Genomic DNA, 56,357 nt, shown 5'->3' with positions numbered 1-56,357 from the left:
GATCGGCGACCCCGACTCGTGGCCCGACGCCATCGCCGAATTCGTCGGTCTCTGTGAGAAGTACGGATGGCATCCGGCGGCGATCGGACCGAGCGCGCGCGGCGCCGAAGCCTATGACGCGGCCGGTTTCGTGACGCTGAACATCGGCGACGAGGCGATCATCCACACCCGCGAGTTCAGCCTCAGCGGATCGGCGATGAAAGCGGTCCGCCAGGCGGTGACCCGCACGCGGCGCGCCGGGGTCTCGGTCCGCATCCGCCGGCACAGCGACATCGACGACGCGGAGATGGCAAAGGTCATCGCCCGCGCCGACGCCTGGCGCGACACCGAGGAGGAACGCGGCTTCGCGATGGCGCTGTCGCGACTCGGCGACCGTGCCGACGACGACTGCCTGCTCGTCGAGGCGGTCATCGACGAGGGCAGCCCCGACGAGAAGGTCGTCGGCATGCTCTCGTTCGTGCCGTGGGGCAAGCGCGGCGCCTCGCTCGACCTGATGCGCCGCGACCGCAAGGGCCCCAACGGCGTGGTCGAGACGATGGTCGCCGAACTGTGCCGCAATTCCGAACAGTTCGGCATCACCGAGGTCTCGCTCAACTTCGCGGCGTTCCGCGCGTTCTTCGAGCAGGGACCGCAGATCGGCGCCGGGCCGGTCATGCGCCTCGGCTACTCGGCGCTGATGTTCGGCTCGAAGTTCTTCCAGATGGAGTCGCTGTACAAGTCCAACGCCAAGTACCTGCCCGACTGGCAGCCGCGCTACCTGTGCTTCGAGGACAGCCGGATCCTGCCGCGCGTGGGTCTCGCCGCGATCGTCACCGAGGGCTTCATCACGCTCCCGAAGTTCGGGCGCGACAAGCACTACGAGGCCGGCCGGCCGTCGATCCCGGCGGGCGTCGACGCCCCCGCGCTCATCGCCGAACTCGAGGCGGAGGCGAAGACCCCCGAGGTGGCCGTCGTCCACCGGCCCGAACAGGTGCGGGTGCGGCTGGAGAAGATGGACCGGCTCGTCGAGCGCGGCTTCGACCCGTACCCGCCGGCCGACGCGCCGACCCACACGATCGCGCAGGCGCGCGACGAACCCGCGGGCACCGTGGTCACCATCGCGGGTCGCGTCACGCGGCTGCGCGACTTCGGCAAGGTCGTCTTCGCCGACGTCCACGATTGGTCGGGCGAGGTGCAGGTCCTCGTCGAGGAGTCCCGCCTCATCCCGGGCACACCGGATTTCGGCACCGACGTCGACCTCGGCGACCTGGTCCAGGCCCGGGGCGTCGTCGGTGCCAGCCGGTCCGGCGAGCTGTCGATCCTGATCGACGCGTGGCGGTTCAACGGCAAATGCCTGCGCCCGCTGCCGGACAAGTGGGCGGGCCTGACCGACCCGGAGGCGCGGGTCCGCCAGCGCTACGTCGACCTCGCCATCAACGAGCGCAGCCGGCGGATGCTGGCCACGCGCAGCGTCGTGGTGAAGGCGTTGCGCGATTTCCTGTCCGCACGCGGCTTCCTCGAGGTCGAGACGCCGATCCTGCAGCAGATCCACGGCGGCGCCAACGCCACGCCGTTCCAGACGCACATCAACGCCTACAACCTCGACCTCTACCTGCGCATCGCGCCCGAGCTGTACCTCAAGCGACTGTGCGTCGGCGGCGTGGAGAAGGTGTTCGAAATCGGCCGCAACTTCCGCAACGAGGGCGTCGACTTCAGCCATAATCCGGAGTTCACGAGCCTGGAGGCCTATGAGGCGCACAGCGACTACCGGAAGATGCTGGACCTGACCCGCGAGATGATCCAGCACGCGGCGACGGCCGCCTACGGCGAACCGGTCATCGTGCGCACCGATGCCGACGGCAACGAGGAGCGCGTGGACATCTCCGGCGAGTGGCCGGTGAAGACCGTCCACGAGGTCGTCTCCGAAGGGGCGGGGGAGGAGATCACCCCGGAGACCTCCGTCGAGCAGCTGCGCGCGGTGTGCGACCGGCTCGAGATCAACCACCGCCCGGACTGGGATGCCGGCCAGATCGTGCTCGAGCTCTACGAGCACCTCGGCGAGGACCGCACCACGTTCCCGACCTTCTACATCGACTTCCCGACGTCGGTGTCCCCGCTGACCCGCGCGCATCGGTCCAAGCCCGGGGTCGCCGAGCGTTGGGATCTCGTGGCGTGGGGTGTGGAACTCGGCACCGCCTACACGGAGCTGACCGACCCGGTCGAGCAGCGCAAGCGCCTCACCGAGCAGTCGATCCTGGCTGCCGGCGGCGACCCGGAGGCGATGGAGCTCGACGAGGACTTCCTTCAGGCCCTCGAGTACGCGATGCCGCCCACGGGGGGTCTCGGGGTCGGCGTCGACCGTGTGGTCATGCTGATCACCGGCCAGTCGATCCGCGAGTCCCTGGCGTTCCCGCTGGCCAAGCCGCAGGACGCCTGAGCTCGGGCACACTGGTCGGGTGACCCCGATGACGCCGCCGGACGGAGCGCAACGGGACCCTGTCGCCGGTGACGGCGCCCCGGGCGTGTTCGTCACCGTCGGCGACCACCGGCTGCACGTGCTCGACGAGGGGTCGGGCCCGCCACTGCTGCTGATGGCGGCGCTGGGCAGCAACTGGTTCGACCTCGACCCGCTGGTGTCCCGGCTCGAGTCGTCGTGGCGGGTCATCCGCTACGACCGGCCCGGTTACGGACTGTCGAGTCCGGTTGGGCGGCAGCATCTTCCGACGCTGCTCGGCGAGGTGGAGCGCATGGTCGCGGTGCTCGACGCCCGAGGTGTGACGGAACCGGTCGTGGTCGTCGGCCATTCGTTGGCGTCGCTGTACGTCGAGGCCTTCGCGCGGACACATCCCGAGCGGACCGCCGGCATGGTGGTGCTCGACGGTTCCTATGTGCTGGTCCCGTGGCGGCTGGTGCCGTTGTCGTTCCGGATCGGCAACGCGCATCGGCTGGTCGGGACCGCGCGGGCGGTGACGAGTCGCGTCGGGATTCGCCGCTGGCCGAGCCTGAAGGTGTGGACGCGGGTGGTGCCCGCTCCGCCGGAGGGCCGCGGCGAAAGCCAGCGGCGTTGGGGCGCAAAGTTGTTCGGCCAGCCCGAGTTCCTGCTGGCGATGCTCGTGGAGAATGCGGCCTTCGGGGCGATGAACAAGACCCTGCGAGGCCTGCGGCGGACGAATCCGATGCCGCGTGTGCCGGTCACGGTGGTGGTCGCGTCGTCGACGCTGCCCGGCTGGCGGGTGTTCTGGGAATGGAAGCAGCGCCGCTATGCCGACCTGCTGGGCGCCGACCGGATCACGGTGCTGCCCAGGGCGAAACACTTCTTGGTCTCCGAGCGGCCCGACGAGGTCGCGGAGATCATCGGCCGCGCAAAGTGATCAGCGACGACAATTGTGATATCCGTCACATCGAACTGTGTCATGCTGTTGGGGCTGTGCAGCGCAACGAATATCCAAACGATCTGACGTGGAGGTCAGAGGGATGCAAAGTGCGCGAAGAGTGGCTGTTGCGTTGTCGGCCGGGGTGATGGCCGCCGGAGTCGTGAGTGCGACGCCTGCGGCTGCGGCACCGAACGTGGAACCAGTCCCGGTGACATCGCCGAACTGGCGTCCGCTGCCGCAGGTCTATGCCAATGTGCAGGACCCCGACAGTGGCCTCATCTTTCCGTATGGGTTCATGCTGAGTGCGAGTCAGACCCGGGAACTGGATCGATCCGGAGTGCTGCCGGCTGTCGAGGGCCTGAACATCGGTGCCGGCGGTGTCAGCAAGCTGGCCAAGAGCATGCGGATGACGATTCAGGGTGAGCGACTGACAGAGACGGGTGGATGCCTGCTGATCATGTACTCGCCGACCGCGTTGCGAAACCAGAAGACGGGAAAGATGACGCATTGGGTGGGGAGGTACTACGGCGGGCCGCCGGTCTGTGCTCCCTGAGTCGGGACGAGGGCCGGCACCTCGGTGCCGGCCCTCTCTCACTACCCGGCGGTAACCCGAAACTTGCGGTTACACCTAAACTGGTCGGCATGAGCGAGTTGACCTTCACCCCGACGGCCGATCTCGTCGACGAGATCGGCGCCGACGTCCGTAGTTGCGACACCCAGTTCACGCAGTACGGCGGCAACCGCGAGTTCGTCGGGCGCGTCACCACCGTCAAGTGCTTCCAGGACAACGCGCTGCTGAAGTCGGTCCTGGGCGAGCCCAACCCGGGCGGTGTGCTGGTCGTCGACGGCGACGCCTCGGTGCACACCGCGCTGGTCGGTGACGTCATCGCCGAGCTCGGCCGTTCCAACGGCTGGGTGGGGATCATCATCAACGGCGCCATCCGCGACGCCAAGGCCATCGGCGGGATGGCGATCGGCGTGAAGGCGCTCGGCACCAACCCGCGTAAGTCCACGAAGACCGGCGCCGGTGAGCGGGACGTGCCGCTGACCATCGGTGGCGAGACCTTCCATCCCGGCGACATCGTCTACTCCGACGACGACGGCATCGTCATCGTCGGCCCCGAGGGCTAGTCCTCCGGTCCAGACGTCCTGAAGCCACCCGCCCGACCCACGCCGTAGGAGCCCGCAAATGCCGAAGCCCACCGCCGAATACTTCGACCGTCTCGGTGCCCTCGTCGCGATCGACGACGCCGCCAACCGTCCCACCCGGCCGGTGCTGGAGGCCTTCAGCGGGACGGAGATGGCCACCATCCCGGTCGGCACCGCCGAAGACCTCGAGACCGCCGTCGCCCGCGCGCGTCAGGCGCAGCAGGGATGGGCGGCCAGGACCCCGGCCGAGCGGGCCGCGGTCCTCGACCGGTTCTCCGAACTCGTCCACCGCAATTCGGCGTCGCTGATGGACATCGCGCAGGCCGAGACCGGCAAGGCCCGAATCTACGCGCAGGAAGAGGTCATCGATGTCGCGCTCACCGCGCGGCACTACGCGACCACCGGCCCCAAGCTGCTCGCCGACCGCAAGGTCAAGGGCATGCTGCCGGGTGCGACCAGCGTCCGGGTGCGTCACCTGCCGAAGGGTGTCGTGGGCGTCATCAGCCCGTGGAACTACCCGCTGACCCTCGCGGTGTCGGATGCGGTGGCCGCGCTGATCGCGGGCAACGGCGTGGTCATCAAGCCGGACAGCCAGACCCCGTACTGCGCGCTTGCGGTCGCCGAGCTGCTGTACGAGGCGGGTCTGCCGCGGGAGCTGTTCGCCGTGGTGCCCGGTCCGGGCGGCGTCGTCGGCCAGGCGATCATGGCCAACACCGACTACGTCATGTTCACCGGTTCTTCGGCCACCGGCGCGTCGCTCGCCGAACAGGCCGGACGTCGCCTCATCGGCTTCTCCGCGGAGCTCGGCGGCAAGAACCCGATGGTCATCACCGCGAGCGCCGACATCGCCAACGCCGTGCAGGGCGCCGCGCGCGCCTGCTACTCCAACTCCGGCCAGCTCTGCATCTCGATCGAGCGCATCTACGTCGACAAGAAGATCGCCGACGAGTTCGCCGAGCGGTTCGCCGCGTACGTGTCGACGATGAAGCTCGCGCCGACCTACGACTTCACCGCCGACATGGGCTCGCTCGCCTCGGCCTCGCAGGTGGAGACCGTCGAGGCGCACGTGAACGACGCGGTTGCCAAGGGCGCCAAGGTGCTCGCCGGAGGCAAGCGCCGTCCCGATCTCGGCCCCTTCTTCTACGAGCCGACGGTCCTCACCGACGTCACCGACGAGATGACGTGCTGCCGCAACGAGACCTTCGGTCCGGTCGTCTCGATCTACCCGGTCGACTCCACCGACGAGGCCGTCAAGCTGGCCAACGACACCGAGTACGGCCTCAACGCCAGCGTCTTCGCGGGCAGCAGCGCCGAGGCGCAGGCCGTGGCCGAGCAGTTGCGCGCCGGCACGGTCAACATCAACGAGGGCTACGCAGCCGCCTGGGCATCGACCGCGGCCCCGATGGGCGGGATGGGCATCTCGGGCATGGGGCGCCGCCACGGCGAGGAGGGCCTGCTGAAGTACACCGAGGCCCAGACCATCGCCGAGCAGCGCTTCATCGGCATCGACCGTGCCCCGCTGATCCCGAAGAACCTCTACCGCGCGATCACCCCGGCCGCGGTGCGGGCGCTGAAGTACCTGCCCGGCCGCTGACGGCCGGGTCGAGCCGAGATCCGTGCCCGGGTCGGGTCGGCGATTGCGCTGACCCGACCTCATATCCGCGGTTACGGTTGCTCGTGTGATCCGGACACGTCGAGTACGCAGAAGAGTCACCGGAATGTTCATCCGTGGTGTCGCCGCGTTCGTCACGGCCGTGGCCGCGTTCGCGGGCAGCCTCGTCGCCGGCCCTGGCGCTCAGGCACAGGCGCCGCTGCAGGTGTCGACCATCGCCGACGGACTGACCATCCCGTGGGGTGTCGTCGTGGCACCCGACGGCACCGTGCTGACCGGCGAGCGCGCGGGTCGGTTCGTCGCCGTCCGACCCGGCGGGCAGAAGGTGGCCGTGCGGGCGGACCTGTCGAAGATCTTCGCGGTCAAGGAATCCGGCCTGATGGGCCTGGCCATCGACCCGCGGTTCGACGACACCCGCCGCGTTTACTCCTGCCAGGCCGAATACACCGTCCCCGGCGCGTTGACCGTGCCCGGCTCGGTCGCCGACGTCCCTCTGCCCGCGCCGCAGACCGGTCAGACCATCCGGATCGTGTCGTGGCGCGTCGGCGACGACTGGACCCGGATGGTCCGCGAGCGCACCGTCCTCAGCGGCATCCCGGTCACCTCGTCGGGTCGTCATGCCGGCTGCGGTCTCGCCGCCACGGCCGACAGCCTGTGGGTGGGGACCGGCGATACCGCCACCCCGTCGGTGCCCCAGGATCCGAAGTCGCTGGGCGGCAAGGTCCTTCATATCGGACTCGACGGCGCACCGGCACCGGGCAACCCCTATCCCGGCAGCCCCGTCTACAGCGTCGGCCACCGCAACATCCAGGGGATCGCGGTGCAGCCCGGCACCGGCCGTGTCTACGCCGCCGAGCAGGGCACCGACCGCGACGACGAACTCAACCTCATCGTCGCGGGCGGAAATTACGGCTACAAACCCGACCGGCTCCCGCTCATCTACGACGAGTCGGTGCCGATGACGGACACCGTCCGCGTCCCCGGTGCGCTCGGACCGGTATGGACCTCGGGGGATTCGACCATCGCCACGCCGGGGGTGGCATTCCTGCCCGACAGCGGGTGGGGACCCTACAGCGGCGGTCTCGTGCTCACCGCGCTCAAGGGCCGGCGCCTCGTCTTCCTGAAACTCTCCGACGACGGTCGCCGGGTGGTGTCGAAGACGGAGGCGCTGGAGAAGCGGCACGGCCGGCTCCGCAGCGCGACCGTGGCACCCGACGGGTCCCTCGTGCTGACCACCAGTGACGGCGACGGCGCCGACCGGATCCTACGCGTGCGGTGGGCGGACTGACATGTGCGACGACGCGATCGTGCGGCATGCACACGAGGAGGCCCGCCGGATGTCCCGGCGCAAGGCGATCGGGGTCGCAGCAGGTGTGGCCACGGGCATCTCGGCCGCGGTGGTCGCCGGGATGGGGGTTTCGGCCCAGGCCCATGCAGCGCCCGGGCCGGCCGTGAGCGCAGGAGGACACCGGCGGGTCGTCGACCTGACCCACACGCTGTCGCCGTCGTTCCCGGTGTGGCCCGGCGAGCCGCCGCTGGTCACCATCCCGACCTCGCGCGTGGGGCCGGGCAACTCGGGTTTCTCGACCAACTACGTGTCGTTCGCCGAACACTCCGGAACCCATGTCGACGCCCCGTCGCACAAGATCGGCGACGGCATCACCGTCGACCGGATCGATCCCGCCGACCTCGTCGCTCCGCTCGTGGTCATCAGCATCGCGTCCAAGGTGCGCGGCAATCCCCGGGCGACGCTGACCGAACGCGACATCGCCGAGTGGGAGAAGGCGCACGGGCAGATCCCGCGGGGCGCGCTCGTCGCCCTGCACACCGGGTGGCAGCCGAAGACCGGCGGTGCGCACGCGGCCGCGTATTCCGCGGACGCCGTCGGGACGCTCGTGACCGAGCGGCGGGTCGTCGCCATCGGCACCGACACCCTCAGCGTCGATCTGGTCGACGAAACCGGCGCGCACACGGCGATTCTCGGCTCCGGACGGTACGCGGTGGAGGCGATGGCCAACCTCGACTCGGTGCCGGCGGTCGGGGCGACGGTCATGGTCGGGGCACCGAGGTTCGCCGGCGGCACCGGTGGCCCGGCCCGCGTCCTGGCGTTGGTCTGAGGGCCCTCCGAGCGAGAGTGCTGCTGCGATGACCACCCGACTCACCGAGTTCCGGCGCGGGCCGTACACCTTCGATGTCATCGACGCCGGACCGCCCGACGGTGAACCCGTGGTACTGCTGCATGGGTTCCCGCAGCGGGCCACTGCGTGGAAGCTCGTGGCACCGCTGCTGCACGACAGCGGATTTCGCACGCTCGCACCCGACCAGCGGGGCTACTCGCCCGGCGCCCGGCCGGTACGTCGGCGCGACCACGTCCGGTCCGAACTCGTCGCCGACGTACTGGCCCTTCTCGACTCCGCGGGTCTCGACCGGGCACATCTCGTCGGCCACGACTGGGGCGCCATCGTCGCCTGGAGTCTCGCCGCCCATCACCCCGACCGCGTGACAACCCTGACCGCCCTGTCGGTTCCGCACACCGGGGCATTCCTGCAGGCGATGCCGCATGGGCAGTTCCTGCGGTCGTGGTACATGCTCGCGTTCCAGATACCGGTGCTGCCCGAGCGGTTCCTCATCCGGATGATCCGGACCCGGCCGGACTTCGGCCGCCGGATGGGCCTGCCCGAACCGTTCGCGTCGCGGCTCGTCGCGGACATCGTCGAGTACGGCGCGCTACCCGGCGCGCTGGCCTGGTACCGGGCGCTGTTCCTCCCTGACGCCGCGGCGGCGTCGGGGAAAGTCCGCGTGCCCACCACCTACGTCTGGGGCGCGCGCGATGTCGCCCTCGGCCGCGCCGGTGCCCGACTCTGCGCGGGCTGGGTCGACGCGCCCTACGAGTACATCGAATTGACCGACGCCGACCACTGGCTGCCGGAGTCCCGGCCGGAGGACGTCGCCGCCGCCGTCCTGGCGCGGATCGGATCAATCGCCGACCGATAGGTCGGCGATTGTCCGCATCGTCGTGAAGAACCGGGTTTGAACGGCGAGGTCGTTGGTAATCCGAGCGATGTGAACCGATCTGATCGACTGTGCCACCGCACCGCGTCCGACGCCGTATGGTCGGACGCGGACAGCTCGGACGGTGGCCATCAAGCAACGCGTGGGCACGACGAGGCGGCCGACAACCGGTTGCGAGGGCTCGTGACACGTATCGAAGTGCAGCGAAACGACGTGCGGCAGGGGCTGTTCCGTGGCTGAGCGGGGAGCGACACCCAAGGTCTCGCCGTTGCGGCGAGGGTTTCTCGGCGTCATCCGGCACCTGTTCAACCCGCTGCATCCCGACGACTACCTCGAGCTCGTCAACCCGCTGTGGACCACCCGCGAACTGCGCGGACGGGTCGTCGAGGTACAACCGGAGGGCTCCGACGCGGCGACCGTCTGGATCAAACCCGGCTACGAGTGGCCGGGCCACCAGCCGGGACAGTACGTCCGGCTCGGTGTGGTCATCGACGGCGTGTTCCATTGGCGCGCATACTCTCTCACCTCTGATCCGCATCCCCGGGACGGCCTCATCAGCGTCACGCCCAAACTCGTCGAGGAGGGCACCGTCTCGCCATACCTCGTGCGGGGGATCCGGCCCGGCGAGATAGTGCGGCTCGGCGAGATCGAGGGCGTGTTCACCCTGCCCGAACCGCTGCCGCGGAAGATGCTGTTCATCAGTGCCGGGAGCGGCGTGACCCCGATCATGAGCATGCTCCGCGACCTCGACCACCGCGATCGCATGGATGACGTGGTGGTCATCCACTCCGCGCACAGCGACGGCCAGGTCATGTTCCGCGCGGATCTCGAGTCGATGGACGCGCGGCACGACGGCCTGCGGCTGACCCTGCGGATCACCGGCCGCGACGGCCGGATCAAGGCCACCGACCTCGACGAACTCTGCCCGGACTGGCGCGAACGAGAGGCCATGTGCTCCGGGCCCCGCGAGCTCCTCGACAGCCTCGTCGAGCACTTCGAATCCGAGGGCGTCGGCGATCGAATCCATCTCGAACGTTTCCAGCCGATCATCGGCGGGAACCCCGGCGAGGGCGAGGGCGGAACCGTCCGGTTCCTGCGCAGCAAGACCGAGGTCGGCTGCGAGCCCGGGAAACCGATCCTCGTCGCAGGCGAGGAGAACGGTCTGGAGCTGAAATTCGGTTGCCGGATCGGCATCTGCCACACCTGCACCGGGGTGCTCAAACAGGGCAACATCCGTGATCTGCGCACCGGAGAGGTGAGCTCGCCGGAGGGCCAGAGCATCCGCATCTGCGTGAACACCGCCGAGGGCGACGTCAGCGTCGACCTCTGAGAGGGGAGGACCATCGATGACCGCCACCGATTCCGGACAGCGCGTGACCAGCCCACTGGCCCACCTGGACGCCGAGACCATCGAGCAACTGGGCAAGGAGTTCGACGCCATCCACGACGAGGTCTACAGCGACCTCGGCGACCGCGACCGCCGCTACATCAAGACGGTCATCGCCTCCCAGCGCGAACTCGCCGCACTCGGCCGGATCGTGCTGCTCAACTCCCGCTCACGAGGTGCGTGGGTCGCCGGAACCGCATGTCTCGGCATGGCCAAGATCCTCGAGAACATGGAGATCGGCCACAACGTCATGCACGGCCAGTGGGACTGGATGAACGACCCCTACATCCACTCGTCGGTGTGGGACTGGGACACCGCCTCTACCGCCGAGGCGTGGAAGCACTCGCACAACTACATCCACCACACGTTCACCAACATCCGGGGCAAGGACAAGGATCTCGGTTACGAGATCATGCGGATCGACCCGAATCAGAAGTGGCATCCGGTCTACCTGCTGCAGCCCTTCTACAACGTGGCGCTGATGGCCTTCTTCGAGTGGGGCGTCGCGCTGCACGATCTCGACCTCGAAGCGATCCGGCGCGGTGAGAAATCGACCGCGGAGGTCATCGAGGACCTCAAGGGTATCGCGGTCAAGATGCGCCGGCAGATCGTCAAGGACTACATCGGCTGGCCCGCGATCAGCGCGGGAGCATTCCTGCTCACCCAGGCCCTGACCGCCGGCGCGGTCCGCCAGCCGTCGACTTCGCGCATCGGCGACGCCGTCCGGCGTATCGGCGGACGACGCAGCCGCCGGGCCAAGTCGATCGCCCGCATCGCCGATCGCGTCCTGCCCGGCGCCGAGAGCACCTTCCTGCGCACCCTGACCGCGAACTTCACCGCCAACATCATCCGCAACGTGTGGGCGCACGCGATCATCTTCTGCGGCCACTTCCCGGACCAGACGTACACCTTCGGTCCCGAGGAGGTCGAGAACGAAACCCGCGGCGGCTGGTATGTGCGGCAGCTGGTGGGCGCGGCCAACATCGACGGCAGCCCGCTGTTCCACATCATCAGCGGCAACCTCGGTTACCAGGTCGAGCACCACCTCTTCCCGGACATGCCCAGCACGCGGTACGCCGAGGTCGCGCCGAAGGTGAAGGACATCTGCGAGCGCTACGGCCTGCCGTACAACACCGGACCGCTGAGCCGGCAGTGGGGCCAGGTGCACCGCACCATCGCGCGTCTGGCGTTCCCGGGCGGGCACGCCCGGCCGAAGCCGGGGCCGTATCACCGTCCGGCTCATTCGCACGGTGAGGACCGCCGTCCGAGCGAGGCGGCGCGGTTCCGTGGGCGCCTGCCCGCGGACCATCCCGACGCGGGCCCCGAACACGCCTCGGGCGGCGTGCGGGTGTCACCGCCACCGCGCGAGGACTAGTCGTACCCGGCCCACCGCGCCGGGTGCGGCGTGGTGGGGTCAGGAGTCCCCGCGCAGGACCCGACGCAGCACGACGAAGACGATGAACGCCGCGAACGCGGCCAGCGCCGCATAGGCGGGCGTGCGGTTCGGGCCGACCTGTTCGGTCGGTAGCCCCGAGCGCAGCTGTGCGAAAGTGGCTTGCGCAGCATCGGATTCGGCGACCACGTCGACCGGCCGATGCGGTGGGGTGGCGAGCCCGGGTGCGGGTATCACCGGTTCGGCCGATTCCGCGGGCTCGGTCGTCGACGCCGCTGTGGCGGATTCCGGCGCTGCGGGGGCCGCCTTGGGGGGCTCGGGTTCTGCCGCGGCGGGCCTGGTGGGCTCGGGCTTGGCAGGTTCGGGCTTGGTGGATTCGGGCTTGGTGGATTCGGACCTGGTGGACTCGTGACCGGTGGACTCGGACCCGGTGGACTCGGGCTTCCCGGACGCGCGTTCGACGGGTTCCGGACCCGGCGCGGGTTCAGGGGTCCTCATGACCGGTTCTGCGGCCGGGGCTGTGGACGGGGGTGCGGCCGGCTGGGGCGGCGCCGACTTGGGTGGGGCCTTTTTTGCCGCCGACTTCGTCGCGGGCGCCGTCTTCTTCGCCGGCGTGGCCTTCTTGCCCGGTGTCCTCTTGGCGACCTTCTTCGGGGGCAGCTTGTCGCCACCGGCCTCGGCGGTGGTTTCCGGGCCGGTGGTCAACGGGCCGGTGGTCAACGGGCCGGTTGTCTCCGCAGGCGTCCTCTTCGCGGGGGTCTTCTTCGAGGCCGGCCTCTTGGCCGCCGTCTTCTTGGCCGCCGTCTTCTTGGCTGCCGTCTTCTTGGCCGGGGCCTTCTTCGCGGGGGCCTTCTTCGGCTTCGCGGCGGCGCTCGGCTCGCCGGTCTTCTCCCCGCCGGCCTTGTTCGTGGCGGGTTCGTCCGTGACGGCCCGGCCTGCGGCGGAGCCCGGGGCCGTGTCACCGTCGAGGGGGAACAGGGCCGGTTCGTCGGTGTCCGGGGTGACGGCCGGGTTCTCGCCGGTCGGCTTCTTCGAATCACCGCCGGACGGCGTGACGTTCGGCTCCTGCTCGGTCATACGGCGCTCCCTTGCGTGTGTCGTGCGCATGCGTGCACGCAAGAACAACCCCCCACGTGACGCGTGGTCCTCATCCTAGTGGGTGAGGACAGGGGTCAGGGCGGGGTCAGGAACGCACGCCGAGACGCGCGAGGATGTCGGCGTCGATCGCGTTGAGCTCGTCGTCGATCGCCTTGTGCGCGGTGCGGCGTTGCGCCGCCGACATGGTCTCGGCCGCCTCCACGGCGACGTCGAGGTTGTCGAGGCGTTTGGTCATCGCCGATACGAAGTCCCCGGCGTCGGCGGTGGTGTCCTGAGCGACCACCTTGTCGAGCGCGGTGCGCGTGGTGGCGATCCGTGCCTTGAGCGGCGCGCCGTGACCGCTGAACTGCTGCAGCACTTCTGGCGACACGCCGGCACGATTGGCCTGCAGCGCGGCCACCTGTGCCCGGGCGCCCACAGCGGCCCGGTAGACGATGGGCGCGGCGATCGGCGCGACCAGGCGCGCGACGGTGAGGTACCGCTTGACGCTGGCGGGGCTCAACGGCCTGGCGTCGGCGGCGGCCCTCGCCTCCGCGGCCACCTTCTTGGTCTCGGCCTTGGCGGCCTTGGCCTGCGCCGCCGCGACCTGCTTGGCCGTCTTCCGCTCGGCCTTCAGCTTCTTCTGCAGATGCTTCTGCTCGGCCTTGTAGCGGGCTTTCTGGATCTTCCGGCGGTTCTTGACGTCGAACTTCGCCTCGAGCTTGGCCTTCGTCTTGAGTGCCTTGGCCTCGGCGCGGCGTTGGGCGCGCGACCTACCGTCGGAGGAGAACAATCCCATCTAAAGACCTTTCGCTGCTGCCGAGTGACTGCTGCGGGCGTGGTAACAAGTACAAGCATGACACGTGGCCGTGTGCGGCCACGCGCGGAGACCGCTGGAGACGAGAAAGGGATCGCGTGGCCACAGTGGTGTTGTCGCCGCGCGATCTGGCGGGCTGCGAGCACCGGGTCGCGCTCGACTTCGGGTACGAGCGCCGTCCCGGGACCGAACCGGACCCGCCGGGCGTGCAGCGACGCAAGGAGGCGGCCGCCGAGCACCGGGCCGCGGTGCGTCAGTTGCTCCGCGGCATCCACAGCGACAGGCCGGGCGCCTTCGTCACCATCGACTCCGACATCCCGGCCGTCGAGCGCGTCGAGGCGACCCTCGCGGCCTGCGACGCGGGAGTCGAATGGATCTGGAACGCGACCCTGCCCACCGACGTCGACCACGCGCGGCGCGGACACGCCGAACTGCTCGTGCGGGTCGGTGCGGGCTATGTTCCGATCATCGTGGTCAACCACCGCGTCAGCCAGCCGGTCAAGTCGCCCCCGCCCGGCAACGGGCGCACCCCGTCGTTGATCACCAGCCCGCTGTGGGGCTGGACGCCGACCCCGGACCCCTACCGCACCCCGCGACCCAACCGGCGCGACAACCTGCGGCTGGCGCACCTGTCGGCGATGCTGCTCGAGATCGGGCGTGCGGCGTCGTCGGACCCGACCGAACTGCGCGGCGGCGTGATCGGGGTGGACGCGGACTGCATCGTCGTGCAGGACACCGGTGCCATGCTCGAGGATTATCTCCAGGTTCTGGAGCGACGGAGGGCCATTGCGGCACAACAGATCCCGACCGAGCCACGCCGGGTGTCCGAGTGCCGGTCATGTCCCTGGTGGGTCAAGTGCGGGCCGGAACTGACCGAGCGGCGCGATGTCTCGCTGGTCGCCGGCGGAAACCAGGGCACCGCGCTCCTCGAGGCGGGTATCACCACCGTCGACGAGCTCGCCGCCCAGCGTGGCGACCCACCGGAGAACTGGCCCGGCAACATCCGTTTCACGGATGCGGTCATCGGCGCCATCGCCTGGCTCGAGGACATCGAACTCGTCCGCCGGCTCGACACCCCGCGGGTGCATCGCGCCGACATCGAGATCGACGTCGACATGGAGAGTTACGGCGAGCACGGCGCCTACCTGTGGGGCACCCTGCGCACCGACACCACGAATCCCGACGAGCCGGTCGTATACCGGCCCTTTGTCACCTGGGATCCGCTGCCCACCCGTGACGAGGCGCGCTCGTTCGCCGAGTTCTGGACCTGGCTGATGGTCGAGCGGGAGGCCGCGCGCGCCGCCGGGAAGACCTTCGCCGCGTACTGCTATTCACAGCAGGCGGAGAACCGGTGGCTGCTGGGGTCGGCCGACCGGTTCGCCGGTGAGCCGGGCATCCCGTCACGCACCGAGGTCGAGGCGTTCATCGCGTCCGACGAATGGGTCGACATCTACGAGGCGGTCGGGGAGAACTTCATCTGCCCGCGGGGCAAGGGACTCAAGCGCGTCGCGCCCGTCGCCGGGTTCTCCTGGCGTGACGGCGACGCAAGCGGCGAGGCGTCGATGGAGTGGTACCGCGCGGCGGTCGCGCTCGCCGGCGGCAAACCCGACCTGACGCAGCGGGACCGTCTGCTCGAGTACAACGAGGACGACGTGCGCGCCACCAAGGTGCTGCGCGAATGGATCTCCGACCGTGCGGCCGAGGAGATCCCACACGAGCGGGATCTGTTGGAACGCAGCTGAGTTCGCTCTCGCGTCGGCGCAGTTGACGGAGTCCGTTCCCGTCCGGTGTCAGTTGCGGAGTGAGCGGAGGGAGTCCAGGAACGATCCGCTGCCCAGCATCGCCACCGCACCGAGGACGAGCAGGCCGCCGGGCGCCACGCCGTACAGGAACCTCTTGAACCCGCCCAGCACGGTGTCGGACGACGGGGTGGGCAGCGCCTGCGGCGAACCGCCCGTCGGGCCACCGGGCTTCGCAGCGGCCGGAGTGGAGTCGTCGGGCGCGGCGTCCCGCGCGTCGGTCTCGGCTTCGGTGACGTCCTGCCGGTCGTTGCTCGGTGTCTCGGCACGCGGGGTGCCGTTCGGTGCAGAGCCGGAGCGAGTGCCGCCGGTGGGCAGACCTCCCGGAGTCCCGGCCCCGGCCGGGCCACCCGCCCCGACGGGAGGCCCGCTGGGTGCGGCCACGGTCGGGACCTCGTCCGGTGCCGCCGGAGAACCGCCACCACCGCCGGAGACACCACCACCGCCACCACCACTGGAGGCACCGCCGCCGGAACCGACGGGCCACCCGCCGTCCGACGGACGTGGCGCCGCAGGCACGTTCGGCGAGACCGGTCCGACCGGCGGAACGATCCAGATGCCGCCGGTCGACGTGGTGGTCGAGGGGGATGTGGACCCCGACGGCGTCGCGGACGACTCCGGGGAGGACGGCTCTGTGGAAGTGGACGGGGCGGAAGTGGACAGGGCGGAAGTGGACGGGGCGGAAGAGGACGGGGCGGAGGACTCGGGCGTCGAGGACCCGGCCGAGGTGGAGGCGCCCGACGTCGGCGCCCCCGACGTCTCGGTGGACTCCGCCGGTGTGCTCGTCCCGGACGGGGTCTCGGCGTTGCCGGGGGTCTCGGTGTCGGTCGGGGCGTCGGTCATGACGGTGGGGCCGGAGTTCCCCGACGGGCCGGAGCCGTGGTTCCCGTGACCGTGGCCGTGCTGACCGTGACCGTGCTGACCGTGACCGTGCTGACCGTGACCTTGTTGACCGTGACCTTGTTGACCGTGACCTTGTTGACCGGGGCTCTGCCCCGCCGGGCGGTTCCCGTTGCCTGAAGTCGACCCCGAATCCTCCGGGGCGTCGGCAGCGGGGCCACCGGAGCCGGAATCGGAATCACCGGGGTCGGAATCGGTGCCCGAATCGCCGCCCGACGACACGCCGACGCCCGACCCCGAGTCGCCGCCCGAGCCGATCGGCTCGGTGGAGGCCGGGCCGGGGGCGAGCGCGAGGAGTGCGGCCATCGCGACGACGGCCGGCAACGCGGCCAGGCTGCGGCGACGGGCGCCGGCGGCCCGCGGCGTGGGCATGCGGTGGGTCATCGGTCGTCTCCGCGCGTACAGTCGGCAATGGGAGCCGCGTGCTCGAGGCCTTGCGAAGAAGGGCTGTCGACACGTCGGCGTCGACAAATGTTCACGCGCTGTTTGCGTGTCGACAACGCTTGTCCCCCCAGGATGTGAAGAACGCCACACCGGTATTCGTTACAACATCACCACAGGTGATACGCATGGTGCGTGGCGGTCCGGTACGTTTTGAGCGTACCGGTCATTGCGACGGCCGAGTGCAGCGGGCTTTAATGTTTGCAAATTCAAGTTTTGCGTTTCGGAGAAGATGGTCATGACTTCAGGAGGGGCGGAGGAGCCTATGGGCGACACCGGACGCACCGACTCCGAGCGTTCGAAGACGAAGAAGGATTCGGATTCGGATCCGGGCTTGTTCGCCCGGCGGCTCGAGGAGTTGTTCAGGACCGTTCCGGGTCCGAACGGTAGGGCATACAGTGCCAAGGCGATCGCGGCGCGATCGACGGAGCGGGGGTTCCGACTCGGTGAGTCGTATCTCAGCCAGTTGCGGTCGGGGAAGGCGAAGTCTCCGTCTTTCCGGACCGTCGAGGGCATCGCTGCGGCCTTCGGGGTGGATGTGCACTACTTCCTCGAGGATCGGCAGGCTCAGCGGACACGCGACGAGATCGATCTGATGCGCCTGCAGGCGGACACCAACGTGCAGTTGGCGGCGTTCCGTCTCGCCGGTCTTTCGAGCGACTCGGTCACGGTGGTCAACGAGCTGATCAAGGTGCTTCGCGAGCAGCAGGGTCTGCCGAAGGATCCGCCGGATGTGATCGCGGCGGGCCTCAGCGACGAGAAGCCGTCGGCCGATTCACGGCTGCGCGTGGTGGGTGAATCGAACGACGACTGAGCTCGTCTGCCGGTAGGCGCGGGAACTCATGGGCCGTGGGGTGTCGGCCCGAGAGGTGTTCGGATCTGATCCCCGGGTGCGTACGCCGTATCTGTGGATGCGGGTCCGTCCTTTCGTCGCCGGCGTGGTTCGATTGACCCATGCGTCGATCCGAGCGCGCGTTGCGTCAGTTGTGCCGCACCACGTTGAGGGGGCTCGATCTCGATCTGCCGCTCGATGTGTTCCAGCTGTGTGAGCGGTACGGCGAACGGCGCGGTCGGCCCATCACGCCGATCGCTCATCCGTTGCCCACCGGCGTCCCCAATGGGATCTGGTTGGCGGCCGCGGACGCGGACTACTTCTTCTACCAGGCGAACACCTCGCCGTTGCACCGCGATCAGATCATCATCCATGAGTTCGGGCACCTGATCGCCGGGCACCAGATGCTCGGCGAGCTGTCCGCGGAGGGTCTGGCGGCGCTCAGTCAGGAGTCGTCCGATGCAGCGCTTCGGCGCACCTGCTACTCGGATGATCGGGAGTGGGAGGCGGAGATGCTCGCATCGATGATCCTGGCGTGGGCCGAAGAGGCCAGCACGGGCGTCGGCACCACCGCCGCGCATGACGAGCTGCGCGGACTCCAGCGGCTGCTCGGAGGACACCGCGGATGGTTGTGAACGTGGCGGACCCCGCGCTCGTCCTCGCCGCATCGCTCGACACCGGGGTCGGGGTGATCAACGCGACTGCCGCGGTGGTCTTCGCGCTGGCCTTCTGCTGGCGACTCGACCAGATCCGGCGTGCCGGATGGGGTCTCCAACCGCTCGCGATGATGGTCGCGGTGGTGTCGCTGACGCTCGCCTTCGTGGTGGTCAACGAGTCGGTCGCCGACGCCCTCAACACCAAGGGGTTCCAGGGACTCTCCCGGGTCGCGTTCTACGCACTGCTCGCGATCGGCGTGGCCGCGCTGGTGGTGGTGTTCTTCTTCCCCGACCGGGTGACGCGGGAGCGCCGTGCCGGCTGGGAGGCGTTGCCGCTGGTCGCGTCCCTCCTCGGCCTGCAGGTCACCATGCTGGTGATCCCGGAGGAGATCCGGACCGAAACCATCAGCGAGTGGACGGTGCAGAACTGGGGTTTCGCCCTGTTCATGCTCATCGCCAGCGGTTACCTCGCCTATGGCTTCGCCGCGTGCGTCAACAGCGTCCGCAAGTTCTACGCCACCGCCGACGGTTACCTGCGGGTGTCACTCGGGCTGCTGGTGGCGGGCCTGGGGTTCCTCGCGCTCAGCGCGATCTCCCAGATCGCGTTCGTGATCGTGTCGGCGACACGGGTCGCGCGCTCGCCGTGGCTGGTCACCACCAACCGGGTGCTCTCCATCGTCGGCGTCGTCGCGTTCCTCATCGGCATCAGCTACCCGATGGTCTATTCGAAGGTCCAGACGGTGCTGGCCAATCGGCGCCGGCGCCGGCTCGACACCGAACTGCTGCCGCTGTGGCGCCTGGTCACCGGGGCGGTGCCCGAGGTGATCCTGCCCGATCCCGGACACCTTCCGCCGACGACGCAGCTGCACCGGCGCGTCGTCGAGACCCGTGACGCCCTCACACAGCTCAGCCCGTACCTGCCACCGGTCTTCGAGTATGCGGAGATCGAGGTCCAGGCGCGGCTGCTGCGATCGGCGGTGGCGGACATGTCTGCGGTCGCGGACGGGTCCGGAGAAAAGATCAGCGGAGCGGTCCGCGACCTCGCCCCCTCCGAGGGAGAGGGTCTGGAGGCGGATGCCGCACCGCTGATCAGATTGTCGAAGGCGCTGGTCGCCACCGAGACCGACACGGTCCCCGGCGACTCGGCCGAGAGCCCGGCTCCTTAGCGCGGTGCCATCCGGATGGCGCCGTCCATGCGGATGGTCTCGCCGTTCAGGTAATTGTGCGCGACGATGAACTCCGCGAGCTGGGCGTACTCGTCGGGCTCGCCCAGACGCTGCGGGAACGGGATCGCCTCGGCCAGGGTCTTCTGGAACTCGGGGGTCACGCCCGCCAGCATCGGGGTGCTGATGGTGCCGGGGGCGATGGTGTTGACGCGGACGCCGATGCGGGCGAGGTCGCGAGCGGCGCAGATGGTCATCGCGTGGACGCCACCCTTCGACGCCGCGTACGCGATCTGGCCGATCTGGCCCTCGAAGGCGGCAACCGACGCGGTGTTGATGATGACGCCGCGCTGGCCGTCGCCGTCGATGGTCGACTCCTCCTGCATGCGGGCCGCGGCCAGGCGCATGACGTTGAAGGTACCGACCAGGTTGATGTCGATGACCTTGCGGAACAGGCCCAGGTCGTGCGGGCCGTTCTTGCCGAGGATGCGCGACGCCCAGCCGACGCCGGCGCAGTTCACCGCGACGCGCAGGGGCGCACCCGACTCCGCGATCTTGTCGATGGCGGCCTGAACCTGTTCTTCGTCGGTCACGTCGGCGGCGATCAGGTTCACGCCGTCGACGGGCGCGGCCTTGTCGATCGAGTCCTGCAGGTCGAGGCCGAATACCTGTGCGCCGGAGGCGGCGAAGCGACGGGCGGTGGCTGCGCCGAGGCCCGATGCCCCGCCGGTGACCAGAACGGAAGCGCCTGAAACGTCCATGGGTGAAGAAATCCTTTCGCGGTACCGGATGCCGCCGGACCCGTCACCCTCCGGACCCCCGGACGGGAAACGCGCACGGCGCATGGTGCACGTTCACGATAGACAGGCACGGTTGTGAGGCCGCGCACTACCCCCGAGTGAACGCTCGGTGAGACACCTTCCGGGTGGCGAGGTGATCAGGGCACCAGCGAGTCGACGGCCTCGGCCCGCGCCGCCGGTCGGCGGTCGCGGGCGATGAGGAAGACGCCGACGCCGGTGATGACGACCGCGGCGGAGACGGTGGCGGCGATCATCGGGGTCGACGCGCCGACGAGGCCGGTGGTGGTGAGCCAGGCCGCAAACGCGAAGAAGAGGATGGCCGCACCGACTGCGATGACCTTCTCGGGGAGGTGCTTGCCGAGGAGCACGCCGACCGCGATGGCCAGCGCGTCGGCGGCGACCATGCCGATCGTCGAGCCGATCCACACGCCGAGCCAGTCGTGGTCGGTGGCGATCGTGATGGTCGCGAGCATGGTCTTGTCGCCGAGTTCGGCGAGGAGGAACGCGGACATGACCGCGAAGAACACCGAGGCGCCGGCGCGCGACGCCTTGTTCTGCTCGTCCTCGTCGAGGCGATCACCGTAGAGGGTCCACAGGCCGAAGACGAGCATGGCCAGGCCGGCCAGGACCGACAACAGGTCGGTGGGCAGGCCCATCCCGAGGAAGTGCCCGAAGAACACCGAGACGGCGTGGACGGCCGTGGTGGCGGCGGTGATGGCCAGCAGGATGACCCACCAGCGGTACCGCAGGGCGTAGGTCATGGCCATCAGCTGTGATTTGTCGCCCAGTTCGGCGATGAAAATCACGCCGAAACTCAGGAGGAGGGCGGTGATCACGAAGGCCAGGTTAGTGAGTCCTAATTACCGAATGCAACTGATGAGTAGCCCGCATCTTCGCAGGTGGGGGACTCGCAACCTATTGTTCGGCGACCCGCAATCCTGTGTCAGGGCACCTGCGGGACGGCCCGGTCCCGAGCAGGCGAGCTCAGGCGGCCAACAGCATCGCCAGCACTGCGGTGTCGGGGTCGGCATTCGGGTCGATGCCGATCTGGTTGCGGAGGTTGACCACCGTGCCGTCGGCCTCCGCCTCGGCCCAGCCCGCGCGGTGCTCGAGCCCGAGCTCGGGGATGCCGGGAAGCAGCACGCAGCCCGACGCGACCTCCGAACACTCCGGCAGCGACGGCCGCGTCTGTGACGGCGGATGCAGCATCACCAGCGCCGGGGGATTCTTCAGGAACCGGCCCGCCTCGACGAAACTGTCGTCGGTGACGTTACCGATGGCCACCATCATCCCGACCGTGTCCTGCCCGGCCTCGGGGGGACGGTCCTCGACGACCCCGAAGATCGTCGTCGTCGGGAGGAATCCGGGCCGGCACGCGATGCGCACCGAGCCCACCAGGGTCTGTGTCCACTCCAGCGTCGATTCCGGCCAGCGGCCGGAGATGAGGATTCCGTTCAGCTTCCCATCATCCTGCTTGAACGGGGTGAGTCCGATCGGAACCGAGTTCATCGCTTCTCTCCTCCAATCCGGGTGGGAGGCCGGGCATCTCGCGCCCGGAACTCCCGGGATCAACACCATGATCCACCCGTGTGGACCAGAATCCGCCCACGCGGCAAACCCGACAACCCGAACCACACTCTTGTGACGGTTCTTTAACAAGGGCGCGTCCGAGGGGCCGGCCGGACCACCAGGCACACTGGACCGGTGAAGAACTCGCCCCCGCTGCGGCCGATGGAGTTCGCGTCGGTCGCGATCTTCGGAGGCCTGACCGTCGCCGCGGTCGTGATCGCCTCGGTGATCCCGCTCGCGCAGGCTGCCGGACTCCTCGCGCCGATCCCGCTGGCCCTCATCGCGGCGCGGACCCGTCCGCGCGCGCTGATCACCGCGACGGTCGCGACCACCGCGGTGGCCTTCGCGATGGCCGGAACAGGCGCGATGGCGACGGTCCTCGGTTCGGCGCTCGTCGGCGGCGTGGTCGGCGACATCAAGCGGCGCGGCCGCGGATTCCCGGCGCTCGTCCTGGCGACCGCCCTCGCCTCTCCGCTCCTCGGCGGGGTATCGGTCCTGGTCCTGCTCGTCCTGGTCCCGCTGCGCGAGCTCACCATCGAGACCCTGACCAATTCCATCCACGGTCTGGCCGCATGGATGCACCGTTGGGGGCCGGCCGATCCCGTCGGCAACGCCTTCGACGCGGTCGCCGACAGCATCACCTCGCACTGGTGGGTCTGGATCTGGGTGTCGGGAACAGCGGGCACGGTCATCTCCCTGGTCGTCGCGTGGTGGATCCTCGGCGCGGTGATCCACCGGTTGCGGGACGTACCCAGCGAGGACACCCTCGAGTCCGATGTCCGGCCGGCCGGGCGGGCGGCGGTCGAGTCCGGCGTCGCGCCGCTGCCGATCGTCGCCGAGGGGGTGGGCTTCGCCTACACACCGGGCGCACCGCCGGTCCTCCACGACATCGACCTGCGCATCGACCCCGGGGAGTTCGTCGCGATCGTCGGCGCCAACGGTTCGGGCAAGTCGACGCTCGCCAAGATCCTCGCCGGCCGCGCCCCGACCAGCGGCGTCGTGCACCGGCCCGGACTCGCGGGTCTCGGTGTCCACGGCGGCACCGCGCTCGTGCTCCAGCGACCCGAGGTCCAGATGCTCGGCTCGCGGGTCGCCGACGACGTGGTGTGGGGGCTGCCGGCCGGGACCGAGGTCGACGTGGACGCGTTGCTGGCCGAGGTCGGACTGGCCGGGCTCGGCGACCGGGAGACCACCGACCTGTCCGGCGGACAGCAGCAGCGCCTGGCGATCGCCGCCGCCCTCGCCCGCGAGCCGCAACTGCTCATCGCCGACGAGGTCACCTCGATGGTCGATCCCGAGGGACGGGCACAACTCCTGCACCTGCTGGCGTCGCTGCCGGAACGTCGCGGCATCGCGGTCGTGCTCATCACGCACCGTGGCAGCGAGGCCGCCGCGGCCGATCGGATCATCCACCTCGATGCGGGGCGCCTCGTGCCGCATCCGCCGCACTGGATGCCCGACGCGAACACCGAACCCGCCCACATCGGTTCCGGGGCGCTCGCCGATCCCGGCCCCCACATCGGCGGTCCGCTCCTGGTGCTCGACCAGGTCGGCTACGCACACCTGCCGGGTTCGCCGTGGGAGGTCCGGGCGCTCACCGACGTCAACCTCACCGTCTACCGCGGCGAAGGGCTGCTCATCGTCGGGGGCAACGGTTCCGGGAAGACGACCCTCGCCTGGATCATGGCCGGTCTGCTCACCCCGCAGACGGGTACCTGTCTTCTCCTCGGTACTTCCGGAAAGATAACGCCCGCAGCCGGTTTCGATGCCGGGGAACCCATGACCGATCACGTCGGCGCGGTCGGGCTCGGCTTCCAGCACGCGCGTCTGCAGCTGCAGAAGGTGACCGTGGCCGACGAGCTCATGGCCGCCGGCGGGGAGAAGATCGGCACCGCCGAGGTCGCGCGGGTCCTCGAACTCGTCGGCCTCCCGAGGAAGATGGCCGCGGCGAAGATCGACTCGCTGTCCGGCGGTCAGATGCGCCGCGTCGTGCTCGCCGGCCTGATCGCCCGCAACCCCGACATGCTCGTCCTCGACGAACCGCTTGCGGGCCTCGACCCGGTGTCGCGTGACGAGATCATCGCCCTGCTCGCGAGACTCCGCGCCGAAGGCATGACGATCGTGATCATCTCGCACGACTTCGAGTCCCTGGACTCGGTGTGCACCCGCCGGGTCCGGCTCGTCGACGGGCGGTTGGTGCCGGACTCCCACGACATGGCCCCGACGCCGGGCCCAGACGGAGGTGCCCGATGACGATGCGCGCGGTTCCGCTGCGTCAGGTGCCCGGAGATTCGTTCGTCCATCGGTTGTGGGCGGGCACCAAACTGGTGATCGTCCTGATCCTGGGCATCATGACCTGGGTGCTGCCGTCGTGGCCTGCGCTCGGCATGGTGGCCGGGGTCGTGATCGTCACCGCACTCATCGCCGGGATACCGCTGGGCGCCATCCCGCGGCCGCCGTGGTGGTTCTGGGGACTGATCGGGATCGGCGTGGCGGTGAACACCTCCTTTGCCGGTCTCGCCGGGGCCCTGCTGTTCCTGCGGGCGACCGCGCTCGCTCTGGTCCTGGTCGGCAGCTCGATCCTCGTCATCTGGACCACGCCGATGGCCGACGTCGCGCCCGCGCTGGCGAAACTGATGCGGCCGCTGCGGTGGCTCAGGCTGCCGGTCGACGAATGGGCGGTCGCGATCGCGTTGTGTCTGAGGGGACTTCCGATGCTCATCGAGGAGTTGCGCATGCTGCGCGCGGCGCACAAGCTGCGTCCGGTGGCTCGAGGTCGCAGCGACCATCCGTCGGCCGAGATGGGCGTCTTAGACCTCATCACCGCCGCCATGTCGTCGGCGCTGCGTCGCAGTTCGGAGATGTCGGAGGCGATCACCGCCCGCGGTGGCACCGGTCGGCTGGCGGCGCACCCGTCCCGGCCGGGTCGCGCGGATGCCCTGGCACTCTTCGCGATCGCGGTGGCCTGCGGGATCGCCGTGGCGGCGACGGTGCTGTGGTAGCGCGAACCCCGGGAACACAGCAGCGGCGCCGGCCACCCGAGGGTGACCGGCGCCGCTGCTTGGTTCGAACTCTTGCGAGAAGAGATCAGGCGGGGACGATGAGTCCGGCGCCCTGGGTCTTCGCGCGGCCGTAGCGCTCCGCGGCGTCGGCCCAGTTGACCACGTTCCACCAGGCCTTGACGTAGTCCGGCTTGACGTTCTGGTAGTCGAGGTAGAAGGCGTGCTCCCACATGTCGAGCATGACGACCGGGATGATCGCGGCCGGGATGTTGCCGCTCTGGTCGGTCAGCTGCAGGATGACCAGCTTGCCACCGATGGTGTCGTAGCCCAGGATCGCCCAGCCCGAACCCTGCAGGGTGGTGGCGGCGGCGGTGAAGTGGGCCTTGAACTTCTCGAAGCTGCCGAACTGCTCGGTGATGGCCGCGGCGAGGTCACCCTCGGGCTCGCCACCGCCGTTGGGCGACAGGTTCTTCCAGAAGATCGAGTGGTTGGTGTGACCGCCCAGGTGGAAGGCCAGGGTGGCCGAGAGGCCGTAGACCTTGCCGGCGATGGACTCGTCCTCGCGGGCTGCGGCCAGCTTCTCCAGGGTGTCGTTGGCACCCTTCACGTAGGTCGCATGGTGCTTGCTGTGGTGGAGCTCCATGATCCTGCCGGAGATGTGGGGCTCCAGTGCCCCGTAGTCGTAATCGAGATCCGGCAAGGTGTATTCAGCCACGATGTTCCTCTCTGAGGTTCGTTGGTGCTACTCGTTCTTCCTGTTCGCGCGTGCACCCGACGGAAAAGTCGTGACACGCGGATGGTTCCACCCAACCGCAGTACATGGGTGATTGCAACAAGCACACGAAAATAAACGTCAAGTGCGGTTGAAGATCACGTTCGCCGGAGAGCGGCTCAGAGAAGGGCGACTGCGACGAAGAGGAGGAGGATCGCCACGATGCTCAGTGCGATGGCGCGGCAGCTCTTCGCGACGTCATAGTTGGCGCGCGGGACGCCGCGGGGTGTCCGGAAGGCGTCTCGGAGGTCTCCGGTCGCGTGCGTCGCCATCGTCGCCTTTCATCGTGGATCGGCTGTGCGGTCACATCGGCTCGGTCACATCGTGTGCGACCACATCGTGTGCGACCACATCGGGCTGCGATCTGATCGTGAAGTGATCTGATCGTGAAGTGATCGGCGTCACAGCACCGATGTGATCGTCATCATAAACAGAGCCGGTCGATCGACTCAACTCGTCCGATCGGACGTATTCCCGCACCCGCGTAGACTCGTGACATGTCTTGGCTCGACCAGCTCTTCTCCGCGAGTTCGCACAAGCAGCACCTCATCACGCCGGACGAGGCGCTGCCCGGTCGGGACACCGAGATCGCGGTGCCGGGGCAGCACCTGGTGCTGCGCACCCCGTTGCGTGGCCGCCCGGGACCGGGTGGCACCCACGCCAACGGCGGCGTCGGCGACTTCGGCGACGACAAGTCGATGATCGTCCTGGCCGGCGGCTGCTTCTGGGGCGTCGAGGAGATCTTCTGGCAGGTCGAGGGCGTGTACACCACCGCGGTCGGTTACGCGGGCGGCTTCACCCCCAACCCCACCTACGAGGAGACGTGCACCGCGCGGACCGGGCACACCGAGTCGACCCTCGTCGTGTTCGACCCGGGGGTCGTCGATCTCGAGGGCATCCTCAAGATCTTCTGGGAGTCGCACGATCCCACCCAGGAGATGCGGCAGGGCAACGACATCGGCACCCAGTACCGGTCGGCGATCTACACCTTCTCCGACGCCGACCTCGACGTCGTGAAGAAGACCGCGGTCACCTTCCAGTCCGCGCTCGATGCCGCGGACGCCGGAGAGATCGCGACCGAGATCAAGCCGCTCGCCGAGGCCGGCGGCGGCCGGTTCTACTACGCCGAGGACTACCACCAGCAGTACCTGGCCAAGAACCCGCACGGCTACCGCTGCCACTCGTCGACCGGAATCCGTTATCCTGCCTAGGTGTTGGTCCGTCCGCCGGTGAGCTCGCGAGATCAGCGGTGACCGAGGCGATCACGCTGCGGCAGTGGAACCGGACGCTCCTGCAGCGGCAGCATCTCCTGCAGCGCATCGACGAGGACGCCATCGAGGTCATCGATCGCTGTGTCGGCCTGCAGTCCCAGGACCCACGCGCGGCGTTCTTCGGATTGGCCTCGCGCATCGAGGGATTCGACCCCGCCGAACTCGACGACCTGCTCCTCGGCCGCGAGGTCGTGCGGATGGCGTTGCTGCGGTCCACCGTCTTTCTCGTCGACGCGGAGGACGCCCGCTGGATTCGTCCGCTCGCCGAGCCGACCCTGCGCCGCGAGCTCACCACCGTCCATGCGAGGCGTCTCGCCGACGCAGATCCCGATCGGGTCGTCGACGACGCGCAAGAGCTGCTGACCGGTACCGAACTCGCCGCAGCCGAGCTGGGACGGCGGCTGGCCGAGCGCCATCCCGGGGAGAACCCGTCCACCCTGACCGCGATCGCCCGGTGCGGGCTGCCGCTCGTGCAGGTGCCACCTCGCGGGTTGTGGCGGGGGCACGGCGCTCCCACGTATCGGCTCTTCGATGAGTGGGTCGGACCGGGGGAGCCGGCGGTCGTCGACGACGCCGCGCGTGCCGACCTGATCCGCATGTACCTCCGTGGATATGGTCCGGCGACGGTTCAGGCCATCCAGACGTGGTCCGGCCTCACCGGGCTCAGGCCGCTCGTCGAGGCACTCGAATCCGACTGGGAACTGCGGACACTCACCGGTCCGCACGGGGAGACCCTCTACGACCTCGAGGGACTCGACCTCGCCGATCCCGACGCGCCCGCCCCGGCACGCCTGATCGCACCCTTCGATCACGTGGTCGGTGTGCAGGCCGACCGTGTCCGGGTCGCCGATCCGGAGTTGTTCCGCCGCACCGTGACCGCCAACGGGCGGTCGCCGGGATTCGTCCTAGTCGACGGGTACCTCGCCGGCACATGGCACCTCGACCTCGAGCGGGGCGTCCGTGTCGAGTTCCTCCGCGAGGTGGACGAGGCCGGGCGTCGCGGGGTCGACGAGGAGGTCGACCGGTTGCGGGATCTCCTGGCCGCGGAGTAGGGCGGTCAGATCCCGGTCCGCGGGTTCCGCGCGGTGATGCAGTAGTACCGGCCGGCGGGATCGGCCATCGTCGTCCAGTTCGGGAAACGCTCGACCACCCGCGCTCCCCATCCCTCGTGCCGCGCGACCTCGTCGTCGACCGAGTTGGCCGCGACGTCGAGGTGGGCCGAGACGGTGTCGCCGGATTCGACGCGCTGCAGCAACAGCCCGAGGGTGAGTCCCGGGTCCCGCGTCAGGTGGACGAACTCCTCCCGGGCGGCCGCCGCCGGCTCCCATCCGGTCAGCGCGGTCCAGAACGAGGTCTCCTCGTCGAAGTCCGCCGCCGGGATGTCGATGCACAGCTGATCGACGATGCTGATCGCGTCGCCGGGCCAGCGGATGGGGCGGGAACGTTCGGACTCGCCCTCCCACGGCACGATGCAGAACCGGAAGCCGGCGGGCGACCGCAACACCAGGTGGGTGGGGAAGTCCCGTTCGCGCGTGGCGCCGAGGCCGATGGCCTCCGCGGCGGCCGAGTGCATGTCGTCGACGTGGATGTCGAGGTGGACGCCACCCGGACCGTCGTCGACCCGCTGCACACGAAGGTGCGGATCGCCGGTGAACGGTTCCAGTGACGCGAACTCGCGGTGCTCTCCCCGTGGCGGGGACACGGTGCTGCCGGAGATGGCGCGCCAGAACCTGACCTCCTCGCCGAACCGGGCGGCGGGGAGGTCGAGGAATGCAGTCAGCCATCTCACCTGCACGCGAGCGAGTCTACGGTTCACAACTAGACTCGGGCAGATGACTGCAGGACCTCTGGGCGCGTTGGGCAAGAAGTTCGCGAAGTCGCGTGCCGAGCATGTCGCGGTGGTCCGCCTCGACGGCCCGATCGGCGCGGCGTCGATGGGCAAGCACGGGATGACCACCGAGACGCTCGAGCCCGTCCTGAAGAAGGCCTTCGACACCGATCGCCTCAAGGCCGTGGTCGTCGTCGTCAACTCGCCGGGCGGGTCGCCCGCGCAGTCGGAATACATCGCCGAACGCATCCGGCAGCTCTCCGCCGAGAAGGGCGTGCCGGTGCTGGCCTTCTGTGAGGACATCGCCGCGTCCGGGGGCTATTGGGTCGCCTGCGCGGCGGATGAGATCTTCGCCGCCAAGACCTCGATCGTCGGGTCGATCGGCGTGGTGTCGTCCGGATTCGGTCTCTCCGAGGTCCTCGACCGCTTCGGCGTGCAACGCCGGCTCTACGCGACCGGCGACAACAAGGCGCGTCTCGATACCTTCCTGCCGGAGGTGCCCGAGGACGTCGAGTGGATCAAGGGTCTGCAGGCGCAGCTGCACGAGGCGTTCATCGGGTGGGTGCGGCAGCGCCGAGGCAAGAAGCTGTCCGGCTCCGACGCGGAGCTGTTCAACGGCGACGTCTGGGTGGGCCGCCGGGCCCACGAACTCGGACTCGTCGACGGCATCGGCGTGATGCGATCGGTGATCGCCGAGCGCTACCCCGATGCCGAGATCGTCACCGTCGACGCGCCCAAGCCGCTGCTGGCGCGGATCGTCGGGAACCAGGTGTCCGCGTCCGGTCTCGCCGAGAGCCTGACGACCGGCGTGCTGGCCGCGTTCGACCGCGCTCCGGCCGTCCGGACGGGCCTTCTACACCACGACTGAGGCCCTATACCAGACCCTTGTTCGGGGGAATCCCCAAGGGTTTTTCAACAGGTTATCCACAGGTGTGTGCACTGGAAAGAAAATGCACGACCGATCCGCTGCTGCAGTTTCGTGAATTTCCTACGCATCTATGGTCCGAATTGCGTGACCCTGATCACAACTGCACCGGCCGTGGCCAGCAGTTTTCCACAGTTTCCACAGTCTCATCCACAGGTAGAGGTTGATATGTGCACAGTCCGACGTTGTCCCGAACGTGCTTGTGGATAAATATATGACGATCATCATAGGGCGTTTCGCCGGGGTATCGACCGCCCGATCCGGTCACGCGGACGCCGCGCGTGAAGGGCGTGCAGATGACGTGGCGACCGACGGGGCCCGACTGTGCCACCATGGGAATCGTGACCATGGGTGACATCACGCAGGTGCCGGTGACCGAGCTGCCGGACGACTTCACGGGCAAGACCGACGCGATCATGCTCGATGTCCGCGAGGACGACGAATGGGCCAACGGCCACATCCGCGGAGCCGTCCACATCCCGCTCGGGGAGATCCCGGCCCGGCTGGACGAGATCGATCCCGACACCCCTCTCTATGTGGTGTGCCACTCGAGCGGACGCTCGATGCGGGTCCTGCAGTACCTGTCCCAGGTCGGCTACGACGGCATGTGCGTGCGCGGCGGGATGCTCGCCTGGCAGGAGCACGGCAAACCCATGGAATACGGCACGGGCGACGGCGAGGGCGACACCCTCCGATGATCGACCTCTGCCCGCGGTGCCGCATCCAGGCGCCGCACCGTCCCGGCCGTGAGCGCTGCCCCCGCTGTGGCGGGCCGCTCAGCGTCGTCGACGACGCCGCGCGCGCACTGCGCGAGGCCGAACGCAACCGGGACCTGGTCGGCGCCCGTGCGGCCTCCGCGCCGCGGGCCGTGCCGCCGCAGGCACCGCCGACCGGACGCATCTTCCGGGCCCCGCATGTCCGCTGGGTGGCCCGCCGCCCTCCGGAGGCCATTCCGGTCCGTCGCCGCGCGTCGCGTCCCCCGGGGCCACGACGCATCCCGCGGTACACCTACATCCCCACGTGGGGCTTCCACGACGAGCCGGCGGCCGCGGCGCAGGGGCAGAGCAGGACAGACCAAGCGCGGTCCCGGCTGCTGTTCGCGCTCGTGATGACGGGATCGGCCCTGGTGGCCTCCGCGGTGATCCACCTCTTCCGCTACATCCTGCTGGCGCTCAACCGGTCGACGCCGCTGCCGGAGTGGCTGATCGCGCTCTCGGACTGGCTGGTCCTGTTCATCGGCGTGCTCGCCCTGCTCGGCTTCGTCGCGTCGACGTGGTTCTTCACCCGCTGGGTGCTCGACCTGCGGGCGTCCGCCCACCGCGACGCCCACCTGCTCGATCCCCGCCGGCCCGTCTGGGTCGCGCTGCTGACGGCGGTCCCGCTGGTCAACCTGGTCGGCGCGCCGCTGATCCTCGGCGAGGTCGCCGCCCTGCGGGTGGCGCACGATCGTGATCTCGACGCCGAGCGCGTCCGGGGTCGCCTGCGCCGCATGTGGGTCGCCTGGGCGATCGTCAACGCCGTCGCGATCGCGGCGGTCGTCGCGCGTGTCGTCGCCTGGCGGTCCGACTCGGTGCAGACCGGCGCCAACGCGCTGACGATGGTGATCGTCAGCTCGGCGGTCTCGGCGGCATTCGCGTTCTGGATGGCACGTCGGGTGCCGGCGCTGTTCGACGCCTCGTCGGCACCCGTCCCGACGAAGAGGTGGGTGGCGGTCGCATGAGCTCACGGGTGAACCTCAACGCGGTGGAGAAGGTGTCCCGGTCGGGCAAGCCGGCCGTCGTGGCGCACCGCGGCGCGTCCGGCGACCGGCCGGAACACACGCTGGCCGCCTACGAACTGGCCCTGGCGCAGGGCGCCGACGGGCTCGAGTGCGACGTCCGGCTCACCGCCGACCACGAGCTGGTCTGCATCCACGACCGCACGGTCGACCGGACCTCGGACGGTACCGGGATCGTCAGCGAGATGAGCCTCGCGGAACTCCGTGAACTCGACTTCGGCAGTTGGCATCCGTCCGGCGGGCCCGCGTCGGTGCTGACGCTGCGCGAACTGCTGACCCTCACCCTCGACTGGCGACGGCCGGTGCGGTTGTTCATCGAGACCAAGCACCCCGTGCGCTACGGCAGCCTCGTCGAGCAGAAGCTGCTCGAGATGCTGCACGAGTTCGGGGTGGCGACCCCGCCGTCGGCCGACCACAGCCGCGCGGTGGTCATCTCCTTCTCGTCGGCCGGCGTGTGGCGCATCCGCCGTCACGCCCCGATGCTGCCGACGATCCTGCTCGGTGAGACCGCGCGCGTCCTGGGCGGTAGCGCGGCGACCGCCGTCGGAGCCACCGGCATCGGGCCGTCGGTGACCACCCTGCGGCAGTATCCGGACCTAGTCGACCGTGCCGCCGCGGCGGGCCGCGTCACCTACTGCTGGACCGTCGACGAACTGGTCGACGTCCAGCTGTGCGCCGACCTCGGGGTGCGCTGGGTGGCCACCAACCATCCCGCGAAGGTGCGTGACTGGCTGGTCACCGTGGACTGAGCGGACCGGCTGACCGATCGGGTCTCTCGGGTCCGGCCACCCTCATGAGAAAGTGGACCGATGGGCAAGAAGAGCAAGCGGGGCAGTGGACCCCGTCCGGGAAGCAATCGCGCCGAGCGGGTCGCCGCTCGTAAGGCACGACAGGCCGCCGCGCTGGCGCCGCCGCCGCGGCCGTTCGCCGGGCTGGCCGCCGAATGCGACCTCGTCGCACTGCGCACCTTCGTCGCGTCGGCGACCGCGCCGCTGGAACTCGTCGAGCCCGCCGGCTCGCGCAACGAGGTGTCGATCGTGACCATCCTGCCGGGCGCCGGACCGGCGCTCACGCGTGAGAACAACGCCGCCACAGAGGGTCTCGTCGCCCTGCAGACCGAGCCCGATCGGATCGCGCCGGCCATCGAGCTGGCCGCCGCGATCGCGTGGGCCGCGCACGCCGAGGCCGGGACCGAGTTCGACCTCGAGGCCGCGGAGGAGTCGCCGTCACTCGACGAGGTGATCAGGGCCGACGCCACGCTCGACATCACCGTCCACGACGATTTCTCGTGGTGGTTCCCCGAGGGCACCGAGATCCCGGCGGAGATCAAGCCGATGTTCGAGCGCGCCAACGAGTCGGTCCTGCCGACCGCTCGGCTCGTCGTCGACAGCGGCAACGGCGCGCCGTGGTGGGTCGACGCGGGGGAGCGCGCGCACCTGCGCTGGATCCGTCCCGAACCCGAGGACGACCTCATGGCCGCGATGGCGCGCCTGCATGCGGCGGGCCGCCTGACACTGGGCGAGGGATCGCGCTTCGCCGGGTCCTTCCGGACCCACGGTCTGCTCGTGCCGGTCTTCGACCTCGACAACGAGATGCACCACGAGGAATGGCATGCCGGCCTCAATCAGCTCGACGAGTGGCTCGGTGAGGCGCTCGCCGAGACCACACCGCTGACCACCGCCGAACTCCGATCGCGCGACGGCATTCGCGGACGACAGGTCACCCTGCGCTAGTACCTCGGGTCAGAGAAGCCGGACCACAACGCATTTCGGCGCCGCCACCCACGAAGGGTGACGGCGCCGAAATGCCGGTGCGATCCGAGGATCGACGGCCGGGCGGCTAGACGACGCCGCCGGCCACCGGTGGCGCGGTCGGGTCGGCGGCCTCCGGGCCGTTGAACTCGCGTTCGACGAAGTTCTCGATGTCGAAGAGGTTGCCCTTGGCGCGCTCGGCGATCGTCAGCAGCGTGGTCATCGTGGCGACCTCCTCTACCTGCTCCTTGAGGAACCACTGCATGAACTGCTCACCGAGGTAGTCACCGGTGTCGCGGGCCGACTTCGCGAGATCGACGATCTGCTGGGTGACCGTCTTCTCCTGCTCGAGGGCGAGCTTGATCGGGGCCTGGTAGTCCTCGAATGTGTTGTTCGGAGCGGGGATTCCCGGGATCTCGACTTCCATGTCGCGGTCGAGGAAGTACTGGACGATCATCATCGCGTGGTTGCGCTCCTCGACTGCCTGGCGGTAGAAGAGCTTGGCCAGTTGCGGCATGTCGTGGTTGTCGAAGTAGGTGGCGACCGCGATGTACTGCTGCGACGCGTAGAACTCGTTGCCGATCTGGTCGTGCAGCAGTTGATGGAACTTCGTGAACTCGGTCATGTCACCCATGGTGACACCGAAAAACGCCTTCTACCAGCAAGTTCAGCCTTACTGAGGGTAGTCTGGCCTCTGTTTGGCAAGGCTTTGTTCGCCACGTCAGCCCGCGTCGACCAGTAGTTCCTCGGGGATGGGTTGACCTGCGCGGATGTGCGCGAAGAAGTTCTCGGTCTGCTGCGTGACCGGAAGTGCCAGACCGTCGTCGGTGTATTCGCTCTCACCCGTGGGTGTGGTGGTCGTCACGGGATCGCGGAGCGCGAACAGCAGGGTCGCGAGGTTCCAGATGTGGTCCCGCTCGTCGACGGTGAGCGATTCGATGGCACCGTCGATGAATCCGAACAACCGGAAGGGGTTGAGCATCACGGCCGGGCTCGACGCGCGTTTCACCAACGCCGAGAGGAACTTCCGCTGATTCACCACGCGCTCGAGGTCGGCGCGCGGAAAGGCGCGGGTGCGCACCAGGCCCAGGGCCTGGCGGCCGTTGAGATGGTGACACCCCTTGGCCAGCCTGAGCCCGGCCTTGGGGTCGTTGAGCGGCTGGTCGATGCACATGTCGACGCCGCCCACCGAGTCGACGAGGGTGTCGAAGCCGCCGAAACCGATCTCGGCGTAGTGGTCGAGGTGGACGCCGGTGAGGTTCTCGACGGTCTGCGCGAGAAGTGCCGGACCGCCGATGTTGTACGCCGCGTTGATCTTCAGGCTGCCGTGGCCGGGGATCTCGACGTAGAGGTCGCGCGGGATGCTGACGATGGTCGCCTTCCCGTTCCCCGGCGGATTGTGCACGAGCATGATCGTGTCGGTGCGCGAACCGTCGGCGTCACCGGTGGCCAGCGACCTGCGCTGGTCCTCGGTGAGGTCGGCGCGGGAGTCGGTGCCGACGAGGAGCCAGTTGGTGCCCGGTGTGTCCGCGGGCCGGCCCGCGTAGGCACGCAACACGTCGATGCGATCGAGTTTCGAGTCGTAGTAGAAGAGCAATCCGATCCCGCCGAGCACGACCACCAGCAGCAGGACCAGCAGGACGCGGCCGACCCGCAGCACTCGGCGACGCCGCCTGCGCGGACGCGGGGGGACGGCCGCGGGCGATGATGGTCCGGGCGGACGCCCCGAGGGGCGGCCGGCGCGACGGTCGTCGCGGGGCGGGCGCGTCCCGCCGCCACGTTCGGCCGGCGGGATCGGTTCGGGCTTCTGGGTCGGGGCGTAGGCACCGGCCGGGCGGGCCGCCTGCGGGGCGTGCGGTCCCTGCGGGGTGCGGCCCGGCACCGGACCCTCGGCGGGGATCCGCGGGATGGCCTGAGGATGCGCCGACGGCGCGGGCCTGCCCGTCGGTTGTGCCGCAGGACCGGGTGCGCCCGCGGGTGCGGGACCCGGGCGGCCCGGCGGGAAGTGCCGCGGCGGGCTGGCACCGGCCGGCCGGCCGGGAGGCACCTGCGGACCCGGCCGACCACGCCGCATGATCGGGGGGTCCTGCTCGTTCATCCACACCAATGTACGCATCGTTCGTGCTCGGGCGGGGTATGTGGACCCCATGACCGATCACGTCGCCGCCCCGCCGGAGAGCGGGCCCACTGATCCGCCGACCCCGCTCAAACGGGCCATCACCGGCAAACTGCTGTTCCTGTTCATCCTCGGCGACGTCCTGGGTGCGGGGATCTATGCGCTGGTGGGCGAGATGGCCGGCAAGGTCGGCGGCGCGGTGTGGGTGCCGCTGCTCGTGGCCCTCGTGATGGCGTTGCTCACCGCGGGCTCCTACGCGGAGTTGGTGACCAAGTACCCGCAGGCGGGTGGGGCCGCGGTGTTCGCCGCCCGCGCCTACCGGTCGTCGCCGGTGTCCTTCCTCGTCGGGTTCTGCATGTTGGCCGCCGGCGTCACCAGCGCGGCCGGGCTGTCGCTGGCGTTCGCCGGCGACTACCTGAAGGAGTTCTGGGACGTCCCGACCACCGGTGCGGCGCTCGTCTTCCTCGTCGCGGTGGCCCTGCTCAACGCCCGCGGCATCAGCGAATCATTGCGCGCCAACGTGGTGATGACCGTCGTCGAGGTGTCGGGTCTGGTGCTGATCATCGTGCTCGCCGGCATCGTCCTCGGCCGCGGGGGCGGGGAGCCGCAACGGGTGCTGGAGTTCGACGACTCGACGACCCCCACGCTCGCCGTGCTCGGCGCCGCGGTGCTCGCCTACTACTCGTTCATGGGCTTCGAGACCTCGGCGAACATGGCCGAGGAGATGCACGACGCGCGGCGCGTCTACCCGAAGGCGCTGTTCGGTGCGCTGCTGACCGCGGGCGTGGTGTACGTGCTCGTCGGGCTCGGTGTCTCGTTCGTGGTGTCGCCCGACCAGCTCGCCTCGTCGAGCGGCCCGCTGCTGGAGGTGGTCTCGGCCGCCGACGTCGGCGTGCCGGACCGGTTGTTCTCGCTCATCGCACTGATCGCGGTCGCCAACGGCGCGCTGCTCACGATGATCATGGCGTCGCGGCTGACCTTCGGGATGGCGCGCGACGGACTTCTCCCGTCGACGCTGGCGCGCGTCCTGTCGCGGCGCCGGACGCCCTGGGTGGCGATCGTCGCGACCACCGCGATCGCGATGGTCCTCGCCGCGACCGGATCGGTGGCCGCACTGGCCGAGACCGTGGTGCTGTTGCTGCTGTTCGTCTTCGTGAGCACCAACGTCGCCGTCCTCGTGTTGCGCCGGGACGTCGTCGACGCCGACCACTTCCGGGTGCCGACGATCGTGCCGGTGCTGGCCGTCGTGTCGTGCATCGTGCTCATGACCCAGCAGAGCGCCGAGAGCTGGTTGCGCGCAGGGATTCTCCTCGCCGTCGGGCTCGTGCTCTTCGGGTTGGCCCGGGCGACCGGTTCGGGTGGACGTGGGGACGGCGCGCCCGCGGCCGGGGCGGAACCGGAGGCTCAGCCAACCCAGGACAGGTGATCGCGCAGCAGCGCGTACCCGAGGAAGGCCACCACATCGATGACGCCGTGCCCGATGACCAGTGGCCATGTCCGACCGGAGACCTGGAAGAACCGTCCGTAGACGAGGCCCATCAGCACGTTGCCGACGCCGGCGCCGAAGCCCTGGTAGAGGTGGTAGCCACCGCGCAGCACCGCGCTCGCGAGCAGTGATCCGGTCTCGGAGGCGCCGAGCTGGCGCAGCCGGGTGATGAAGTACGCGACGACGATGAGCTCCTCGGCGGCGGCGTTGCCGAGCGCGATGAGGATGAGAACCGGCCACTCCCACCAGGAGTCGGCCTGGCTGGGGATGAGGCCGGCGTTGAGGCCCACGGCGCGGGCGACCGCGACGAGCGCGAGGCCGGGCAGGCCGATGATCGCGGCGAGGGCGAGGCCCGCGGGGACGTCGCGGCGCGGGGTCCACCGGCCGAGCCCGACCCGCGTGGGGCGGATCCCGCTGCGCCACAACAGGTAGACGCCGAGCCCGCCCATCGCGAACAGGCGCAGCGCGTACATCACCTGGCGAACGGCGTCGATGACGGCGAGGTCGGAGCGGCTCGGGTTGAGCGCGACCGTCGTGTCGCCGATGCCGCCGGTCAGCTGGGCCTCGAGCAGCGCGAGGACCGCCGAGATGGCGGAGAACCCGAACGTCAGCACGCCGACGATGACGAGTTCGACGATCAGCCCCCGTCGTTCGGCGCGGTCGGTGACGACCGGGATGCCGTGCGGCGCCGGCCGCAGGTACTCGCGCAGTGACATGCCGGACAGCCTAGGCGCGCCTCCCGGGTTGCTGCCCGCGGTGCGAGCGCGGCCGGCCGCGGGGGATCAGTCCGGCATCGAGTTCAGGAACGGGCATCCCGCGAGGTTCCGCAGCGCCCGGGACAGCTCGATCACGTCCGACACCGGCCGCGGGAAGGGGAGTCGCACGTCGGAGTCGCCGTCGGTGCTCTCGATGCGAAAGCGGATGCCGAAGCGGTCCAGTCCGAGCGGACGGACCCGGCCCGTGCGCAGGTCGGCGGGGATCTTACGGGCGAGCTGCCCGACGAGGTCGGCGTGGTCGGCGTCGAGGTGGGCCAGCCAGCCCGCTTCGCACTCCCAGAACGGGTCCGGGTTCGCGTCGGCGAGTTCGGCCGCGGTGACCGCCGCCGCGCCGGAACCCGACGCGATCACGGCGGTCTCGACCTGCAGACGCACCATGGACGCGCCGTGGCCGATGTCGAGGAGACCGTCGTCGGGGTGCTCGCCGGCGATCTCGACGGCCAGGTCTCGCTCGAGGTCGCCGGGACGCGGAACAGCACGCCGTTGAGCCAGACCACCGAGCGGACGCGTTCGCGCAGGTCGATGGGTGCCCAGTCGGTGACCTCGAGCATGGCCGGGGTGCCGTCGGACCCGTCGATCGCGGCCATCGCATCACCATGGGTGGGGACCAGGACGAATGCCTGGGACTCGAACAGGTGGACGACGTCGATCGGGGTCGTGTCGGCGCCCTCGACGGCGAGGAGGGCCGAGCCCGGCCGGCGGCAGGCCGTCTGGATCATCTCGGCGTCCGTCGGGCGGGCGGTCGTCGTTCGCGTCATGTCTGTCTCCGATCGGCGCGGGCAGCTGTGGTCGAGCCGGCTGGCTTAGAAGGTAACCCTAACCTAAATAGGTCCGCCTTGCCCGTCAATGGGTCGTCGTGCCCGGGATTCCACGGCGATCGCGGCCTGCCCGGTCGCGCGGGCATCGTCCACTACTCTCGTGTGGTGCCTGTCATCGCCTACTTCGGCCCGCGCGGAACCTTCGCCGAGATGGCACTCGATGAGGTTCTCGCCTCACACGACACCACGCTCGGCGGACTCGACCTCGACGACGACGTCACCAAGGTGGCGGCGTCGAGTCCTGCTGCGACCATCGCGATGGTCCGCAGCGGTGAGGCCGATTACGGCTGTGTGCCCGTCGAGAGTTCGCTCGAGGGTTCGGTCCCCGCGACCATGGACGCGCTCGTCCCGCCGGCGAGTTCCGGGGCGGACGGCCGCGTCCAGGTGTTCGCCGAGACCGTCCTCGACATCGCCTTCACGATCGCCGCGGCCACGCCAATGGCCGCCGGGGAGGTCCGCACCATCGCCGCCTACCCGGTCGCGTCGGCGCAGGTCCGGCGCTCGGTGGCCGAACTGTTCCCGAACGCGGAGTTCGTCACCTCGGGATCGAATGCCGCTGCCGCGCAGGATGTCGCGGCCGGCAAGGCCGACGCCGCGGTCACCACGGGTCTTGCCGCACGACTGTCGAATCTCACCGTGCTCGCCGACGGTGTCTGCGACGCGAAGGAGGCCACCACACGCTTCCTCGTGCTGGGACGTCCGGCGGTGCCGACCCGGCGCACCGGCACCGACCGCACCTCGGTCATCCTCGACCTGTCCAACGAACCGGGCAGCCTGATGGCGGCGATGAACGAGTTCGCTTCGCGCGGCATCGATCTCACACGCATCGAGTCCCGGCCGCAGCGTGACGAGCGGGAGGGCCGGGCCATCGCCGGCCGCTACCGCTTCTTCCTCGACGCAGTGGGACACATCGACGACGCCGCGGTCGCCGAAGCCCTTGCCGCACTTCATCGCCGGTGCGAGCGGGTGGTCTACCTCGGCTCCTGGCCGGCGATCCGCACAACCGGGTCGCCGCCGCCCGACCACGCCGAATCCCTGGCGTGGGTCGAGGCGATGCGGCGGGGTGAGTACTGATGGCGCGACTGCACCTGGTCCGTCACGGCGAGACCACCGCGAACGTCATGCGCCGCCTCGACACCGCACTTCCCGGCGCCGCGCTCACCGATTTCGGTGCGCGCCAGGGGGTTCGGTTCGGCCTGGAGAACCGTCCCGAACACGACGCGGTGCTCCTGAGCTCACATGCGCTGCGCGCGCGGCAGACGGCCGAACTCATCGCGTCGGTGTGGGACATCGACACCGAGCCCGTCGACGGCGTGCACGAGGTCCAGGCGGGTCTTCTCGAGGACCGCTCGGACCGCGAGGCGCACGACACCTTCCACGACGTCATGGAGCGCTGGCACGCCGGCGATCTCGATGTCCGCATCCCCGGCGGCGAATCGCTCGCGATGGTCTACGACCGGTACCTCCCGACGGTCGAGGATCTCGCCCGCCATCACCTGACCGGCACGAACCCCCGCGAGGTCTACCTGGTCAGCCATGGTGCGGCGATCCGCCTCATCGCGGCACGCCTCGCCGGCATCGACTCGCGCTTCGCCGCCGCGACCCATCTGGGCAACACCGGCTCGATCGAACTCGAGTACGTCGACGGGGTGTGGGTGTGCCACCGCTGGGGCGCGGAGACCGCGCCGTTCGGGCGGGTCGACGAACCGCTCGTCGACGACCCGATGGGCTAGCGACCCGCCGGTGCCGGCGACCCGAGAGGCCGGCGCGGCCCCGCTACTTGATGATCGCGTCCACCGTCTTCTTCAGGGCCGACGGTTGGGACGGACGCCGCGGGGCCTTCTCCCGGCGCGCGAGCATCTCTTCGCCGATCTCCGCGAGTTCCTTGCGGCCGAGCGCTTCCCGCACCTTGGGGAACCACTCGTCCTCTTCCTCCTCGATGTGGTGCTCGACGTTCTCGATGAGCACCGTCGTCTTGGCGTCGAACCGTTCGGCATCCGGGCTCATCCCGGCGAGCTCGACGACCAACACGTCGGCGACGTGGTGTTCCTCGTACGACTCGAGGATGTCGTCCTCGAGCTCGGGGACGCGCTTGCGGATCTCCGGGTACATCACCTCGTTCTCGATGTAGGTGTGCACCGTGAGGGCCTCGATGATCTTGTCCACGATCTTGCCCTTGGTCGTGGTCGCGTTCTCGCCCGCGGACCTGAAGTCGCGGAACAGTTTGCGGATCTGCTTGTGCTCGTCCTTGAGGATGACGATGGCGTCGGTCGACATGGATGGACTCCTACCGTGGGCTGGACCGGTGCCCTCGTATTCCTCGATCCGAGGCGGACGAAACCTGCCGCGGCAGGTGGCGGCCTCGGGTCAGCCCCAGCCGTTGGCGTGCAGCCACTCGTCGTCGATGCCGAAATGGTGGGCGATCTCGTGCATCACGGTGACGGCGACCTCGTGCACCACCTCGTCGCGGGTTCGGCACATGGCGAGGATGGGCTCGCGGTAGATGGTGATCGTGTCGGGCAGGTACCCGCCGTAGTCGTGGTCACGGAGGGTGAGCGCCACGCCCTGGTAGAGGCCGAGGATGTCGGGCTCCTCCGGGTTGCGCGGCTCGACCAGGATCACCACGTTGTTCATCGCGTCCGTGAGCTCCGACGGGATGGTGTCCAGTGCATCGGACACCAACTCGTCGAACTCGTCGTCGGACATCCTGACCGGCACGCGTCAGCCCGCCGGTGCGGGGACTTCGGCCGGGTTCGGCGCGATGCCCGGGGGCAGCGGCACCGGCGTGGGCAGTGCGCGGCCCGGCGGGGCGGCCGGTGGCGGGACGGGCGCCTTGCCGTTGATCAGCAGGGTGCCCTCCTTGACGTCGCCGACGAGGGTCGCGAAGCCGCCGCGGTTGTCGGGCAGACCGAGGTAACAGACCACCTTGCGGCTGCCGGCCAGCCAGCTCGGCTCCGAGAGCACCGACCACTGCACGTTGAGGGTGGTCTTGTCGAGCTTGTCGGCGCCACCGGCGAAGCGTTCGGCCTGCTTGGGGCAGATCGACGCCAGGTAGTTGTTCTGCGCGCCGGTCGGCGGCCACGGCTTGTTCGACATCCGGTCGCCGAATCGGACCGCGAGGTCGACGATGCCGGTGGTCTGGAAGGCGTGCGGCTCGGCGCAGTTCACCGGGAACCCGGTGGGGGAGCGGTCCTCGGGGTTGATGCCGATGCAGGTGCCTTCCGGCCACACGAAGGACTGGTTCTGGTCGGCGACGCGGCCGGAGAACTGGGCGGGCTGGCCGTCCGGGCCGTTCTCCTGGATGCCACACCGCAGCTCGCGCGCGCCCTTGCCCCACTGGTCCTGCGACGGGTACATCATCCCGACCGAGAACCGGCCCTGCGGGTCGAGCCGACCGTCGAGGTAGGAGTCGACGATGATCGGGCACTGTTCGTCGCGGATGGCGGCGAAGCGATCCGGTCCGGGCCAGGCGGCGTCCTTGCCGAACTCCGCGCCGGGGATGAGCGAGGTGTCGATGCCGCCCGCGACCTCGAAGCGGTGTTTCTGCTCGCACCCGACCTTTGACGGCCGGCCGGGGCTCCCGGCCGGCCAGTCCAGGCAGTCACCGGCCACCGACTCGGTGAAGGCGTTCTGCACGAGTCGTTCGCCCTCGCCGATGTTGCTGCCGCCGACGCGGCCGGAGTCGTCGAACACACCGGTCGCGAAGGCGACGCCACCTGCGACCACCGCGCCGATGACGATCGCGGCGAGGACCACGAAGATCGGGTTGCGCGCGAGGGGGCGTGGCGGCCGCGGCGTCGTCGGGCCCGGTTCGACCGGGGCGAAGTCGTCGTCCGGCGCGGACTCGTCGAGGGGTGCGGTCTCCGGGTCGAAACCGGGCTCGGGTGTGAGCCGGGACTCGTCCGGGACGCGCTTGTCGCGATCGGGGTCGGGCGTGTTCATCGCAATCCATCATGCCTGGCCGGGTCGCTCTCCCGCGCTCAAGTAGGGTTTGAAGGCGTGATCGACCTGAAGATTGTTCGTGACGACCCCGATCTGGTCCGCGCCTCGCAGCGTGCCCGCGGCGAGGACCCCGGTCTGGTGGATGCCCTTCTCGAGGCCGACGCGGCGCGTCGCGCGGCCATCGTCGAGGCCGACTCGTTGCGATCGGAGCAGAAAGCGCTCGGCAAACAGGTCGGCAAGGCCCAGGGCGACGAGAAGCAGGCCCTGCTCGCCAAGGGCAAGGAGCTCGCCGAGAAGGTGAAGGCCGCCGTGGCCCGTCAGGCGGAGGCCGAGGCGGCCACCGCACGGGCGCACCGCGCCATCTCCAACATCGTCGCGCCGGAGGCCCCCGCGGGTGGTGAGGACGACTACGTGGTCCTCGAGCACGTCGGCGAGGTCCGCGAGATCGAGAACCCGAAGGACCACCTCGAGTTGGGTGAGTCGCTCGGCCTGCTCGACATGGAACGCGGCGCGAAGGTGTCGGGCTCGCGCTTCTACTTCCTCACCGGCCAGGGTGCGTTCCTACAACTCGGCCTGCTGAACATGGCGGCGCAGAAGGCCGCGGCCAACGGCTTCCAGCTGATGATCCCGCCGGTGCTGGTGCGCCCGGAGGTCATGGAGGGCACCGGGTTCCTCGGCGCCCACGCCGACGAGGTCTACCACCTCGACAAGGACGACGATCTGTATCTGGTCGGCACGTCGGAGGTGCCGCTGGCCGGCTACCACATGGACGAAATCCTCGACCTGTCCGGCGGACCGAGGCGTTACGCCGGCTGGTCGACCTGCTTCCGCCGCGAGGCCGGGAGCTATGGCAAGGACACCCGCGGCATCATCCGGGTGCACCAGTTCGACAAGGTCGAGGGCTTCATCTACTGCAAGCCGGAGGACGCCGAGGCCGAGCACCAGCGCCTGCTGAACTGGGAGAAGGAGATGCTCGCCGCGATCGACGTGCCGTACCGCGTCATCGACGTCGCCGGCGGCGACCTCGGTTCGTCGGCGGCCCGCAAGTTCGACTGCGAGGCGTGGATCCCGACCCAGAACACCTACCGCGAGCTCACCTCGACGTCGAACTGCACCACCTTCCAGGCGCGGCGGCTGTCGATCCGGTACCGCGACGAGAACGGCAAGCCGCAGATCGCCGCGACGCTCAACGGCACCCTCGCCACCACCCGCTGGCTGGTGGCGATCCTGGAGAACCACCAGCAGCCCGACGGTTCGGTCAGGTTGCCGGCGGAACTGGCGAAGTTCGTCGGGACCGACGTCCTCACGCCACGGTGAACTGAGTCGTCATGACCGGCGGGATCGTCATCGCGGTCATCGGAGCGCTCGCCTTCGCCGCGGCGGCGGTGTTGCAGGCGCTCGGGGCCGAACAGGTCTCGCAGCGCGCGGCGATCCGTGAGGAACGCCGACGATCCGCCGGCGCGCACCCGTCGCTGAAGTCGACCGCGCTGACGATGCTGACGGTCCCGTTCCTGGTCGGGTTCGTCTTCGACATCATCGGTTTCGTCGCGACGATCGCCTCGGCCCGGCTGATCCCGCTGTTCCTGTCGCAGACGATCATCTCCGCACGGCTCGTCGCCACCGCGCTGTTGGCGCTGGTGGTGCTGAAAGTCGGCCTGACTCTTCGTGATTGGATCGCCGGCGCGGTGGTCGTGGTGTCGTTGGCGCTGCTCGCGGCGTCGGCCGGCCGGGAGGGCGTCGACCACACGGCGTGGATGCGCTGGGCGGTGCTGGTCGCCGGTCCCGCGCTCATCGTGCTCGGCCTGGTCATGATGCGTCGCCTGAAGACCCACATCGCATCGGTCACCGGACTCATCGCGGGTGCGGTGTTCGGCGTGATGGCCGTGGCGTCGAGGATTCTCGACGGTGTGGATCCGTTGCGACCGGCGGTGCTGTTCACCGACCCGGCGCTGTACGCGCTGCTGATCAGCGGTATCGGCGGCTTCTACCTGTTCACCGTCGCGCTCCAGACCGGTTCGGTCAACGGCGCCGCCGCCGCGCTGGTGGTCGGTCAGACGGTGCTGCCCGGTGCCGTCGGAATCGCCTTTCTCGGCGACGTCACGCGGGCGGGCTGGGGTCCGGTCGCGTTCGTCGCGTTCGTGGCCGCCGTCGGCGGGGGAGTGGTTCTCGCGTCGTCGGGCGCGGTCACCGCCGTCGAGACCGCCGAGGCGACGAATGCGCCTCGTGGGTACGGGCATCCGGCGCGGGCGGAGCACCGGGACTGACTGCGGCCACGACCGGCGCCGTCGGTCGGCGGATGGGCACGATGGGCAAAGGTGATCCGGATCAGGCGATGTTCGGACGTCCTCGCGGGCCACCACCGGTCCGAGAACACGAGAATTCGACCGGATTCGCCGGGCACCGAAGGCAGTACGCTTGAACGGTGCACGGCACTGGCTGCACCCCGCGTCGCTGTCCTGCGATCGAGGTGTGGTCGACACAATTCGCTGAGAACAACGGCCTACGTGCTTCTTCGATTCGCTACCGGGCTAGACCCATCTCGCTTGAGTGGGTCGTTTCCTCAGTCATTGACCATCCGAACGCCACAGGCGACTACTGGTCGCCCTTTCTCACGCGAAACAGTCGACGTACGCCCAGTGCCGCCACGATGAGACCGACGACCAGAAACCCGATGATGTACGCAATTTCGCCGCCGCTCGGATCGATCTCGCCACGCCACCAAGAGATCCATCCGTAGTAGGGCTGACTTGCAATGAATAGGCCAGTGACAATCTGGACGATCGGCCACAGGCGACCTGAGCGGGGTGTCTCGCCCCTACTCTCCTTCTTCGTCATATGGCGCTCACTTCTTGATCGTCACGCACGCGTAAGGAGACCATTCGCCGTTGGAGTGGCTGCTCCGTGTCCGTGTGCACACCTGGCTGCCGTCCTTCGCTCTCCGGTTGACGTCCAGCTTCTCCGACCATGTAACGCCCGCAGACATCCACGTACAGCCTGGCTTCTCGATCACCTGAGTGCGCGGGTATCCAAACTCATCGGTGTAGTTGAATTCATATCCACGATCGCATATATTTCGCGGATACGGCGAACCTCCCGTGTCTAGTGTCGCGATAATGTAGTCGATGTACTGTCCCTTGCCGCTCACTCTGACGCAGTTACGCGAGAGGAACTGACCATTGGAAAACGTGCACCCGCTTGCAGACGCAGGCACTCTTGCGGGTGCAAAAATGTCGGCTACAGAGGGTGCCAACTCGGACCCTCGCATGAAGGTCGCGACAAGATCATTCCCGTTTGGTACCAGATCGAACCCGCCTCTGGCAGTGCTGAACAGGGTCGCGATTACGAGGTCGCCCGGGGCCATCAGGGCGAGGCTGTCCTCGTCCAGTTGTTTCCAGTATGTGCCTGTTGGTATGGCTGCTTTCAGCACAATTCGATCAGGAGCTTGCTGGTCGAGCCTCGCAATACTGACTCGCTGAATTCCGCCGAGCTGTTCAACGCGGTACACGGTCCCTCTCACTCCCCCTGGGAAGCGCAACACGATGTCTTGCCCCGCAATCGCGGTAGAGGCTGTCACCACCACCGGGCTACTTTCCTGACGAGGGACCGGCTGCTGGCGAGGGCCTGAATCAGGAATGGGCACAATAGGCGATCGTCCCGGACCAGAAGTTGGAATATCAGTGGGCGCGTGTGCGCCCACGTTCGGGCCGCCGGCGTCGGGGATGCTGGTCTCGGTCGGGGTGGTCGGAGCCGTCACCGATGGCGGCGCGGTCGTCGACGAGGTCGGCGGCCCGGGATCGACACACACATACGGCACCGGTGGTGGGGGTGCCTGGCCGGCGGGTTTGCCGTTCGAGGCGGCCCACGTCTGCGCCCACGCATTGTTATAGGCCTCGGTCTCCCGCGCGCAACGCTCGGCAGGGGTTTCCGCGGTTGCCGGATCGCCCGGAACCAGGAGTGCAGCGAGAGCCACAATGGCGACCGCCGCCGTGCCCACTACAGTTGCAACGAATTTGCGCGTGTTTCGTCTTGTTGCCGGCGGTCCAGCACTCTTCATCGTCTTTCCCCCGATCACTGCCGAACGCCTAAAGGTGTGGGAGTTGATCGTCCGTGCCGTCAGCAGAAGCACGAACATGGTCGACATCCGGTGGCGAGCACTCGGCGACGGCCCCGTAATCCTCCGCGTTGGTCCGACGATCCGTCATCACTGGTACCCCCGTAGTCATCGGACGACTGGAATAAATCGACGGCGCACCGCCAGGTCGCGTTTGCGTACTACAGCCACGTGCGTGCCGAGTAGAGGTTGAGGGTGTCATCGGCGGTCGGCGTGGACACCGACAACCGCACGATCACCCGGACGGTGACCGGACCGGCACACCCATCCACCCGCACGTGCACGCGTTTGGCGCGGATCGAGGCCCGATTGGTTTGCAACGTCTTCTTGCCCAGCGAGATCTCGTTGATGGTGCCCGGTTTCAGCTTCGATGAGATCGACGGCGACACCGACGCCGAACCGCCCACCGACACACCCGGTTGCCCGGAGATGGTGACATTGGCGTTCGGGCCGAACGACGACCCCAACCCGAACGTCGCCCCATCGGAGATGTCGATCTGGCAGCCGACGACCAGGAACTGCTCCAGCACACCCGAACTCACCGGCTGTGACGGTGTACGCCCGGCGGCGGGGGTGATCACCGCACCCACCCGTGCTGACACCCAGCCTTCGCGGGAGGCGAAACTGTTGGCGATGTTCGACATCGGGTTGACCACCAGCTCCGAGGCCCGCAACTCGACCTTCCAGCCGTCATCGGTGACAAGCCGGTCATAGGTCGACGCCAGCGGTGTGGGTGCCGCCGCCGCAGTCCCGGCCCCGGTGATAAAGACCGCCAGGACAGCGCACACTCCAGTCACGAACGCGGTGGCAGACCGACGCAGCGGCCGAACGTCCATATCCCCCAACACCATGCGCCCCCCAAGTCATCGGTCAGGTCAACACTGTTCACCGGGTCAGAGGCGCCAACAGTCAGCACGCGAGACACGAAAACCTCGGCGCGCCAACAAGAACTTCCCCCGAAACCCCAATCAAGGGCCGCCGCGTCATCGAAAGCTGGACACAACGCGATATCGGCCACTGACTGTTCATGCACTATGGCATACCGCATCTTTACTGGCAACGAACGTGAGGGCCGTCACGTCGCGCTCGCCGACCACGACCGCGGGAATCGGTGTCAGGCTCATGGAAAGGTCGGGTCACAGTCCTGGGTTGCGCCCGCGTTTGGCCCTGCCGGCGTAGTGTGCGATGCGTCCGCTATTCAGGACGAAATGCAATGTGTTCGTGTGGCGGTGGTCTTCATCCACAACTTCGCGTGGATCGAGATCGGCTGCGGCGGCATTTGTCGGTGGAAGGGTCTGGTGCGGTTGGTATCAGGTTCGGCCGATCGGGTTGGGCCGCAGGCGTTGCGGGGGCAACGTGGCGGGGATGTCAGCAGACAGACCAGGCGAGGTTCTCGCCGAGGTCTTGGACACCCTGCGCGACGGCCTCACCAGCCGCTGGCAGTTGCAGGTGATCCTGTCGCGCACCGCACTCGTGCCTGTCGAGTCGTCGATCGTTCCGATCCTCGACGCCGAGATCGCCACCACCCTGCGCACCAAGAAAGGAGCATGGTCGCGACCCCGCCTGCGGGACATGGTCGAGAGCCTGGTGTTTCGCCACGACCCGGATCTGGTGCGTGAACGCCGCATAGAAGCCCTGGGCAACCGGGGCGTGTGGACCCACATCGTCGACGACGGCACCGGCGAGATCACCGCGGTGATGTCGGCGGAGAACACTCGCATCGCCGCCAAAGCCGTCCGAGCACTGGCCGATTCGGTGTGCACACACGACGTCCGCACTAGGACAACGCAACTCCGACGCCATGTTCGCCCTGTGCACCGGGACTGCGTTCGAGTGCCTGTGCGACCGCGGGGACTGTGCCGCGCAGAGTCTCGATCTCGCCCACGCGGTCGCCGCGGTGCGCTCGGAGGTCCACATCCATGTGGTCACCGACCCCGCCACCCTCGACGGGACACCCGGTGTCGCGTGGATGGACGTGCACGGCGTGATCTCCGACGAACGCGTCCGCGACCTCGCCGCCCGCTCCGACGCGACGGTCACACCACTGACCCCGGTGCGCACCCCGCCGACGAACGTCGAGCCGGTTGTCGTCTACCCCGGCGCCCAGCCGTCGGATCCGTACCGGCCCACCCGATCCTGTGCGTATTTCGTGCATGTCCGGCACGGTTACTGCGGCGAATCCGGTTGCGATCGTTCGGCCTTCGACTCCGATCTCGACCACGTGGCCGAGTTCGGACCACCGAAACCCGTCGCGGGGTGGTGCGACGTCGAGTGAGAACCTGTCCCCGAAGTGCCGCCACGGGCACCTGCACAAGACGTTCGGCGACTGGGTCGATCCCAGTACCGCGACGACGAGGGCCGGCTGGTCAGCGAGTACGTTCCCCCGGAGGGTTATCGCATCCGGGGGAACGCCGAAACCCTCGAAGACTTCTTCCCCAACCTGCGCCGCATTCGCTTCCAGCAACCACCCCAGGCCCCGGTCCTCGGGTGATCACCGGCGACGAACCACCCCGCACTACCCGAACAGCTCGCGGTGGCACCGGGGCCCGACGCAGTGTTCTCCGAGATCACCTTGTCGTCCTGGCGGATGGTGCAGGTGATGGTGCCAGAACTCTCGAAATCGTTGGTGGCGGTGAGGGACACGTACTTCCCGAGACCCGTGATCTCCACGTCCTTCTACCACGGAACAGGGACGTCGGTGTCCTGCGCCATGTCAAGGTCGCCGGTCGTGTAGGTGGCACTTCCGGTCGCCCCATCACCGGTGATCTCGTACGTGACGGTCACGGTGCGCTTCGATTCCTCGTCGATGGACACGGCTGCGCCGCCGACGAGGGCCATGCATCCTCCGACGAGCGCCGGGAACAGAACGACCAGGGCGAGGGATATCCACGGCCACTTCTTGCGCTTTTTCGGAGCCGGGGCCGGCGGGTATCCGGGATTCGGCTGGCCCTGGTACGGCTGCTGGGTGTGGTAGGGCTGCTGCTGCCCGAACCGGGACGGGTGCCCCTGATTCGGCTGAGGGTCACCGGGATTGACGGGTTGCGTCATCCACGAACTCGTTCGATCAGGAAGTGGTGTGCCCTCACCCGTCTTGAAGGTCACAGTTGATCGACACCTGGTGTCCGAGGATTGATATCGATTCCGTCAGTCGGCGCTACGGCCCTCGGCGATCGTCATCAGGCGGTGACCTTGTCGTCGCGCCGCCTCGACTGCAGCTGCGACGACGTGGCGAAACCGACGAACAGGAAGCCGGCGGCGACGAACAGCGACCAGCGGGTCGCGTCGGCGAAACCGTCGGACAAGGCGTCGGCGACCGCCGGGCCCTCTGCCCCCAGGCTGCCGTGGTCACCTTCGTGCCGGATGGCCGGGATGGTGCTTCCCGCCGAGTCACGCGTGGCGTCGACGAGCGGCGCGGTGGCCTGAGTGGGCAGGTCGACGGGCTCCAAACGGTCCGGAAGGCTGTGCGCGAGACTCAACGACAGGGCGGTGCCCAGGATCGCGGTGCCGAGAGCGGCGCCGAGCTGACGGGCCGTGCTCTCCGTGGCCGAGCCCTGGCCGGACTCCTCGGTCGGGATGTCGACCAGGACCGTTCCGGTGAGCTGTGCGGACGCGAGTCCCAGCCCGGCGCCGTAGACCGCGAGCAGCACGGCGAGCACCCAGGCAGCCGACGACGGGCGGAGGTAGAGGGCGAAGGCCAGGACGCCGATGACCTCGAGGGCGAGACCGATCATCACGGTCCGCGGAGCCCCGAAGCGTGCGGCGACGTGCCGCGCGGCACCGCCGGACGCGAAGGCTCCGACGGCCATCACGGCGAGCACGTATCCGGCCCCGAGCGTGGACAGACCGTACGCGTTGACCAGGAACAGAGGGAGGACGAGAAGGAGTCCGAACTCACCGATCGCCACGGTGACCGCGGTGATGTTGCCCCAGCTGAAGGTATGGAATCGGAAGAGGGACAGGTCGAGGATCGCCGAACGGTTGAGCCGCGAGCGATGACGTTCCCACGCGACGAAACCGGCGAGCGCCGCGAGACCGACGGCAGCTGCGAGTGGCGTCGCGGAAACCGGCGCACCCGTCGACCATGTGGCGCCCAGGACCTTCAGCTCCGAGATCGGCTTCCACCATCCGATGGTCTGGCCTTCGATGAGCGCGAAGATGAACGCGCCGAAACCGACCATGCTGAGCAGCAGGCCCACGACGTCGAGTCCGGGAACCGAGATCGCGGCTTTGGTCTCCGGGACGACGAGGAATGCCCCGATGACGACCGCGATCCCGATGGGCACGTTCACGAGGAAGATCCATCGCCACGAGAAGTCCGTGGTGAGCCAGCCGCCGAGGAGTGGGCCGATCGCTGCCATCCCGGAGATCACCGAACCCCAGATCGCGAAGGCGATCACCCGGTCGCGGCCGCGGAATGTCGCGTTCACCGTCGAGAGCGTGCACGGCAACACGAACGCGCCGCCGATGCCCTGGACGAGACGGGCGAGGATCAGGGTGGTCGAATCGTCCGCGGCGGCCGCCAGGAGACTGCCCGCCAGGAACACGGCCACGCCGATCATGAACAACAGTCGTCGACCGATGCGGTCGCTGAGGCGACCGGCGGACAGGAGCAGCGCGGCGAAGACCACCGAGTAGAGACTGTTGATCCACTGGGCGTCGGTGAGGTCCAGATGCAGGTCGTCGATGATGACCGGCAGCGAGACATTCACGATCGTGCCGTCGACGACGATCATCGACAGACCGGTCGCGAGAACACCGAGCGCCAGCCACTCCCGACGGCCGGCACGCGGTTCGACGGAGGTGGCGTCCTGATCATCGACGGTCATCCCGTTGTTCCTTCCTGAGGTCGACACCCGAGGGACAAGGCGGCGCCTCGATTTGACCAGAGGGCATCGCGAAACGCCCGCCGGACCCGTCGGGTTGGCCCGATTCCCGCGCCGTGCGGCACGGATGTGGCACGACGCCGGGCTATCGTGCATCCATGCTCCTCGGGATCCTCGCGGCGATCTTCGCGGCACTCGCCTACGGAACGGCCTCGGTGCTGCAGGCACGCGGCGCACAGAGCGTCGACGACACGGGCGCCGGGCCCGGCGAGGTGCCGTCGCTGAAGTCGACGATCGCCGCGATGCTGACCGTGGCGTTCATCGCCGGAATGGCGCTGGACGGCATCGGTTTTCTCGGCAACATGGTCGCGGCGCGGATGATCCCGCTGTTCCTGGCCCAGCCGATCGTCAGCGCCAACCTTGTCGTGACCGTGGTCCTGGCGACGATCATCCTGAAATCCAGGCTTACACAACGTGACTGGATCGCCGTCGGGGTCGTCGTGCTCTCCCTGATCCTGTTGGGTTTCGCGGCTGGAGACGAGGGACGCAAGCACGAGGAGTGGCTGCATTGGGCGGTTCTCGTCGCGGCGGTCGTCATTCTCGGACTGGGAGTGGCGATCCTGTCGCGGATGCAGAGCCGGGTCTCGGTGCCGGCCGGTCTCTCCGGCGGTGTCCTGTTCGGTGTCCTCGCCGTCGCGGTGCGGATTCTCGACGGGCTCGACCCCTTCGACCTCGCCGAACTGTTCACCGATCCGGCGCTGTACGCGATCATCCTCGCGGGTCCGGGCGGGTTCTACATGTTCACCGTCGCGCTCCAGAAGGGTGCGGTGAGCGCAGCGTCGGCGTCGCTGGTGGTGGGGGAGACCGTGGTGCCGGGGGTGATCGGGATCGTCGTCCTGGGCGACACCGTCCGTGCGGGGTGGGGACCGGTCGCCGTGATCGCGTTCATCGCAGCCGTCATCGGCGCCGTGGTGGTGTCGATGTCGCCCGTCGTCGAAGAGGTCGAGCGCGCAGGGGCGAGCGCGCCGGTCACCTGACCGGATCAAATCCGGGCTCAAATCTGGGCTCACCTGCACCGATCCAGGGCGCCGGCCCGGCAAGTCGGGCATGATCACTGCTCATGCGCCGGACCCTGCGACTTCTCACCACCCTCGCCACCGCACTGGGGGTGGCCGCGTCGCTCGCCGTCCTCGCCCCTGATGCCGTGTCGGCCCCGTCGGCTGCGACTCCGTCACCCGTGGCCGCTCCGGCACTCCTGCCGTCGGAGGACCCGTTCTACGTTCCGCCAGGTGGCTACGAGAACCGCGCGCCGGGGGCGATCCTGCGGACGCGACAGGTCTCGTTGGGCTGGCGCGGAACGAGTGTGCCGATCACGGCGACACAGATCCTCTATCGCAGTACCGACAACTTCGGCGGACCCACCGCGACGGTCACGACCGTCCTCTCACCACCCGGGGTCGGGTCCGGGGCACCCCGACGCGTGGTGTCGTATCACTCCTTCTACGACGCGCTCGGCTCGCAATGCGATCCGTCGTACACCCTGCGCGGCGGCAACATGTCGGAGCGCCCGATCGACATCGCGCTCGTCAGCGGGCTGATGGCCGCCGGGTACACGGTGTCGGTCCCCGACTACGAGGGCCGGGGTCTGCGCTGGACCATCGCGCGGGAATCCGGGTACGCCGCACTCGACGGCGTGCGAGCGACGCTGCGGCAGCTGAAGGCCCCTGCGCGCACGCCGATCGCGCTGTACGGCTACTCCGGCGGTTCGGTGCCGACGGGCTTCGGAGCGGAACTGGCGCCGGTGTACTCGCCGGAGCTCAACATCGTCGGCGCAGCCGCCGGTGGCGTACCGGTCGATCCGATCCACAACCTCGGATACGTCAACGGCAAGAAGGACTGGACCGGCGTCATCCCCGCGCTGATGGCCGTCTACGACGGGACCTACGATCTGGGTCTCGCGCCGTACCTGTCCCGCAAGGGAACCCGAATCCTGAAGCAGGTCGCCGGCGAATGCATCGAGCAGTTCGCCGACGGATACCCTGGCCTCACCGATCGCCAGATGCTCAACCCGGGGGTCGGCGGAGTCCTCGATATTCCTGGTGTGCGGCAAGCGATCTCGAAGAACATCATGGGAACACTGGGCACTCCGCGCGTCCCGGTGATGCTGGGCGTCGGCAACTCCGACGGGACCGGCGACGGGATCATGGTCACCGCCGACGTCGCCGGACTCGCGGCGAACTATTGCCGCCGCGGGGTGCCGACGACCTACCGGGAGTACCGCGGGCAGTCACACACCGCCGCGTTCATCCCGTTCAGCGTCGACGCCGCCGGCTTCCTCGAGCGTCGATTTGCCGGGATTCCGGCCGGCGGTTGCTGATCAATCGGCGTCCGCCGAGGGATTGGCGTTGGTGCCGCCGTCGGACACCTCGAAGTTCTTCCACTCGCCGTTGTCGTGGACCTGCATGACGGTCCCGAGGCTGTCATCGGGAGCAGCGACCGTCTTGAACCAGTCGTAGGCGCCGGTGGCGTCGTCGAAATCCTTTTCCTCGATGACTTTTTCGTTCGAATCCAGCACTCGGTAGCGAGCCATGGTCTTCATTCCTCCCTGTTGGGTCCGGCGTGAACCGGGTGGATGTTCCGTTCTCAGCCGAGCACGTCCAACAACCTGCGGCACGCTTCCTCGCAGCGTCGGCAGGCGTCGGCACAGACCTTGCAGTGCCGGTGCATCTCGGCGTGTTTCGCACACTCGTCGGCGCACACCCGGCAGGCGGTGAGGCACGCCTGCACCGTCTCGCGGACGATCGCGATGTTGGACTCGGTCCGACGCAGCAGCACGCGCTCGGTGATCGAGCACAGATCGGCGCAGTCGAGGCCGGAGCGAATGCACTCGACGAGGTCGGCGACACCGCTCTCGCCGAGGCAGGCATCCGCGCACGCGGTGCAGAGCTGAGCGCATTCGCCACACGCCTCGATGCATTCGCCGAGGACGGCGAGGTCGATGTCGTCGGGCTGAGGGTGCGTTTCGAGCATCTCGCTGACGGTGGTCATGATGTGCCGTGTACCCCGCACCCGTCCGATGAAACCGCGCGGGTTCGAACCCGACGTTGTGGGTACCCAACCCATCGTGAGCAATCGGATCGACGACCCCTGGGGTCCGCGTACGCCCTACCGCGGACTGTCCTACCCGCTGCTGCGCGAACGCAGTGGCGTCCAATGGCCGTGTACCACGCTCGATCCGGACGGTACCGAACGCCTCTACGCGGACGGGTAGTTCTTCACCGACTCGGACTACTGCGAGTCCTACGGCAAAGATCTCGTCACGGGTGAGCCGGTCGACCCCGCGGAGTATCGGGCCCTGGCGCCCGCAGGTCGGGCCATCATCAAATCCGCGCCGTGGAGCCCGACGAAGCGCCGTGCGACGCATACCCGTTCTCGTTGATCACGGGCCGCACCGTCTATCACTTCCACACCCGGACGAAGACCGCCCGCGCATCCGAGCTGCAGAAGGCGGCGCCGGAGGTCTGGGTGGAGTTGTCCGAGCCCGATGCGACGAGCAGACACATCCTCGACGGCGATCTGCTCGCCATCACCACCCCACGGGGCACCATCACCGCATCCGCGCGCATCACCGGTATCCGTCCCGGCGTCCTGTTCGTGCCGTTCCGCTACGGCTACTGGGACGCCGATGGCGAGTATCGGCGCGCGGCGATCGAGCTGACCCCGACCGACTGGGACGCGGCATCCAAGCAGCCGATCTTCAAGACCGGCGCCGCGTCCGTCGCACTGATACGTCCGTCGGTCTGACACGCCCAGACCGCCGGTGATGCGGGGTGCACATCACCGGCGGCCGGGTCACGACGACGCGCCCGCCTCCGTGTCTACGGGAGACGCGGCGGGTTGCCGAGTTCTTGGTTGATCAGCAGGGCGAGATTGTTGCCGACGAGGTTGACGAAGGCACGCCAGGTCGTCGGGTCGAGCGACATCGAACCCTCATCGGTGGTGGTGCATCCGACGCCGGCGGGCCTGCCGCCCAGGCGATCCCGCATCCACACGACAGCGGGTGCGAAGCCTTCGATCGCGAGCGTGATGTGCTCGCTGAAGTGGTCGCGGGTGTAGCGCACACTGGCGTTGGGATCGGCGCAATACGTGCGCACGAGCTGGTTCACCGGGCCGACCGGGGCGATCCAGTCCGGGTTGGACTGATAGATGAACATCGGGAACCCCGGGACGGTCTTGCCCATCTGCAACTGGCCCAGCACCTTTCGCGGCGTCGGGTAGTCGAGCGGATCGCCCGGCAGGTTCACCAGGCCCTTGATGTTCACGAACGGTGCGAGCACGGCCTGGTAGGTGAGACACAGTGGATTCTTGCTCGCCAGCAAGCCCTTTCCGAGCGGGTTCAGGTTTCGCTGCAGGAATCGGTCGAGTTCGGGGTATTCCCGGCTGACCCCGATGATGCCGGCGAGGATCAGGCCGGCGGCCGCGTTCTGGTCGGCGAGGTCGACCATCGCCCGGATGTCCGCGGGCACACCGCCTTCCGCGGCACCGACGATCGGCAGCTCCGGTGCGTACTGCTCGTGCAGTTCGGCCGCCCAGCCGGTTGCGATCGCGCCGCCGGAGTATCCCATCAGTCCGACGCGTAGGTCCTCCTTCAGGCCCAGAGGGGAGAAGTTCCGTGCACCGCGGATGCCGTCGAGGGTGATCCGCCCCGCGAGAGGGCCGGCGGCGAACGCGGAGTCGGGGCCCTGATGGTCGGGGATCACCACCGACCAGCCGGCGCCGACGAGCGAAGTGATCTGCAGGACCTCGTACGCCGAGTCCACCGAGCCGGTCAGCTGCCCCGGGATCGACGCCTGCTGCAGGGCGTACGACGGTGAGCAGTACAGCGCGGTCGAGTCCTCGGCGGACTGCCAGGACACCAGCTTCGACGGCCCGGCCTTGGCCGGGCCCTTCGGCTTGAGGACCGTCGCCACCGCGGGGATCGCCTCGCCCCGGGTGTTGG

At 68.8% G+C, this 56,357-nt stretch carries 55 protein-coding genes and 3 pseudogenes (2 of these 58 cut by a window edge); 34 read left to right on the top strand and 24 right to left on the bottom strand.

Annotation, left to right across the window (positions count from 1 at the left end; translation table 11 throughout):
- From lysX to ABFT43_RS15450, 10 genes are all read left to right on the top strand, one after another.
- On the top strand, positions 1–2,416 hold the 3' portion of the coding sequence (gene lysX, locus ABFT43_RS15495; protein ID WP_347961225.1) for a bifunctional lysylphosphatidylglycerol synthetase/lysine--tRNA ligase LysX. 995 nt of this gene lie to the left of the window's left edge; only the last 2,416 of its 3,411 coding nucleotides appear in the window; its start codon lies off the left edge, out of view; the stop codon is at positions 2,414–2,416.
- 28 nt (positions 2,417–2,444) lie between these two features.
- Complete coding sequence (locus ABFT43_RS15490; protein WP_347961256.1) at positions 2,445–3,350, top strand: alpha/beta fold hydrolase; 906 nt, start codon at positions 2,445–2,447, stop codon at positions 3,348–3,350.
- A gap of 211 nt (positions 3,351–3,561) precedes the next feature.
- Entirely contained in the window at positions 3,562–3,906 is a 345-nt protein-coding gene (locus ABFT43_RS15485; RefSeq protein ID WP_347961224.1) for a hypothetical protein, read from the top strand.
- 89 nt (positions 3,907–3,995) lie between these two features.
- On the top strand, positions 3,996–4,484 hold the full coding sequence (gene rraA, locus ABFT43_RS15480) for a ribonuclease E activity regulator RraA (protein WP_347961223.1): 489 nt from the start codon (positions 3,996–3,998) through the stop codon (positions 4,482–4,484).
- A 58-nt stretch (positions 4,485–4,542) separates the two neighbouring features.
- Positions 4,543–6,096 (top strand): succinic semialdehyde dehydrogenase, encoded by a 1,554-nt coding sequence (locus ABFT43_RS15475; protein ID WP_347961222.1) that lies wholly within the window; start codon positions 4,543–4,545, stop codon positions 6,094–6,096.
- A 124-nt stretch (positions 6,097–6,220) separates the two neighbouring features.
- Positions 6,221–7,402, top strand: coding sequence for a PQQ-dependent sugar dehydrogenase (locus ABFT43_RS15470; protein ID WP_347961221.1), 1,182 nt, complete (start codon positions 6,221–6,223; stop codon positions 7,400–7,402).
- Position 7,403: 1 nt separating this feature from the next.
- Positions 7,404–8,231: a cyclase family protein gene (locus ABFT43_RS15465; protein ID WP_347961220.1), complete on the top strand. Its 828-nt coding sequence runs from the start codon at positions 7,404–7,406 to the stop codon at positions 8,229–8,231.
- A 28-nt stretch (positions 8,232–8,259) separates the two neighbouring features.
- Positions 8,260–9,108, top strand: a complete 849-nt coding sequence (locus ABFT43_RS15460) for an alpha/beta fold hydrolase (RefSeq protein ID WP_347961219.1) — start codon at positions 8,260–8,262, stop codon at positions 9,106–9,108.
- Between the two features lie 250 nt (positions 9,109–9,358).
- Positions 9,359–10,456 (top strand): ferredoxin reductase, encoded by a 1,098-nt coding sequence (locus ABFT43_RS15455; protein ID WP_347961218.1) that lies wholly within the window; start codon positions 9,359–9,361, stop codon positions 10,454–10,456.
- A gap of 16 nt (positions 10,457–10,472) precedes the next feature.
- Positions 10,473–11,888 (top strand): fatty acid desaturase family protein, encoded by a 1,416-nt coding sequence (locus ABFT43_RS15450; RefSeq protein WP_347961217.1) that lies wholly within the window; start codon positions 10,473–10,475, stop codon positions 11,886–11,888.
- A gap of 39 nt (positions 11,889–11,927) precedes the next feature.
- Here ABFT43_RS15450 and ABFT43_RS15445 read toward each other — a convergent pair whose 3' ends face one another.
- On the bottom strand, positions 11,928–12,983 hold the full coding sequence (locus ABFT43_RS15445) for a hypothetical protein (protein ID WP_347961216.1): 1,056 nt from the start codon (positions 12,981–12,983) through the stop codon (positions 11,928–11,930).
- Between the two features lie 106 nt (positions 12,984–13,089).
- Positions 13,090–13,782, bottom strand: coding sequence for a DUF6474 family protein (locus ABFT43_RS15440; protein ID WP_347961215.1), 693 nt, complete (start codon positions 13,780–13,782; stop codon positions 13,090–13,092).
- A 116-nt stretch (positions 13,783–13,898) separates the two neighbouring features.
- Here ABFT43_RS15440 and ABFT43_RS15435 point away from each other — a divergent pair, with 116 nt between their 5' ends.
- Positions 13,899–15,542 carry a TM0106 family RecB-like putative nuclease gene (locus ABFT43_RS15435; RefSeq protein ID WP_347961214.1) on the top strand — a complete coding sequence of 548 codons (1,644 nt, stop codon included), beginning with the start codon at positions 13,899–13,901 and terminating at the stop codon, positions 15,540–15,542.
- 48 nt (positions 15,543–15,590) lie between these two features.
- Here the strand turns inward: ABFT43_RS15435 and ABFT43_RS15430 are convergent, their stop codons facing one another.
- Positions 15,591–15,983, bottom strand: coding sequence for a hypothetical protein (locus ABFT43_RS15430; protein WP_347961213.1), 393 nt, complete (start codon positions 15,981–15,983; stop codon positions 15,591–15,593).
- A 172-nt stretch (positions 15,984–16,155) separates the two neighbouring features.
- On the opposite strand from ABFT43_RS15430, the gene ABFT43_RS15425 reads away from it, so the two are divergent.
- From ABFT43_RS15425 to ABFT43_RS15405, 5 genes are all read left to right on the top strand, one after another.
- Positions 16,156–16,491: a hypothetical protein gene (locus ABFT43_RS15425; protein WP_347961212.1), complete on the top strand. Its 336-nt coding sequence runs from the start codon at positions 16,156–16,158 to the stop codon at positions 16,489–16,491.
- Complete coding sequence (locus ABFT43_RS15420; protein ID WP_347961211.1) at positions 16,488–16,619, top strand: hypothetical protein; 132 nt, start codon at positions 16,488–16,490, stop codon at positions 16,617–16,619. Before ABFT43_RS15425 ends, ABFT43_RS15420 begins: the two co-directional genes overlap by 4 nt.
- Before the next feature lie 559 nt (positions 16,620–17,178).
- Positions 17,179–17,754 carry an XRE family transcriptional regulator gene (locus ABFT43_RS15415; RefSeq protein WP_347961210.1) on the top strand — a complete coding sequence of 192 codons (576 nt, stop codon included), beginning with the start codon at positions 17,179–17,181 and terminating at the stop codon, positions 17,752–17,754.
- A 140-nt stretch (positions 17,755–17,894) separates the two neighbouring features.
- Positions 17,895–18,407, top strand: coding sequence for a hypothetical protein (locus ABFT43_RS15410; protein ID WP_347961209.1), 513 nt, complete (start codon positions 17,895–17,897; stop codon positions 18,405–18,407).
- Positions 18,398–19,594 (top strand): MAB_1171c family putative transporter, encoded by a 1,197-nt coding sequence (locus tag ABFT43_RS15405; protein WP_347961208.1) that lies wholly within the window; start codon positions 18,398–18,400, stop codon positions 19,592–19,594. Before ABFT43_RS15410 ends, ABFT43_RS15405 begins: the two co-directional genes overlap by 10 nt.
- Here the strand turns inward: ABFT43_RS15405 and ABFT43_RS15400 are convergent.
- The 3 genes from ABFT43_RS15400 to ABFT43_RS15390 all read right to left on the bottom strand — a co-directional run bounded on the left by ABFT43_RS15400 (position 19,591) and on the right by ABFT43_RS15390 (position 21,900).
- The gene (locus tag ABFT43_RS15400; protein ID WP_347961207.1) at positions 19,591–20,352 is read right to left on the bottom strand and encodes an SDR family NAD(P)-dependent oxidoreductase; all 762 of its coding nucleotides are present in this window, start codon (positions 20,350–20,352) and stop codon (positions 19,591–19,593) included. The genes ABFT43_RS15405 and ABFT43_RS15400 overlap by 4 nt on opposite strands.
- 176 nt (positions 20,353–20,528) lie before the next feature.
- Positions 20,529–21,227 (bottom strand): TMEM165/GDT1 family protein, encoded by a 699-nt coding sequence (locus ABFT43_RS15395; protein ID WP_347961206.1) that lies wholly within the window; start codon positions 21,225–21,227, stop codon positions 20,529–20,531.
- Positions 21,228–21,375: 148 nt separating this feature from the next.
- Positions 21,376–21,900 carry a peptidase gene (locus tag ABFT43_RS15390; protein ID WP_347961205.1) on the bottom strand — a complete coding sequence of 175 codons (525 nt, stop codon included), beginning with the start codon at positions 21,898–21,900 and terminating at the stop codon, positions 21,376–21,378.
- 222 nt (positions 21,901–22,122) lie between these two features.
- On the opposite strand from ABFT43_RS15390, the gene ABFT43_RS15385 reads away from it, so the two are divergent.
- Both ABFT43_RS15385 and ABFT43_RS15380 read left to right on the top strand, forming a co-directional pair.
- Entirely contained in the window at positions 22,123–24,213 is a 2,091-nt protein-coding gene (locus ABFT43_RS15385) for an ABC transporter ATP-binding protein (RefSeq protein ID WP_347961255.1), read from the top strand.
- On the top strand, positions 24,210–24,962 hold the full coding sequence (locus tag ABFT43_RS15380; RefSeq protein WP_347961204.1) for an energy-coupling factor transporter transmembrane component T family protein: 753 nt from the start codon (positions 24,210–24,212) through the stop codon (positions 24,960–24,962). Before ABFT43_RS15385 ends, ABFT43_RS15380 begins: the two co-directional genes overlap by 4 nt.
- An 85-nt stretch (positions 24,963–25,047) precedes the next feature.
- Here ABFT43_RS15380 and ABFT43_RS15375 read toward each other — a convergent pair whose 3' ends face one another.
- Both ABFT43_RS15375 and ABFT43_RS15370 read right to left on the bottom strand, forming a co-directional pair.
- Positions 25,048–25,677, bottom strand: coding sequence for a superoxide dismutase (locus ABFT43_RS15375; protein WP_347961203.1), 630 nt, complete (start codon positions 25,675–25,677; stop codon positions 25,048–25,050).
- A gap of 176 nt (positions 25,678–25,853) precedes the next feature.
- Positions 25,854–26,006 carry a hypothetical protein gene (locus ABFT43_RS15370; RefSeq protein ID WP_347961202.1) on the bottom strand — a complete coding sequence of 51 codons (153 nt, stop codon included), beginning with the start codon at positions 26,004–26,006 and terminating at the stop codon, positions 25,854–25,856.
- Positions 26,007–26,231: 225 nt separating this feature from the next.
- Here ABFT43_RS15370 and msrA point away from each other — a divergent pair, with 225 nt between their 5' ends.
- Both msrA and ABFT43_RS15360 read left to right on the top strand, forming a co-directional pair.
- On the top strand, positions 26,232–26,945 hold the full coding sequence (gene msrA, locus ABFT43_RS15365) for a peptide-methionine (S)-S-oxide reductase MsrA (protein WP_347961201.1): 714 nt from the start codon (positions 26,232–26,234) through the stop codon (positions 26,943–26,945).
- Positions 26,946–26,983: 38 nt separating this feature from the next.
- Complete coding sequence (locus ABFT43_RS15360) at positions 26,984–28,057, top strand: winged helix DNA-binding domain-containing protein (RefSeq protein ID WP_347961200.1); 1,074 nt, start codon at positions 26,984–26,986, stop codon at positions 28,055–28,057.
- Between the two features lie 5 nt (positions 28,058–28,062).
- Here ABFT43_RS15360 and ABFT43_RS15355 read toward each other — a convergent pair whose 3' ends face one another.
- Positions 28,063–28,800, bottom strand: a complete 738-nt coding sequence (locus ABFT43_RS15355; protein WP_347961199.1) for a VOC family protein — start codon at positions 28,798–28,800, stop codon at positions 28,063–28,065.
- A 37-nt stretch (positions 28,801–28,837) separates the two neighbouring features.
- Here ABFT43_RS15355 and ABFT43_RS15350 point away from each other — a divergent pair, with 37 nt between their 5' ends.
- The 5 genes from ABFT43_RS15350 to ABFT43_RS15330 all read left to right on the top strand — a co-directional run bounded on the left by ABFT43_RS15350 (position 28,838) and on the right by ABFT43_RS15330 (position 33,268).
- The gene (locus ABFT43_RS15350; RefSeq protein ID WP_347961198.1) at positions 28,838–29,701 is read left to right on the top strand and encodes a S49 family peptidase; all 864 of its coding nucleotides are present in this window, start codon (positions 28,838–28,840) and stop codon (positions 29,699–29,701) included.
- Positions 29,702–30,105: 404 nt separating this feature from the next.
- Positions 30,106–30,456, top strand: coding sequence for a rhodanese-like domain-containing protein (locus ABFT43_RS15345; protein ID WP_347961254.1), 351 nt, complete (start codon positions 30,106–30,108; stop codon positions 30,454–30,456).
- Positions 30,453–31,478 (top strand): DUF4328 domain-containing protein, encoded by a 1,026-nt coding sequence (locus ABFT43_RS15340; RefSeq protein ID WP_347961197.1) that lies wholly within the window; start codon positions 30,453–30,455, stop codon positions 31,476–31,478. Before ABFT43_RS15345 ends, ABFT43_RS15340 begins: the two co-directional genes overlap by 4 nt.
- A complete protein-coding gene (locus ABFT43_RS15335; RefSeq protein ID WP_347961196.1) occupies positions 31,475–32,284 on the top strand; it encodes a glycerophosphodiester phosphodiesterase family protein in 810 nt (269 codons plus the stop codon). Before ABFT43_RS15340 ends, ABFT43_RS15335 begins: the two co-directional genes overlap by 4 nt.
- Before the next feature lie 60 nt (positions 32,285–32,344).
- Entirely contained in the window at positions 32,345–33,268 is a 924-nt protein-coding gene (locus ABFT43_RS15330) for a DUF5926 family protein (RefSeq protein ID WP_347961195.1), read from the top strand.
- A 106-nt stretch (positions 33,269–33,374) separates the two neighbouring features.
- On the opposite strand, the gene ABFT43_RS15325 is transcribed toward ABFT43_RS15330, so the two are convergent.
- On the bottom strand, positions 33,375–33,911 hold the full coding sequence (locus ABFT43_RS15325; protein WP_347961194.1) for a ferritin: 537 nt from the start codon (positions 33,909–33,911) through the stop codon (positions 33,375–33,377).
- A gap of 96 nt (positions 33,912–34,007) precedes the next feature.
- A complete protein-coding gene (locus ABFT43_RS15320; RefSeq protein WP_347961193.1) occupies positions 34,008–35,384 on the bottom strand; it encodes an LCP family protein in 1,377 nt (458 codons plus the stop codon).
- A 49-nt stretch (positions 35,385–35,433) separates the two neighbouring features.
- On the opposite strand from ABFT43_RS15320, the gene ABFT43_RS15315 reads away from it, so the two are divergent.
- Positions 35,434–36,828 (top strand): APC family permease, encoded by a 1,395-nt coding sequence (locus ABFT43_RS15315; protein ID WP_347961192.1) that lies wholly within the window; start codon positions 35,434–35,436, stop codon positions 36,826–36,828.
- Here the strand turns inward: ABFT43_RS15315 and ABFT43_RS15310 are convergent.
- A complete protein-coding gene (locus tag ABFT43_RS15310) occupies positions 36,807–37,604 on the bottom strand; it encodes a CPBP family intramembrane glutamic endopeptidase (RefSeq protein ID WP_347961191.1) in 798 nt (265 codons plus the stop codon). The genes ABFT43_RS15315 and ABFT43_RS15310 overlap by 22 nt on opposite strands.
- A gap of 66 nt (positions 37,605–37,670) precedes the next feature.
- Positions 37,671–38,422, bottom strand: a pseudogene (locus ABFT43_RS15305) (DUF2470 domain-containing protein).
- Between the two features lie 162 nt (positions 38,423–38,584).
- Here ABFT43_RS15305 and pheA point away from each other — a divergent pair.
- Complete coding sequence (gene pheA, locus ABFT43_RS15300) at positions 38,585–39,556, top strand: prephenate dehydratase (protein WP_347961253.1); 972 nt, start codon at positions 38,585–38,587, stop codon at positions 39,554–39,556.
- Entirely contained in the window at positions 39,556–40,215 is a 660-nt protein-coding gene (locus tag ABFT43_RS15295) for a histidine phosphatase family protein (protein WP_347961190.1), read from the top strand. The genes pheA and ABFT43_RS15295 overlap by 1 nt, the downstream gene beginning before the upstream one ends.
- Positions 40,216–40,258: 43 nt before the next feature.
- Here ABFT43_RS15295 and ABFT43_RS15290 read toward each other — a convergent pair whose 3' ends face one another.
- The 3 genes from ABFT43_RS15290 to ABFT43_RS15280 all read right to left on the bottom strand — a co-directional run bounded on the left by ABFT43_RS15290 (position 40,259) and on the right by ABFT43_RS15280 (position 42,424).
- Positions 40,259–40,759 (bottom strand): hemerythrin domain-containing protein, encoded by a 501-nt coding sequence (locus ABFT43_RS15290; protein WP_347961189.1) that lies wholly within the window; start codon positions 40,757–40,759, stop codon positions 40,259–40,261.
- 90 nt (positions 40,760–40,849) lie between these two features.
- Complete coding sequence (locus tag ABFT43_RS15285; protein WP_347961188.1) at positions 40,850–41,200, bottom strand: metallopeptidase family protein; 351 nt, start codon at positions 41,198–41,200, stop codon at positions 40,850–40,852.
- A 3-nt stretch (positions 41,201–41,203) separates the two neighbouring features.
- Positions 41,204–42,424 carry a septum formation family protein gene (locus ABFT43_RS15280; RefSeq protein ID WP_347961187.1) on the bottom strand — a complete coding sequence of 407 codons (1,221 nt, stop codon included), beginning with the start codon at positions 42,422–42,424 and terminating at the stop codon, positions 41,204–41,206.
- Between the two features lie 57 nt (positions 42,425–42,481).
- Here ABFT43_RS15280 and serS point away from each other — a divergent pair, with 57 nt between their 5' ends.
- Together serS and ABFT43_RS15270 are read left to right on the top strand one after the other, a co-directional pair.
- Entirely contained in the window at positions 42,482–43,741 is a 1,260-nt protein-coding gene (gene serS / locus ABFT43_RS15275; protein ID WP_347961186.1) for a serine--tRNA ligase, read from the top strand.
- 11 nt (positions 43,742–43,752) lie between these two features.
- The gene (locus ABFT43_RS15270) at positions 43,753–44,688 is read left to right on the top strand and encodes an EamA/RhaT family transporter (RefSeq protein ID WP_347961185.1); all 936 of its coding nucleotides are present in this window, start codon (positions 43,753–43,755) and stop codon (positions 44,686–44,688) included.
- Between the two features lie 328 nt (positions 44,689–45,016).
- Here the strand turns inward: ABFT43_RS15270 and ABFT43_RS15265 are convergent, their stop codons facing one another.
- From ABFT43_RS15265 to ABFT43_RS15255, 3 genes are all read right to left on the bottom strand, one after another.
- Positions 45,017–45,259, bottom strand: coding sequence for a hypothetical protein (locus ABFT43_RS15265; protein WP_347961184.1), 243 nt, complete (start codon positions 45,257–45,259; stop codon positions 45,017–45,019).
- Positions 45,260–45,266: 7 nt separating this feature from the next.
- Entirely contained in the window at positions 45,267–46,556 is a 1,290-nt protein-coding gene (locus ABFT43_RS15260) for a hypothetical protein (protein WP_347961183.1), read from the bottom strand.
- Between the two features lie 140 nt (positions 46,557–46,696).
- A complete protein-coding gene (locus ABFT43_RS15255; RefSeq protein ID WP_347961182.1) occupies positions 46,697–47,323 on the bottom strand; it encodes an MspA family porin in 627 nt (208 codons plus the stop codon).
- A gap of 427 nt (positions 47,324–47,750) precedes the next feature.
- Between ABFT43_RS15255 and ABFT43_RS15250 the strand changes: the two are divergent.
- Positions 47,751–49,067: pseudogene (locus ABFT43_RS15250) on the top strand (DUF222 domain-containing protein); the annotation flags it as partial.
- A gap of 144 nt (positions 49,068–49,211) precedes the next feature.
- On the opposite strand, the gene ABFT43_RS15245 reads toward ABFT43_RS15250, so the two are convergent.
- Positions 49,212–49,583: a hypothetical protein gene (locus ABFT43_RS15245; RefSeq protein WP_347961258.1), complete on the bottom strand. Its 372-nt coding sequence runs from the start codon at positions 49,581–49,583 to the stop codon at positions 49,212–49,214.
- 128 nt (positions 49,584–49,711) lie between these two features.
- Positions 49,712–51,361: a DHA2 family efflux MFS transporter permease subunit gene (locus tag ABFT43_RS15240; RefSeq protein ID WP_347961181.1), complete on the bottom strand. Its 1,650-nt coding sequence runs from the start codon at positions 51,359–51,361 to the stop codon at positions 49,712–49,714.
- 155 nt (positions 51,362–51,516) lie between these two features.
- Between ABFT43_RS15240 and ABFT43_RS15235 the strand changes: the two genes are divergently transcribed.
- Both ABFT43_RS15235 and ABFT43_RS15230 read left to right on the top strand, forming a co-directional pair.
- Positions 51,517–52,395: a DMT family transporter gene (locus ABFT43_RS15235; protein WP_347961180.1), complete on the top strand. Its 879-nt coding sequence runs from the start codon at positions 51,517–51,519 to the stop codon at positions 52,393–52,395.
- Positions 52,396–52,478: 83 nt separating this feature from the next.
- Positions 52,479–53,735 carry a lipase family protein gene (locus ABFT43_RS15230; RefSeq protein ID WP_347961179.1) on the top strand — a complete coding sequence of 419 codons (1,257 nt, stop codon included), beginning with the start codon at positions 52,479–52,481 and terminating at the stop codon, positions 53,733–53,735.
- On the opposite strand, the gene ABFT43_RS15225 is transcribed toward ABFT43_RS15230, so the two are convergent.
- Positions 53,736–53,948 (bottom strand): hypothetical protein, encoded by a 213-nt coding sequence (locus ABFT43_RS15225; protein ID WP_347961252.1) that lies wholly within the window; start codon positions 53,946–53,948, stop codon positions 53,736–53,738.
- 53 nt (positions 53,949–54,001) lie between these two features.
- A complete protein-coding gene (locus tag ABFT43_RS15220; RefSeq protein ID WP_347961178.1) occupies positions 54,002–54,406 on the bottom strand; it encodes a four-helix bundle copper-binding protein in 405 nt (134 codons plus the stop codon).
- A 118-nt stretch (positions 54,407–54,524) separates the two neighbouring features.
- On the opposite strand from ABFT43_RS15220, the pseudogene ABFT43_RS15215 reads away from it, so the two are divergent.
- Positions 54,525–55,162: pseudogene (locus ABFT43_RS15215) on the top strand (molybdopterin oxidoreductase family protein); the annotation flags it as partial.
- A 74-nt stretch (positions 55,163–55,236) separates the two neighbouring features.
- Here ABFT43_RS15215 and ABFT43_RS15210 read toward each other — a convergent pair.
- Positions 55,237–56,357, bottom strand: the 3' portion of a protein-coding gene (locus tag ABFT43_RS15210; protein ID WP_347961177.1) for a lipase family protein. The gene runs 313 nt beyond the window's last position; 1,121 of the gene's 1,434 nt are visible here — the last part of the coding sequence; its start codon lies off the right edge, out of view; it ends in the stop codon at positions 55,237–55,239.

The sequence above is a fragment of the Gordonia aurantiaca genome (assembly GCF_039939235.1).
Lineage (GTDB): Bacteria > Actinomycetota > Actinomycetes > Mycobacteriales > Mycobacteriaceae > Gordonia.
Note: the sequence above shows the minus strand (reverse complement) of the source record. Positions and strands in the feature narration are given on the sequence as shown.

Coding starts and splice junctions, on each gene's coding strand:
- ABFT43_RS15270 (WP_347961185.1), top strand. CDS start 43,753: ATGACCGGCGGGATCGTCATCGCGGTCATCGGAGCGCTCGCCTTCGCC.
- ABFT43_RS15450 (WP_347961217.1), top strand. CDS start 10,473: ATGACCGCCACCGATTCCGGACAGCGCGTGACCAGCCCACTGGCCCAC.
- ABFT43_RS15325 (WP_347961194.1), bottom strand. CDS start 33,911: ATGACCGAGTTCACGAAGTTCCATCAACTGCTGCACGACCAGATCGGC.
- ABFT43_RS15240 (WP_347961181.1), bottom strand. CDS start 51,361: ATGACCGTCGATGATCAGGACGCCACCTCCGTCGAACCGCGTGCCGGC.
- ABFT43_RS15335 (WP_347961196.1), top strand. CDS start 31,475: ATGAGCTCACGGGTGAACCTCAACGCGGTGGAGAAGGTGTCCCGGTCG.
- ABFT43_RS15245 (WP_347961258.1), bottom strand. CDS start 49,583: ATGACGCAACCCGTCAATCCCGGTGACCCTCAGCCGAATCAGGGGCAC.
- ABFT43_RS15265 (WP_347961184.1), bottom strand. CDS start 45,259: ATGACGAAGAAGGAGAGTAGGGGCGAGACACCCCGCTCAGGTCGCCTG.
- ABFT43_RS15220 (WP_347961178.1), bottom strand. CDS start 54,406: ATGACCACCGTCAGCGAGATGCTCGAAACGCACCCTCAGCCCGACGAC.
- ABFT43_RS15385 (WP_347961255.1), top strand. CDS start 22,123: ATGGAGTTCGCGTCGGTCGCGATCTTCGGAGGCCTGACCGTCGCCGCG.
- ABFT43_RS15260 (WP_347961183.1), bottom strand. CDS start 46,556: ATGTTCGTGCTTCTGCTGACGGCACGGACGATCAACTCCCACACCTTT.
- ABFT43_RS15380 (WP_347961204.1), top strand. CDS start 24,210: ATGACGATGCGCGCGGTTCCGCTGCGTCAGGTGCCCGGAGATTCGTTC.
- ABFT43_RS15460 (WP_347961219.1), top strand. CDS start 8,260: ATGACCACCCGACTCACCGAGTTCCGGCGCGGGCCGTACACCTTCGAT.
- ABFT43_RS15310 (WP_347961191.1), bottom strand. CDS start 37,604: ATGTCACTGCGCGAGTACCTGCGGCCGGCGCCGCACGGCATCCCGGTC.
- ABFT43_RS15390 (WP_347961205.1), bottom strand. CDS start 21,900: ATGAACTCGGTTCCGATCGGACTCACCCCGTTCAAGCAGGATGATGGG.
- ABFT43_RS15490 (WP_347961256.1), top strand. CDS start 2,445: ATGACGCCGCCGGACGGAGCGCAACGGGACCCTGTCGCCGGTGACGGC.
- msrA (WP_347961201.1), top strand. CDS start 26,232: ATGTCTTGGCTCGACCAGCTCTTCTCCGCGAGTTCGCACAAGCAGCAC.
- ABFT43_RS15350 (WP_347961198.1), top strand. CDS start 28,838: ATGACTGCAGGACCTCTGGGCGCGTTGGGCAAGAAGTTCGCGAAGTCG.
- ABFT43_RS15290 (WP_347961189.1), bottom strand. CDS start 40,759: ATGTCGACCGACGCCATCGTCATCCTCAAGGACGAGCACAAGCAGATC.
- ABFT43_RS15225 (WP_347961252.1), bottom strand. CDS start 53,948: ATGGCTCGCTACCGAGTGCTGGATTCGAACGAAAAAGTCATCGAGGAA.
- ABFT43_RS15425 (WP_347961212.1), top strand. CDS start 16,156: ATGCCGCCGGTCGACGTGGTGGTCGAGGGGGATGTGGACCCCGACGGC.
- ABFT43_RS15465 (WP_347961220.1), top strand. CDS start 7,404: ATGTGCGACGACGCGATCGTGCGGCATGCACACGAGGAGGCCCGCCGG.
- ABFT43_RS15445 (WP_347961216.1), bottom strand. CDS start 12,983: ATGACCGAGCAGGAGCCGAACGTCACGCCGTCCGGCGGTGATTCGAAG.
- ABFT43_RS15320 (WP_347961193.1), bottom strand. CDS start 35,384: ATGAACGAGCAGGACCCCCCGATCATGCGGCGTGGTCGGCCGGGTCCG.
- ABFT43_RS15415 (WP_347961210.1), top strand. CDS start 17,179: ATGACTTCAGGAGGGGCGGAGGAGCCTATGGGCGACACCGGACGCACC.
- ABFT43_RS15405 (WP_347961208.1), top strand. CDS start 18,398: ATGGTTGTGAACGTGGCGGACCCCGCGCTCGTCCTCGCCGCATCGCTC.
- ABFT43_RS15475 (WP_347961222.1), top strand. CDS start 4,543: ATGCCGAAGCCCACCGCCGAATACTTCGACCGTCTCGGTGCCCTCGTC.
- ABFT43_RS15345 (WP_347961254.1), top strand. CDS start 30,106: ATGGGTGACATCACGCAGGTGCCGGTGACCGAGCTGCCGGACGACTTC.
- ABFT43_RS15315 (WP_347961192.1), top strand. CDS start 35,434: ATGACCGATCACGTCGCCGCCCCGCCGGAGAGCGGGCCCACTGATCCG.
- rraA (WP_347961223.1), top strand. CDS start 3,996: ATGAGCGAGTTGACCTTCACCCCGACGGCCGATCTCGTCGACGAGATC.
- ABFT43_RS15280 (WP_347961187.1), bottom strand. CDS start 42,424: ATGAACACGCCCGACCCCGATCGCGACAAGCGCGTCCCGGACGAGTCC.
- ABFT43_RS15235 (WP_347961180.1), top strand. CDS start 51,517: ATGCTCCTCGGGATCCTCGCGGCGATCTTCGCGGCACTCGCCTACGGA.
- ABFT43_RS15340 (WP_347961197.1), top strand. CDS start 30,453: ATGATCGACCTCTGCCCGCGGTGCCGCATCCAGGCGCCGCACCGTCCC.
- ABFT43_RS15330 (WP_347961195.1), top strand. CDS start 32,345: ATGGGCAAGAAGAGCAAGCGGGGCAGTGGACCCCGTCCGGGAAGCAAT.
- ABFT43_RS15440 (WP_347961215.1), bottom strand. CDS start 13,782: ATGGGATTGTTCTCCTCCGACGGTAGGTCGCGCGCCCAACGCCGCGCC.
- ABFT43_RS15230 (WP_347961179.1), top strand. CDS start 52,479: ATGCGCCGGACCCTGCGACTTCTCACCACCCTCGCCACCGCACTGGGG.
- ABFT43_RS15410 (WP_347961209.1), top strand. CDS start 17,895: ATGCGTCGATCCGAGCGCGCGTTGCGTCAGTTGTGCCGCACCACGTTG.
- ABFT43_RS15470 (WP_347961221.1), top strand. CDS start 6,221: ATGTTCATCCGTGGTGTCGCCGCGTTCGTCACGGCCGTGGCCGCGTTC.
- ABFT43_RS15370 (WP_347961202.1), bottom strand. CDS start 26,006: ATGGCGACGCACGCGACCGGAGACCTCCGAGACGCCTTCCGGACACCC.
- ABFT43_RS15400 (WP_347961207.1), bottom strand. CDS start 20,352: ATGGACGTTTCAGGCGCTTCCGTTCTGGTCACCGGCGGGGCATCGGGC.
- ABFT43_RS15295 (WP_347961190.1), top strand. CDS start 39,556: ATGGCGCGACTGCACCTGGTCCGTCACGGCGAGACCACCGCGAACGTC.